40 protein-coding genes (1 of these 40 only partly in view) are annotated in these 47,912 nt (G+C 72.0%); 15 read left to right on the top strand and 25 right to left on the bottom strand.

What is annotated here, in order from left to right; all coding sequences use genetic code 11:
- Window positions 1–673, bottom strand: the 5' portion of a protein-coding gene (locus tag ACIBW9_RS32010) for an aminoacyl-tRNA hydrolase (protein WP_398960508.1). 44 nt of this gene lie to the left of the window's left edge; the window shows 673 of its 717 coding nt (coding positions 1–673); its start codon is at window positions 671–673; the stop codon falls past the left edge of the window.
- A 53-nt stretch (window positions 674–726) separates the two neighbouring features.
- Between ACIBW9_RS32010 and ACIBW9_RS32015 the strand changes: the two genes are divergently transcribed.
- Window positions 727–1,587 (top strand): ATP-binding cassette domain-containing protein, encoded by an 861-nt coding sequence (locus tag ACIBW9_RS32015; RefSeq protein WP_398960509.1) that lies wholly within the window; start codon window positions 727–729, stop codon window positions 1,585–1,587.
- Window positions 1,584–2,255, top strand: a complete 672-nt coding sequence (locus tag ACIBW9_RS32020) for an ABC transporter (RefSeq protein WP_398960510.1) — start codon at window positions 1,584–1,586, stop codon at window positions 2,253–2,255. Before ACIBW9_RS32015 ends, ACIBW9_RS32020 begins: the two co-directional genes overlap by 4 nt.
- A gap of 462 nt (window positions 2,256–2,717) precedes the next feature.
- Here ACIBW9_RS32020 and ACIBW9_RS32025 read toward each other — a convergent pair whose 3' ends face one another.
- The 9 genes from ACIBW9_RS32025 to zapE all read right to left on the bottom strand — a co-directional run bounded on the left by ACIBW9_RS32025 (window position 2,718) and on the right by zapE (window position 10,601).
- Window positions 2,718–2,897: a hypothetical protein gene (locus tag ACIBW9_RS32025; protein WP_398960511.1), complete on the bottom strand. Its 180-nt coding sequence runs from the start codon at window positions 2,895–2,897 to the stop codon at window positions 2,718–2,720.
- Between the two features lie 18 nt (window positions 2,898–2,915).
- A complete protein-coding gene (locus ACIBW9_RS32030; RefSeq protein ID WP_398960512.1) occupies window positions 2,916–3,776 on the bottom strand; it encodes a polysaccharide deacetylase family protein in 861 nt (286 codons plus the stop codon).
- Between the two features lie 70 nt (window positions 3,777–3,846).
- Window positions 3,847–4,398: a YbhB/YbcL family Raf kinase inhibitor-like protein gene (locus ACIBW9_RS32035; RefSeq protein WP_398960513.1), complete on the bottom strand. Its 552-nt coding sequence runs from the start codon at window positions 4,396–4,398 to the stop codon at window positions 3,847–3,849.
- 33 nt (window positions 4,399–4,431) lie between these two features.
- A complete protein-coding gene (locus ACIBW9_RS32040) occupies window positions 4,432–5,808 on the bottom strand; it encodes a PhoX family protein (protein WP_398960514.1) in 1,377 nt (458 codons plus the stop codon).
- 94 nt (window positions 5,809–5,902) lie between these two features.
- Window positions 5,903–6,724 carry a slipin family protein gene (locus ACIBW9_RS32045; protein ID WP_398960515.1) on the bottom strand — a complete coding sequence of 274 codons (822 nt, stop codon included), beginning with the start codon at window positions 6,722–6,724 and terminating at the stop codon, window positions 5,903–5,905.
- A gap of 98 nt (window positions 6,725–6,822) precedes the next feature.
- Window positions 6,823–8,280, bottom strand: a complete 1,458-nt coding sequence (locus ACIBW9_RS32050; protein WP_398960516.1) for a SulP family inorganic anion transporter — start codon at window positions 8,278–8,280, stop codon at window positions 6,823–6,825.
- An 8-nt stretch (window positions 8,281–8,288) separates the two neighbouring features.
- Entirely contained in the window at window positions 8,289–8,867 is a 579-nt protein-coding gene (locus ACIBW9_RS32055) for a carbonic anhydrase (RefSeq protein ID WP_398960517.1), read from the bottom strand.
- Window positions 8,868–8,948: 81 nt separating this feature from the next.
- Window positions 8,949–9,341 (bottom strand): hypothetical protein, encoded by a 393-nt coding sequence (locus ACIBW9_RS32060; RefSeq protein WP_398960518.1) that lies wholly within the window; start codon window positions 9,339–9,341, stop codon window positions 8,949–8,951.
- A gap of 153 nt (window positions 9,342–9,494) precedes the next feature.
- Window positions 9,495–10,601, bottom strand: a complete 1,107-nt coding sequence (zapE, locus tag ACIBW9_RS32065) for a cell division protein ZapE (protein ID WP_398960519.1) — start codon at window positions 10,599–10,601, stop codon at window positions 9,495–9,497.
- Between the two features lie 37 nt (window positions 10,602–10,638).
- On the opposite strand from zapE, the gene ACIBW9_RS32070 reads away from it, so the two are divergent.
- The 4 genes from ACIBW9_RS32070 (at window position 10,639) to msrB (ending at window position 14,046) form a co-directional block, all read left to right on the top strand.
- On the top strand, window positions 10,639–11,478 hold the full coding sequence (locus ACIBW9_RS32070) for a pyrimidine reductase family protein (protein WP_398960520.1): 840 nt from the start codon (window positions 10,639–10,641) through the stop codon (window positions 11,476–11,478).
- A gap of 149 nt (window positions 11,479–11,627) precedes the next feature.
- Window positions 11,628–12,083, top strand: a complete 456-nt coding sequence (locus ACIBW9_RS32075) for an indole-3-glycerol phosphate synthase (RefSeq protein ID WP_398960758.1) — start codon at window positions 11,628–11,630, stop codon at window positions 12,081–12,083.
- A gap of 150 nt (window positions 12,084–12,233) precedes the next feature.
- Entirely contained in the window at window positions 12,234–13,625 is a 1,392-nt protein-coding gene (gene murC / locus ACIBW9_RS32080; RefSeq protein WP_398960521.1) for a UDP-N-acetylmuramate--L-alanine ligase, read from the top strand.
- Window positions 13,626–13,638: 13 nt separating this feature from the next.
- Window positions 13,639–14,046, top strand: a complete 408-nt coding sequence (msrB, locus tag ACIBW9_RS32085) for a peptide-methionine (R)-S-oxide reductase MsrB (protein WP_351467664.1) — start codon at window positions 13,639–13,641, stop codon at window positions 14,044–14,046.
- Between the two features lie 5 nt (window positions 14,047–14,051).
- Here msrB and ACIBW9_RS32090 read toward each other — a convergent pair whose 3' ends face one another.
- The 3 genes from ACIBW9_RS32090 to ACIBW9_RS32100 form a co-directional block, all read right to left on the bottom strand.
- Window positions 14,052–14,591 carry a hypothetical protein gene (locus ACIBW9_RS32090; protein ID WP_398960522.1) on the bottom strand — a complete coding sequence of 180 codons (540 nt, stop codon included), beginning with the start codon at window positions 14,589–14,591 and terminating at the stop codon, window positions 14,052–14,054.
- Window positions 14,592–14,677: 86 nt separating this feature from the next.
- Window positions 14,678–15,853 (bottom strand): hypothetical protein, encoded by a 1,176-nt coding sequence (locus tag ACIBW9_RS32095; RefSeq protein WP_398960523.1) that lies wholly within the window; start codon window positions 15,851–15,853, stop codon window positions 14,678–14,680.
- Window positions 15,854–16,032: 179 nt separating this feature from the next.
- Window positions 16,033–17,049: a YbhN family protein gene (locus ACIBW9_RS32100; protein WP_398960524.1), complete on the bottom strand. Its 1,017-nt coding sequence runs from the start codon at window positions 17,047–17,049 to the stop codon at window positions 16,033–16,035.
- 144 nt (window positions 17,050–17,193) lie between these two features.
- Here ACIBW9_RS32100 and nagZ point away from each other — a divergent pair, with 144 nt between their 5' ends.
- Window positions 17,194–18,678, top strand: coding sequence for a beta-N-acetylhexosaminidase (nagZ, locus tag ACIBW9_RS32105; protein ID WP_398960525.1), 1,485 nt, complete (start codon window positions 17,194–17,196; stop codon window positions 18,676–18,678).
- A 90-nt stretch (window positions 18,679–18,768) separates the two neighbouring features.
- Here the strand turns inward: nagZ and ACIBW9_RS32110 are convergent, their stop codons facing one another.
- Window positions 18,769–20,058 (bottom strand): glycosyl hydrolase, encoded by a 1,290-nt coding sequence (locus ACIBW9_RS32110; protein ID WP_398960526.1) that lies wholly within the window; start codon window positions 20,056–20,058, stop codon window positions 18,769–18,771.
- Between the two features lie 8 nt (window positions 20,059–20,066).
- On the opposite strand from ACIBW9_RS32110, the gene ACIBW9_RS32115 reads away from it, so the two are divergent.
- A complete protein-coding gene (locus tag ACIBW9_RS32115) occupies window positions 20,067–21,188 on the top strand; it encodes an N-acetylglucosamine kinase (protein WP_398960527.1) in 1,122 nt (373 codons plus the stop codon).
- Window positions 21,189–21,238: 50 nt separating this feature from the next.
- Window positions 21,239–23,509: a glycoside hydrolase family 3 N-terminal domain-containing protein gene (locus ACIBW9_RS32120; protein ID WP_398960528.1), complete on the top strand. Its 2,271-nt coding sequence runs from the start codon at window positions 21,239–21,241 to the stop codon at window positions 23,507–23,509.
- On the opposite strand, the gene ACIBW9_RS32125 is transcribed toward ACIBW9_RS32120, so the two are convergent.
- The 6 genes from ACIBW9_RS32125 to ACIBW9_RS32150 all read right to left on the bottom strand — a co-directional run bounded on the left by ACIBW9_RS32125 (window position 23,499) and on the right by ACIBW9_RS32150 (window position 32,813).
- Window positions 23,499–24,377: a carbohydrate ABC transporter permease gene (locus tag ACIBW9_RS32125; protein ID WP_398960529.1), complete on the bottom strand. Its 879-nt coding sequence runs from the start codon at window positions 24,375–24,377 to the stop codon at window positions 23,499–23,501. The genes ACIBW9_RS32120 and ACIBW9_RS32125 overlap by 11 nt on opposite strands.
- Window positions 24,374–25,393, bottom strand: a complete 1,020-nt coding sequence (locus ACIBW9_RS32130) for a carbohydrate ABC transporter permease (protein WP_398960530.1) — start codon at window positions 25,391–25,393, stop codon at window positions 24,374–24,376. Before ACIBW9_RS32130 ends, ACIBW9_RS32125 begins: the two co-directional genes overlap by 4 nt.
- 2 nt (window positions 25,394–25,395) lie before the next feature.
- Window positions 25,396–26,769, bottom strand: coding sequence for an extracellular solute-binding protein (locus ACIBW9_RS32135; RefSeq protein WP_398960531.1), 1,374 nt, complete (start codon window positions 26,767–26,769; stop codon window positions 25,396–25,398).
- Window positions 26,770–26,910: 141 nt separating this feature from the next.
- On the bottom strand, window positions 26,911–27,597 hold the full coding sequence (locus tag ACIBW9_RS32140; RefSeq protein ID WP_398960532.1) for a peptidyl-prolyl cis-trans isomerase: 687 nt from the start codon (window positions 27,595–27,597) through the stop codon (window positions 26,911–26,913).
- Window positions 27,594–31,817 (bottom strand): NEW3 domain-containing protein, encoded by a 4,224-nt coding sequence (locus tag ACIBW9_RS32145; protein ID WP_398960533.1) that lies wholly within the window; start codon window positions 31,815–31,817, stop codon window positions 27,594–27,596. The genes ACIBW9_RS32140 and ACIBW9_RS32145 overlap by 4 nt, the downstream gene beginning before the upstream one ends.
- Before the next feature lie 111 nt (window positions 31,818–31,928).
- The gene (locus ACIBW9_RS32150) at window positions 31,929–32,813 is read right to left on the bottom strand and encodes a MurR/RpiR family transcriptional regulator (protein WP_123968103.1); all 885 of its coding nucleotides are present in this window, start codon (window positions 32,811–32,813) and stop codon (window positions 31,929–31,931) included.
- A gap of 172 nt (window positions 32,814–32,985) precedes the next feature.
- Here ACIBW9_RS32150 and ACIBW9_RS32155 point away from each other — a divergent pair, with 172 nt between their 5' ends.
- Window positions 32,986–33,750 (top strand): sugar isomerase domain-containing protein, encoded by a 765-nt coding sequence (locus ACIBW9_RS32155; RefSeq protein WP_398960534.1) that lies wholly within the window; start codon window positions 32,986–32,988, stop codon window positions 33,748–33,750.
- A gap of 70 nt (window positions 33,751–33,820) precedes the next feature.
- Here the strand turns inward: ACIBW9_RS32155 and ACIBW9_RS32160 are convergent, their stop codons facing one another.
- Complete coding sequence (locus ACIBW9_RS32160) at window positions 33,821–36,910, bottom strand: beta-N-acetylglucosaminidase domain-containing protein (protein ID WP_398960535.1); 3,090 nt, start codon at window positions 36,908–36,910, stop codon at window positions 33,821–33,823.
- A 217-nt stretch (window positions 36,911–37,127) separates the two neighbouring features.
- Here ACIBW9_RS32160 and ACIBW9_RS32165 point away from each other — a divergent pair, with 217 nt between their 5' ends.
- The gene (locus ACIBW9_RS32165; RefSeq protein ID WP_398960536.1) at window positions 37,128–40,022 is read left to right on the top strand and encodes a SpoIIE family protein phosphatase; all 2,895 of its coding nucleotides are present in this window, start codon (window positions 37,128–37,130) and stop codon (window positions 40,020–40,022) included.
- Here the strand turns inward: ACIBW9_RS32165 and ACIBW9_RS32170 are convergent.
- Window positions 39,998–41,311 (bottom strand): hypothetical protein, encoded by a 1,314-nt coding sequence (locus ACIBW9_RS32170; RefSeq protein ID WP_398960537.1) that lies wholly within the window; start codon window positions 41,309–41,311, stop codon window positions 39,998–40,000. The genes ACIBW9_RS32165 and ACIBW9_RS32170 overlap by 25 nt on opposite strands.
- A 114-nt stretch (window positions 41,312–41,425) precedes the next feature.
- On the opposite strand from ACIBW9_RS32170, the gene ACIBW9_RS32175 reads away from it, so the two are divergent.
- Together ACIBW9_RS32175 and ACIBW9_RS32180 are read left to right on the top strand one after the other, a co-directional pair.
- Window positions 41,426–42,667: a molybdopterin-dependent oxidoreductase gene (locus ACIBW9_RS32175; RefSeq protein WP_398960538.1), complete on the top strand. Its 1,242-nt coding sequence runs from the start codon at window positions 41,426–41,428 to the stop codon at window positions 42,665–42,667.
- Window positions 42,664–43,119 carry a hypothetical protein gene (locus ACIBW9_RS32180; protein ID WP_398960539.1) on the top strand — a complete coding sequence of 152 codons (456 nt, stop codon included), beginning with the start codon at window positions 42,664–42,666 and terminating at the stop codon, window positions 43,117–43,119. The genes ACIBW9_RS32175 and ACIBW9_RS32180 overlap by 4 nt, the downstream gene beginning before the upstream one ends.
- A 443-nt stretch (window positions 43,120–43,562) precedes the next feature.
- Here ACIBW9_RS32180 and ACIBW9_RS32185 read toward each other — a convergent pair whose 3' ends face one another.
- The 3 genes from ACIBW9_RS32185 to ACIBW9_RS32195 all read right to left on the bottom strand — a co-directional run bounded on the left by ACIBW9_RS32185 (window position 43,563) and on the right by ACIBW9_RS32195 (window position 45,798).
- Window positions 43,563–44,246 (bottom strand): methyltransferase domain-containing protein, encoded by a 684-nt coding sequence (locus tag ACIBW9_RS32185; protein ID WP_398960759.1) that lies wholly within the window; start codon window positions 44,244–44,246, stop codon window positions 43,563–43,565.
- 254 nt (window positions 44,247–44,500) lie between these two features.
- Window positions 44,501–45,109 carry a DUF2064 domain-containing protein gene (locus ACIBW9_RS32190; RefSeq protein WP_398960760.1) on the bottom strand — a complete coding sequence of 203 codons (609 nt, stop codon included), beginning with the start codon at window positions 45,107–45,109 and terminating at the stop codon, window positions 44,501–44,503.
- Window positions 45,110–45,114: 5 nt separating this feature from the next.
- Entirely contained in the window at window positions 45,115–45,798 is a 684-nt protein-coding gene (locus ACIBW9_RS32195; RefSeq protein WP_398960761.1) for a glycosyltransferase family 2 protein, read from the bottom strand.
- 188 nt (window positions 45,799–45,986) lie between these two features.
- On the opposite strand from ACIBW9_RS32195, the gene ACIBW9_RS32200 reads away from it, so the two are divergent.
- Complete coding sequence (locus tag ACIBW9_RS32200) at window positions 45,987–46,724, top strand: response regulator transcription factor (RefSeq protein ID WP_398960540.1); 738 nt, start codon at window positions 45,987–45,989, stop codon at window positions 46,722–46,724.
- A 2-nt stretch (window positions 46,725–46,726) separates the two neighbouring features.
- Window positions 46,727–47,839 (top strand): sensor histidine kinase, encoded by a 1,113-nt coding sequence (locus ACIBW9_RS32205; RefSeq protein ID WP_398960541.1) that lies wholly within the window; start codon window positions 46,727–46,729, stop codon window positions 47,837–47,839.
- Window positions 47,840–47,912 lie beyond the last annotated feature (73 nt).

Here is a 47,912-nt window from a genome sequence, read left to right on the forward strand (position 1 = left end):
GCGCGATCTCGGTGAAGCCCGCGTCCCGCACCAACGGCAGCCCACTCGTGGTCAGTTGGCCCCAGCGTCCCGGGTCGGCGCTCCGTACGGCGAGCGGGAAACCCGCGTCCCGCCAGGCAGTCCGCTCCTCGTCCGACAGCTCCCACCAGGCCAGTTGGGCACCGTGGCCCGCCTGCGCCATCGCCTTGCCTGCGGACATGTCGAGGTCGGGGTTCAGCCACAGCACGGGCACCGCGGGATCCGCCTTCGCCGGCGGCTCCGGGTCGTCGAGATCCGTGCCGGAGACCTGCAACCTGGCCAGGTCCTTGGGCCATCCGTCGAGCGGTACGGGCGGGAACACCCGTACCTCCGCCGACTTGCCGCTCACCGTGATCCCGGGCAGCGCCTCGGCCCGCCGCCACTCGGCACCGCGGGCGCGCCGCACCACCTTGCGGATCCGGGCGTCCTGCCAGTCCCGCATGACCTGGGCCCACTCCCCGTCGCCGAGGGAGCGCTCGTCGCTGAGCATCACCAGTACGGCCCGGGCGGCGGTCTCCAGTGCGTCGGTACGGGCGGGCGGTGCGGCCTTCTCGATGTGCACGACGAGAGGCAGCACGAACTGGGGTGCCTGATCGCGCTCGTTGGGCTCGGACCGGAAAGGGCTGTCGTCGGCGGACGTCACATCTTGGCTCACATCGGCCAACCTTAAGGGGGTGCCGGGCCGTGCCGGTTTGCGAGGATGCCGTCATGCAACGTGATCTTCGGCTCGACAACGTCGGCCGCCGCTACGGCATGCGCGGCCCCTGGGTCTTACGCGGCGTCCACCTCGCCGTCGTGCCGGGCACACTCACCCGCGTCGAAGGGCCGAACGGCACCGGCAAGTCCACCCTCCTGCGTCTGCTGGCCGGCCTGGACGCCCCCAGCGAGGGCCGCATCACCGGCCGCCCCCGCACGGCATACGTCCCCGAACGCTTCCCGTCGGCCCTCCCGTTCACCGCGCACGGCTACCTCACCCACCTCGGCACCATCCACGGCCTCTCCCGCCGTACGGCGATCCGCGCCGCGGGCGAATGGCTGGACCGCTTCGGGGCAGCCGCCCACGCCCGCACCCCCATGGCCCAGCTGTCGAAGGGCAGCAGCCAGAAGGTCGCCGTCGCGCAGGCCCTGCTCGCCGAGCCGGAGCTGCTCGTCCTCGACGAGGCCTGGACCGGGCTGGACGTCGCCGCCCGCACCGAACTGGAGCGGGCCGTCGCCGAGCGCACCGCCGCGGGCTGCGCCGTGGTCTTCGTCGATCACGACCCGCGCCGACTGGCGGGCGCGCCCGACACCACGTACACGGTGCGTGACGGCGGCCTCGAACGCCGTACCCGCGAGAACGCCGTGACGCACGACGGCCCGCGGGTGGTGGTCGAGGTGCAGGGCGGGCAGCCGCCCGTCGAGGCACTGGGCGCCCTCGTCTCCGTGGAGGAGACCGCACCGGGCACCTACCGCCTCACCGTCCCCGCCTCCCACTCGGACGTCGTACTGCGCACCCTGCTGACGGCGCGCCCGCCGTGGCACGTGGTCAGCGTGCAGGCCCTCGACAAGGACGGCCGGGGGGAGCGATGACCGCCCTCCTGCGCTACCAGGCCGCCCTTCTGCTGCACTCGCAGCGCTGGCTGCCGCCGGTCATCCTGTACGCGGCGTTCCTCGGCATCGGTGTGCAGAGCGGGCAGCCCGTCCTCGACTCGCTGGGTTACACGGCCGCGGCGCTGCTGCCCGTCGCCGCCTGGCTGGTACGGATCTGCGTCACCGTCGAGCCGCCCGCGGCCCGTGCCTGCGTGGCCGCGGCCTCCGGGCCTGGGCGGGCGCATCTGGCCCGGCTGCTGGTGGCCCTGATCGCCGCGGCGGCGCTCGGTACGGCCGCGGTCCTCGTCGTGACCCTGATCAGCGCGCCGGTCAGCACGGACAACCGGACCCGGATCGCACTGCTCCCGGCGGCCGCGGCCGGGCTCCTCGCCGCGCAGGCCTGCGCACTGCTCGGCACGGCGGTCGGCGCGCTCACCAACTATCCGGTACTGCGCGCACCCGGCCGCGCGGTCCCGGCGATGCTGCTCACGGCGCTGCTGTCGGCGGTGACGACGGGCTCCCCGGCACAGGCGGCGGTCAGCGACCTGGTCACCGGCTCCCAGTCGGGCAGGATCCCCACCCCCCTGCTCCCACTGACCACGGCAGCCGTCCTCACAACAGCAGCGATCACAACGGCCTGCACCCTCACATCCCGCCGCTCACCCTGAATGACCGCTCCGCTGGGGGCAGGGGTGCGGCGGCCTGAGCTGTCGGGTTCCGTTGCTGGGCTTGGATCGGCGCTCGGCTGGGGGCATTAGCGACCCTGCGGGCCGGCGGGGGCGGTCGCGCTCACGCGGCGGCGCCGCAAATCGACGCAGCCCCCGTGCCCCTGTGGGGGTGCGGCGGCTCGAGCTGTCGGGTTCCGTTGCTGGGCTTGGATCGGCGCTCGGCTGGGGGCAGCAGCGCCCCTGCGGGCCGGCGACTGCTCGCGCTCACGCGGCGGCGCCGCAAATCGACGCAGCCCCGAGCCCCTGTGGGGGTGCGGCGGCTCGAGCTGTCGGGTTGCGTCGCTGGGCCTGGGGCGGCGCTCTGCTGGGGGCAGCAGCGACGCTGCGGGCCGGCGGCTGCTCGCGCTCACGCGGCGGCGCCGCAAATCGACGCAGCCCCCGCCCCCTGGGGCGGTCCGTTGTTCAGCCGGAGCAGGCGGTGCGCTGGGCCTCCTGCCACTCGCACACCGGGCACAGGGTGATGCCCTTGTACGACTCCGGGTACTCCGTCGGCTCGCGGCAGAGTACGCACTCGGCATACGGCGGTCCGTCCGCCCGGGGCGGCTTCGTGGCGTCGCGGATGGTGCAGTAGTCCTCGCTCACCCCTCCAGCGTAAGCCGCTCACTGCCGGCCCCTCGCGGCCCCGATCAGTTCGGACACCTTCACGAAGCGGAAGCCCTTCCTGCGGAGCTCCGGCACGATGGTGCGCACCGCCTGTTCGGTCACCGGCGCCGCGCTGCGTGTGCAGTGCATGACGACGACCGAACCCGCCCGCACCCCCTCCAGCACCTGCCGGGCAACCGCCTCCGCGTCCGTGGCGAACGCGTCGCCGCTCACCACGTCCCACTGCACGGCGGTGACGCCGGTCGCGGCCAGCGCCTTCAGGGCCTGCCGGTCGTAACAGCCGCCCGGGAAGCGGAAGTACGGCATCGCGTGCGGTACCCCGGCCCTGCGGAACGCGGCGTACGCACGCTCCACGTCCGACCGCATCCGGTCCTCGGAGACGGTCGGCAGCCCGTAGCAGTTCCCGGTGAAGCTGTAGTGGCTGTAGGAGTGATTGGCGACCTCGAAGAGCGGGTCCCGCCCGACGGACCGCGCCTGCGCCGGGTATTCGTCCGCCCACCGCCCGGTCATGAACACGGTCGCCGGAACCTTCAGCGCCCGCAGCGTCGCGATCAGCTCGGGATTGTCGAACCGCTCGCCCGCCGCGGCCCGCGCTCCCTGATCGGCGGTCATGTCGGCATCGAAGGTGAGCGCAACGGTTCTGCCCTGTGTACGGGGGCCGTTCTTGAAGACGGGCGTGAGACCGGCGGGGCCGGGGGCCAGCGTAGGGGGCCGGGACGGGGCGGCGGGGGTCGCGGACGGGGCAGGGCGAGCGGAATGGGCCACATCGGGGGCGCCGCAGGCGGTGAGCACGGCGCCGAGTGCGCAGGCAGCGGCTGCATGGCGGGCGACAGATACAGGTCGTACGGGACTGATCATCGTACGAACATAAGTGGATGAAACGGGTTAATCGTGTATCGGCGCGTCACTCCGTGGGAGCGCCCGGCGATCAGTGCCCGTAGCTGCCCGTCAAGGTGCCGGAGGCCGCTGTGTGGCCGGTCAGGGCGCGTCTGACGTCGTCGGCCGTGGCGTCGGCCGACAGGGTGAGGGTCTTGTCGGTGGCGTAGACCGAGAAGACGTAGTGGTGGGGCCTGCCCTTGGGCGGGCAGGGGCCGCCGTACGCGTTTTTCTTGAAGCCGTTGCGGCCCTGTGTGGCGCCCTTGGGCACCTGGCCGGCGGCCCAGTGGGTGTCGTGCGGGTCGATGCCCCACATCAGCCAGTGCACGAAGGTGCCGTTCGGGGCGTCCGGGTCCTCGACCAGCACGACCAGTTCGGCGGCGCCGTCGGGGACGCCGGACAGGTCCAGCGGTGGTGAGACGTTCTCCCCGTCGCACGTGTAGCGGCGGGGGACGGTGCCGCCCTCCGGGAAGGCGCTGCTCGTCACGGTGATCCGCCGCGCGGCGCTGGGTGCGGGGACGGACGTGCCACTGTCGTTGTCCCCGCACCCCGAGGCGAGCCCCACTGCCGCCGCGGCGACGACGATCACGAGCCTGCGATGCATGGACGAAACGCTAGCCGCGCCCCTGCGCCCCCGCTACCTGCGCCAGGGCCCCGTCACCGCGAACGTCGTGCCGGGCGTGTAGCAGTTGACGTACATCGTGCGCCCGTCGGGGGAGAAGGTGACGCCGGCGAACTCGCCCCACTCGGGAGCGTCCGGGGTGCCGATGTTCTGTCTCCCGCGGGCCATCGCGTACACCTCGCCGGCCCTGGTCACGCCGAAGACATGCTGGGCGCCGTTGCCGTCCTCGCAGACCATCAGGCCGCCGCTGGGAGCGAGGCAGATGTTGTCCGGGGACTCGCCGGGGAGCTGGACATCGGTGTCCGGGCCGAAGACGATCACCAGGGTCAGACGGCGTGCCGAGGGGTCGTAGCGCCAGATCTGGCCGTAGTGGTCGGCCGCCGAACCGTCGGCGCTGCGGGCGAAGGACGACACGAAGTACACGCACCGGCCACCCCAGTAGCAGCCTTCCAGCTTCTGCGCGTGGGTGATGCCCTTCGGGCCGAAGTCCTGCAGCCGGACAGGGGTTTGGGCGGCGAGGGGGTCCGGTACGTCGACCCACTCGATGCCGTCGAAGGCGGCGCCGGGCTCCTGGATCGTGGACAGGTCGGGTACGCCGGGCACCCGCATCGCCTGCAGCCGGCCGCCCGCGCGCAGCGAACCGACGCCGCCGAGCGGCTTGTGGGGCAGGAAGCGGTAGAAGAGGCCGAAGGGCTTGAGGAAGGCGTCCTCGGTCTCGTAGACGATCCCGCGCTTCGGGTCGATCGCGATCGCCTCGTGCTGGAAGCGGCCCATCGCGGTCAGCGGGACGGCGCCCGTGCGGTGCGGGTCGGCCGGGTCGACCTCGAAGATGAAGCCGTGGTCCTTGGTGTAGCCGTTGGTACCGGCCTTGTCCTCGGTCTCCTCGCAGGTCAGCCAGGTGCCCCAAGGGCTCCGCCCGCCCGCGCAGTTGACGGCCGTACCGGCGATGGCGACACGCTCATCAACTACCGTCAGCACGTTGTTGCAGGAGTCCAGGGTCAGGGCCGTGCAACCGCCCTTGCCCGCCGGGTCGTAGGTGAGGCCCGCGACCGTGGGGACGGCGTGCTTCGCGGTGGGGCGGTTCTCGTGGTTGCGGACCAGGTGGACGCGCCCGCCTCTCGCGGGCAGAGCCGTCATGCCGTCGTGGTTCGAGGGCACCGGGCCCTCGCCGGAGCGGAGTTGGTCGCCCTCGCGGGAGAGGACCTGGTAGCGGAAGCCCTTCGGGAGGTCGAGCAGGCCGTTCGGGTCGGGGACGAGGGGGCCGTAACCGGTGTGGCCGAGGTCCTGGGCGGCGGCTGTTCCCGCGAACAGCTCGGACAGGGCCCCGGTGAAAGCGATGCCCACCCCTAGGGCACCGGAGCGGGCAAGGATCTGACGTCGTGTTGCAGACATGAAGGGTGCAACCTTCCTGTTGGCGGACAGGAACTGTGACGTCGCTGTGTCTATCACCCGCCGCGCGGCACGGGAACCACGCGGGTAACACGTGTCACGTCTCGATCTGGCGGTCCGGCGGCGCAGGCGCAGGCGGCGGCGCAGGCGGCGGCTGATGTTCCTGCGCCCGTTCCAGGAACCGCAGCAGCTCCACGGGGAAGGGCAGCACGAGCGTCGAGTTCTTCTCGGCGGCCACCGCGACCACGGTCTGCAGCAGCCGCAGCTGGAGCGCGGCAGGCTGATCAGACATCTGTTTGGCGGCCTCGGCCAGCTTCTTGGAGGCCTGGAACTCGGCGTCCGCATTGATGATCCGGGCCCGCCGCTCGCGGTCCGCCTCCGCCTGCCGGGCCATGGAACGCTTCATCGTGTCCGGCAGCGACACGTCCTTGATCTCGACCCGGTCGATCTGCACGCCCCAGCCGACCGCGGGGCTGTCGATCATCAGCTCGAGGCCTTCGTTGAGCTTCTCGCGGTTGGACAGCAGGTCGTCCAGCTCGCTCTTGCCGATGATGGACCGCAGCGAGGTCTGCGCCATCTGCGAGACGGCGAAGCGGTAGTCCTCGACGTTGATGATCGCGGCCGCCGCATCCACGACCTTGAAGTACACGACGGCGTCCACCCGCACGGTCACGTTGTCGCGCGTGATCCCCTCCTGCGCGGGCACGGGCATCGTCACGATCTGCATGTTGACCTTACGCAGCCGGTCCACCCCGGGGATGATCAGCGTGAACCCCGGCTCGCGCACCCCGCCCCTCAGCCGTCCGAGCCGGAGGACCACCCCGCGCTCGTACTGCTTGACGACCCGTGCCGCGGCCGAGAGATACACCAGGCCTGCGGCGCCGGCGGCCACGACCGCTCCCAGCAGCTCTTCGAGCATGTCGACCTCCTCTTCGAGAGGCCACTTTTGTACGTTTCTGTAACGATATGCCCGGTCCGAGACACTGGTCGAGTCTCGGACCGGGCATGGTGATACGGCTACGCCGCCGTCATCCGCACGGGTTCGGTGCCGACCGCGCTGTGCCGCTCGGCCCAGTTCTCCAGCGCCGTACGGCAGGCGTGGTCCAGGTGGTGCAGCCCGGACAGGTCCAGCTCGACCGGGCGGTCCTGGGGCAGCGCCTCCAGGCTGTCGAGGATCTTCGGCAGCCGCAGGAAGGTGGCGTTGCCCGAGAGGTGGACCTGGATGGGCCCCGCGCCCTTGTCGATGACCTCGGTCTTGAGATGCGAGGCCTCCCAGGCGGTCTTGACCACGGACAGGGCCAGACCGATGAGCACACCCTCGAACATGTTCACCGCGACGATCGACACGGCTGTCACCACGAGGATCAGGGCCTCGCCCCGGTGGCTGCGCCACAGCGTCGAGATCTGGCGGAACGGGATCAGCTTCCAGCCCGCGTGCACCAGGATGCCGGCCAGGGCGGGGATCGGGACCAGCGCGAGGGCGGAGGGCAGCGCGGCGGCGAACAGCAGCAGCCAGGCGCCGTGCAGCACCCGCGAGGCCTTGGTCTTGGCGCCCGCGTTGACGTTGGCGGAGCTGCGCACGATCACCGCGGTCATCGGCAGGGCGCCGAGCAGACCGCACACCGTGTTGCCCACGCCCTGCGCGACCATCTCCTTGTTGTACTCGGTGCGCGGACCGTCGTGCAGCCGGTCCACGGCCGCCGCGCTGAACAGGCTCTCCGCCGAGGCGATCAGCGCGAACGCGATGATCGTGCCCCAGATGGCCGGGGTGGCCAGCTCGCCGAAGGCGCCGGCCCCGGGCACCTGGATGACACCGAACAGGCCCTCCACCGTGACGGTGGCGACCGGCAGGCCGAAGGCCAGGGCGGCGGCCGTGGCCAGGACCACCGCGGCGAGGGCGCCAGGCACCGACTGCACCGCCTTCGGCAGCTTCTTCCACAACACGATGACGGCGATGGTGCCCGCACCGATCCCGAGCGAGGCCAGGGCCGCGCTGCTGCCGAGGGCGTCGGCGAAAGCCCCCGGCAGGCCCGCGATCTTGCCGATGCCGGTCGACGGGGCCTTCAGGCCGGCTGCCGCGTAGATCTGCCCGGCGATGATCACCAGGCCGATGCCGCAGAGCATGCCCTCGACGACGGAGACGGATATCGCCCGGAACCAGCGGCCAATCTTGAGGAAACCCATGGCGAGTTGGAGCAGACCGGCCATCAGCACGATCACGCCGAGCGTGCCGACGCCGAACTCGCTGACGGCCTCGAAGACGAGCACGGTCAGGCCGGCGGCCGGCCCCGAGACCTGGAGGCTGCTGCCGGGCAGGAACCCGGTGACGAGGCCGCCCACGATGCCGGTGACGAGGCCCAGCTCCGCCGGGACGCCGGAGGCGACCGCCACGCCGACGCACAGCGGCACGGCGACCAGGAAGACGACTATGGAGGCGAGGAAGTCCTGCCTCAGATAAGGGTACTTGGTCGTCATGGCGGCGCTCACAGAGCCTTGAAGACGTCGGAGGCGCTGTCGTGCGCCAGGACGGCGCCGGTGTGGACCTCGTAGTACCAGGCGTGCAAGGACAGTTGACGGTCCTTCAGCTTCTTCTCGATGTACGGGTAGGAGCGCAGCCGCAGCAACTGCGTCAGGACGTGGCTCTGCACGCCCTCGGCGACGGCCGGGTCCTCGACCGCGCCTGCCGGGCGCGGGGTGGCGTGCGCGAGCCAGTCGCGCACGGCGGGGACGGCGGTCAGGTCGTCGCCGCGCACCAGGGCACCGACGGCGCCGCAGTGCGAGTGGCCGCAGACCACGATGTCGTCGACCCCTAGCACCTCCACGGCGTACTCGATGGTGGCCGCCTCGCTGGTGGGGTGCTCGGAGGCGAACGGCGGGACGATGTTGCCCGCGGTGCGCAGCTCGAAGAGCTCGCCCGGGCGGGCGCCGGTGATCAGGGCCGGGACGACCCTGGAGTCGGAGCAGGTGATGAACAGCACCTGCGGGGACTGGCCTTCGGCGAGTTTGGCGAACTCCTCAGGGCGATGTCCGAACGTACGGGCGTTGTCGATGAGGGGCTGCATGGTGACTCCTCCTGGCGCGCCACGACGGCGCGTCGGTGTGGGCAGGACAGAGGTGGGGGAATGTACTGTTCTGCGTCTCTCTCAGCAGCGGAAGACCTGAAGTGCCGCCGGAGAGTGGGATGTCGAAGGTCTCGACAGTTGAAGGGCGCGGTTCGCGACCGGCATGTGAACGGAGGCCGGGTCCTGCGCCGACAGTGGGCGCTCGGGTTCCTCCGGAGTGAATCCGGTGTTCACATGACGCTCGCGGGGGCGCAGGGGGCCGGTCGGGGCCCCGGAGATTCCGCAGTCGCGGAACGTCGCGGCCTCGTCACGCAGCGCCTTGCCCGAGAGCTTGGTTCCGGGCAGATCCTTGGCTACGGCATGACGGACCGTGTGCGCGGCTGCGAAGGACGTGGTGGGAGCGAAGAAGGTGAACGCAAGCAGGGCGGCGGCGAGCACGGCCAGGACCGTACGGCTCGTCGTACCTCGGAACATGCGCCCCCCTTCCTGTCGCTCAGTTTCTTGCATCGACCAAGGAATGGTCAATCGCCGGTCAAGAAACACGTTAACCCTGCAAAGTTGTTTGCAGGGTTAACTTCACGTTTCCGGCTGAAGAGAGCCTGAAATGCGCTGGTGGGGTGGCGTGAACTAGTCGCTCTCGGCGAGTCCCTTGCCGTCCCGCGCCAGCGCGGTGAGCCGGGAGATGGCCCGGAAGTACTTCTTGCGGTAGCCGCCGTTCAGCATCTCCTCGCTGAACAGCCGGTCGAAGGGCAGCCCGGAGGCCAGGACCGGCACCTCACGGTCGTAGAGCCGGTCCGCGAGCACCACCAGCCGCAGGGCGGTCGACTGGTCGGGGACGGGGCGGACGTCCGTGAGGCAGACCGCCTTCAGGCCGTCGGTCAGCGCGCCGTACCGGCTGGGGTGGACCTTGGCGAGGTGGTCGAGGAGGTGCGGGAAGTCGTCGAGCGAGGCTCCCGGGGTGGCGTACGCCGCCTTCGTCACCTGCTCGTCGGAGAAGGGCGCCGGCGCCTCGGGCAGGCCGCGGTGGCGGTAGTCCTCGCCGTCGATGCGCAGGGCGCGGAAGTGGGCGGACAGGCCCTGGATCTCGCGCAGGAAGTCGGCGGCCGCGAAACGGCCCTCGCCGAGCTTGCCGGGGAGGGTGTTGGAGGTGGCGGCGAGGGCCACACCGGCGTCGACGAGCCTGCCGAGCAGGGTCGACACGAGGACGGTGTCGCCGGGGTCGTCGAGCTCGAACTCGTCGATGCACAGCAGGCGGTGGCCGCTGAGCGTCTGCACGGTCTGCTGGAAGCCCAGGGCGCCGACCAGGTTGGTGAGCTCGACGAACGTGCCGAACGCCTTGAGCGCGGGCTCCGCCGGGGTGGCGTGCCAGAGGGAGGCGAGCAGGTGGGTCTTGCCGACGCCGTAACCGCCGTCGAGGTAGACACCGCGGGGGCCCGCGGGGATCTTCGGTGCCTTCGGCTTCCCGAAGCCGAACAGGCCGCGCTTACCGCCGCCGACGGCGTGCGCCCCGCCGAGCCCGGCCGCGAAGCCCTCGAGGACGCGGACCGCCTCGGTCTGGCTGGGCTGGTTCGGGTCCGGTATGTAGGTGCTGAAGCGGACCGAGTCGAAGCGCGGCGGCGGCACCATCTCGGCGACCAGGCGGTCCGCGGGGACGTGCGGCGCACGGGCGCACAGGGAGAGCGGGGCCGCGTCGGCTATCGGGCTGAGGCCGGGGGCGGAAGGGGAGGACGACACGGTTCCCCATGCTAAGCGCCGTGCCACACTGCACGACATGCGACGCCTGTTCCCTGTGACCGACGAGACAGTGCCGAAAGCCCCTGGAACTCCCGGTGAGGAGGGTGTGACCGGTGGGGCCGGCGGGCCCGAAGTCCCGGCCGACCGCGAGTGGAGCCTCGCCGAACTCGCCGCCGCCTATGCCTACCCCGAGCCCACCGCGGACGGCCGGCCCGTCCCGTGGCTGCGCGCGAACATGGTCTCCACGCTCGACGGGGCCGCCCAGCACGACGGCCGCTCGCAGCCGATCTCCAGCGCGGCCGACATGCGGATCTTCGGCACCCTGCGCGGGCTGGCGGACGTCGTGGTCGTCGGTGCGGAAACGGTACGTCAGGAGGGGTACCGGCCGGCACGCGCGCGTGCGGAGTTCGCGGAGCTGCGACAGGCGGCCGGGCAGCCGCCGGCGCCGGCGATCGCGGTGGTCAGCGCCAGCCTGGACCTGGACTTCTCCCTTCCGCTGTTCACCTCCCCGGTGGTGCCGACCCTGGTCCTCACGGGCGCCGCGGCGGCCCCCGACCGGGTCGCCGCCGCCGAGAAGGCCGGCGCCCGGGTGGTGATCGCCGGTGACGGCGTCGGCGTGGAGCCCGCCCGCGCGGTACGGGCCCTGGGCGAGCTCGGCCACACCCGGCTGCTGACCGAGGGCGGCCCACGGCTGCTCGGCCAGCTGGTGGCGGCCGGAGTGCTCGACGAGCTCTGCCTCGCCGTCTCCCCGATGCTCACCGCCGGCGACGCGCAGCGCATCGCGGGCGGTCCGTCGGTCGCCGTTCCGCAGCGCTTCGTCCTCGCGTCGCTGCTGGAGGAGGAGGGGTTCCTCTTCACCCGCTACCGGCGCCCCTGAGGATCGTTCAGCGGCACCGCCGTCCCGAAACGACGGAACCTACCGTTCCGCTTTGCTCGGGGCGGGCACACTGAATCTCGCAGTCCCCGTGACAGCACGGGGCAGGATGGTTTCCGCAGAAGGGGCGCCCGGTGTTCACAAGCGTATTGATGATCGAGAAGGCCCTGACGTCCGCAGACGTGGAGTTCGTCACCAGCTTGCACGGAGACGAGGAGGTCTCCTTCCACGTCCTGCTCCAGCCCCGCGGCGACCAGGCGGACCGCCTGCTGCGGGCCATCGACGACGTCGCGCTCGGCGAGCTGGAGGAGGTCGCGCACGAGCGGGACGTCCCCGAGGGGGCCGCCGCGAAGGATTTCGGTGAGCGGGCGCTCGAGGTGTCGCTGCAGGCGCTGACGGCTGCGGGCAGCTCCGCTGAGGGGCGGCTGATCGTGGATCATCCGTTGGATGCGTTGAAGGCTCTCGTGGACGAGATCGACGCCGATGAGGTGATCGTGCTCACCGATCCCCACTACGTGGAGGAGTTCTTCCACCGGGACTGGGCTTCTCGGGCTCGGCACAAGGTGGGGGTGCCGGTGTTGAAGCTGTTCTCGCACAGTAAGGCCTAGGCGCCGTAGGGGTGCGGTGCGTTTGTGACGGCGGGAGCGTCGTGGCTGGTCGCGCAGTTCCCCGCGCCCCTGGGGAGGTGCGGTCGCCGTAGGCAATAGGCTGGGGCGACTGAACATCCGCCGTATCTGGACGCACAGGGAGACATACGCATGGCACCCGGCAACCTTCCTCCCGCCATGGAGCGACCGCATTTCATCGGCATCGGTGGGGCTGGGATGTCCGGGATTGCGAAGATTCTTGCTCAGCGTGGGGGCAAGGTGGCCGGTAGTGATGCGAAGGAGTCCGCCACCGCGGAGGCGCTGCGGGCGCTGGGTGTGACCGTGCATATCGGGCATGCGGCGGAGCATCTCGCCGACGACGCCAGTTGTGTCGTCGTGTCCTCGGCGATCCGCAAGGACAATCCGGAGCTGGCCCGCGCCGCCGAGCTGGACATTCCGGTGGTGCACCGGTCCGACGCCCTCGCCGCGCTGATGGACGGGCTCAGGCCGATCGCGGTCGCCGGCACGCACGGCAAGACCACCACGACGTCGATGCTGGCCGTCTCGCTGAGCGAGCTGGGGCTGAAGCCGTCGTACGCGATCGGCGGCGACCTGGACGCGCCCGGCTCCAACGCCCTGCACGGCGAGGGCGACATCTTCGTCGCCGAGGCCGACGAATCGGACCGCAGCTTCCACAAGTACGCACCCGAGGTCGCGATCGTCCTCAACGTCGAGCTGGACCACCACGCCAACTACGCGTCCATGGACGAGATCTACGAGTCCTTCGAGACGTTCGCCGGACGGATCGTGCCCGGCGGCACGCTGGTGATCTCCGCCGACCACGAGGGTGCACGCGAGCTGACCCGGCGGCTGACCGGCTCCGTGAGGACCGTGACGTACGGAGAGGCCGAGGACGCCGACGTGCGCGTCCTGTCCGTCGTACCGCAGGGGCTGAAGAGCGAGGTCACGGTCCTGCTGGACGGGCAGGAGCTCACCTTCGCCGTGTCCGTGCCCGGCCGTCACTACGCGCACAACGCCGTGGCCGCCCTCGCGGCGGGTGTCGCGCTGGGCGTCCCCGCCGCCGAACTGGCGCCGGCCCTGGCCGCGTACACCGGTGTGAAGCGCCGACTGCAGCTGAAGGGCGAGGCGGCCGGTGTCCAGGTCATCGACTCCTACGCCCACCACCCGACGGAGATGACCGCCGACCTGGAGGCGATGCGCGCCGCGGCGGGCGAGGCACGGATCCTGGTCGTCTTCCAGCCGCACCTGTTCTCGCGGACGCAGGAGCTCGGCGAGGAGATGGGGCAGTCGCTGGCCCTGGCGGACGCGTCGGTGGTCCTCGACATCTATCCGGCCCGCGAGGACCCGATCCCGGGCGTGACGAGCGAGCTGATCATCGAGGCGGCGCGGGCCGCGGGCGCGGACGTGACGCCCGTCCACGACAAGTCCGAGGTGCCGGAGGCCGTGGCGGGAATGGCGAAGGCGGGTGATCTCGTTCTCACCATGGGCGCGGGCGACGTCACCGACCTCGGACCGCGCATCCTGGACCGTCTCGCGAAGTAAGGGGCTGAGCTTCATGTCGTACGACGTCGAAAAGCCGGACGAGCAGTGGCGTGCGGAGCTGACCCCGGCCGAGTACGCGGTGCTGCGCCAGGCTGCGACCGAGCCCGCCTTCACGGGTGAGTACACCGACACCAAGACGACCGGCGTCTATTCGTGCCGTGCCTGCGGCGCCGAACTGTTCACCTCCACCACGAAGTTCGAGTCGCACTGCGGCTGGCCGTCCTTCTACGACCCGAAGGACACCGACGCGGTCGAGCTGATCGAGGACCGCTCGCACGGCATGGTGCGCACCGAGGTGCGGTGTGCGCGGTGCGGGTCGCACCTCGGGCATGTCTTCGAGGGCGAGGGGTATCCGACGCCCACGGACCAGCGGTACTGCATCAACTCCATTTCCCTGCGGCTGACCCCTGACGAGGGCTGACCGTCCTAGTCCGCCGTCCTGGCGTAGGTGTAGGGCGCGGCGACCGCGCCGCTGTGGTGATCCGCGGCGCGCAGGGCGGCGGTGAGGCGTTCGCGCGGTTTCAGGCCTAGGCCGGCGGTGGCGTGGAGGGCGCCGAGGGCGTACTCGTCGCCGCAGCCGACCGCGGCGTACCCGTCGGCGGACTCGCTGACCTGGTAGTCGCCGTGGATGGCGAAGAGCCGGCCGTGGATGCCCACGAGGAAGCTGCCGGCCTGTTCCTGCTCGGACTCCTTGCGCGCCCAGCCGCCGTCCTTCAGGCAGGCGCGGACCGCGTTGACGAAGGTCGTGGCCATGAAGCGGTAGAGGGCACCTTCCGGGTGCGGGGCCTCCAGTGCGTAGTGCAGCAACTGGCCCATGCGGAAGGAGGTGGTGTACCCGAGGACGTAGGGTCCGTTGGTGAACACCTTGGGGTCGCGGCAGATGGTGAGCCGGTAGTCGTCACTGCCCGCGGAGTCTCCGGCCAGATGTACTCGCTTGCGGTGAACCAGGCCGACGATGACGGTCAAGTCAGCACCCCCGTAGTGGTGTTGAGGCATGGGTGGCCGCCTCGGGGCATTTCTGCCCGCCGACCGCGCGGAGTCACCGCTTCCGTTCAGCGGTGGTCCGCCAACATCTGCGCCCGGCCCGGCGTCCCGCGTCCGGGGCGTCTGCTGCGTGGTGGGCGGTGGGGCCACCACAGGACGTAGGCCGCGGAACCGGCCGCGAAGGCCAGGCGGATCAGGCCCTGGGCGGAGTCCGAGGGGATGAACAGGGCGCTGCCGTACAGGGAGATGAGTGCGAGCCAGCTGACCCAGGGGACCAGCCGGCGCTGGCCGATGGAGTCCCAGATCAGGGTGCCGAGGAGGACCGAGGCGTTGTAGTACGTGTAGACGCTCGGGTCCAGGACGATGCGGGCGTCGGCGGCGAGCAGCACGACGGCCGGCCAGCGGTGCCGGCGGACGGCCAGGGCGCCCAGGGCGATGCCGAGGGCCATCTGGGCGGGGCGGTCCCACCAGGGGGTGGCGGCGTCGTGCACGCCGAACCAGCGCAGGGCCGAGGCGGGCTGGTTCGGGATCGTGAAGCGGGCGGCGGCCAGGGTGTCCAGGTGGGTGAGGTAGAAGGGCAGCCAGGCGACGGCCACCAGGCCGATCGTCCAGGCCGCGGAGCGCAGCCGGGCGGGGCGCGGCAGGGCCAGCAGCAGGGGCAGGAAGCCGACCGCCCAGGGTTTGGAGTCCACCGCGAGGGCCAGGAAGACGCCGACGGCCGTCGCGTTCCCGCGCACCAGCGCCCGTACGGCGAGGGTGGTGAAGAACAGCGCCAGGACGTCGTCGAGATGCGCGAAACGCACCGAGACCTCCACCCACATGGGGATGAAGGCCGCTCCGGCGATCAGTACGCGCTGCTGGAGGCGTTTGTGGTTGAGTCCCGTGCCCCGGTAGTGGTCGGCGGCGGCGCGGCCGACCAGCACCAGCATGTACAGGCCCAGGCCGGACATGAACGCGTCGGCGAGCTTCTCGCCGAGTTCGGCGGGGAACGGGGCGAACAGCCCGGCGACCAGGAAGCTGACCGGGCCGATCTGCAGCTCGGGGTGGTTGGCGTAGAGGGCGAGGCCGCCGCCGGGGAGCTGGTGGAAGAGCAGCTGCTGACCCCTGACCAGATAGTGCCAGGACACGGCTTCATGGCGTTCGGCCACGAAGAACCAGGCGACCGTCCACAGGGTCAGCAGTGCGATGTGCCGGCGAACCGGATGGCCGCCGATACTGCCGATCCGTGCCCCGTCCCCGGGCACGGCTGTGGCCGTCCTCCGCTTCCGCACTTTCCATCCTCCCCCTCGGCCCGCGCCCGGCGTCGGGACGGCCGAGGTCGCGGGTACTGCCCCGTCGTCCCGTTAGAGGGGGACTCGGCGCTGTGGGTTGCCTGTCCGGGGCCAGATCCGGGCAGCCGAACGGACGAAGCCCGGCGGCGAGTTCAGAGCACCTTCCGCTGCACCAGTGCCGACAGCACCAGCGCCCCCGGAAGCAGTGGCAGCCACACCGTCAGGACGCGGTAGCCGATGACGGCGGTCGCGGACAGGTTCATGGGTGCTCCGAGCGCGACCATGGCGAAGACGACCGCCGCGTCCACGGGGCCGATGCCGCCCGGTGCGGGCACGGCCCCGACCGCTGTGTTCGCGGCCAGGAACGCGAAGGCGACCTGCAACCATGACAACGACAGCCCGAGCGCCGCCCCGACCGCGAAGAGCACGCTCGCCTGGATCAGCGGGGCGGCGGCCGACCCTCCCCACAGGGCGAGGACCCGCGCGGGCCGGGTGTGCAGCAGTCGTACGTCGGTGAGCGCGCAGCGCAGGGCGTCGAGGAGGGGGCGGCGCAGCGGCCGTACGGTCGTCACGAGCAGGGCGGTGGCGATGAGGGCGAGGGCCACCGCTCCGGCGACCAGGAGCGACGTCCGCCGGTCCGGCACGAGTCCGCCGGTCAGCAGTACGTCGGGGAAGGCGGCCAGGAAGACGAGGAGCACCAGCGTCCTCGCCATCGGCTTGACCGCCGAGTACAGGGCGAGCGAGGCGGTGGCCCGGGCCAGCGGTATGCCGCGGCCCTGGAGGAAACGCAGGGTGACGGCGTGGGCTCCGATACCGGCCGGCAGTACGTGGTTGGCGGCTCCGGCGGCGAACTGCGAAGCGATCAGCAGCCCGGCCGGGAGCCGCTCCGGCAGCGCGCCCTGCCGGATGCAGGGGGCGGACAGCCAGCCCAGGCAGGTGAAGAACAGCGCGACCAGCAGCCACCAGGGGTCGGCGGAACCCAGCCGGGCGGTGCCGTCGTACGCGGTCCGCCAGTCGACCGCCGCCCACACACCGATCAGGAGCAGGGGGAGCAGCACCAGGGCGCTGCGGAGCAGGCGGGGCGTGCGGAAGCGGACGGGGGACGGAGCGAGGGAGGGGAGGGCCGCGGGGGGCCGGCCGGGGGCGTCGTCGAGCGGGAGCAGGGACACGGCCGAACCGTTCCCGCCGGGTGTGACGCCGTGGTGTCCGGGAGCCGACGGGGCGCGGGCCGGTGGGCGACGGCACCCTGTCGATGAATCATTCAACCAATGAAGTGTTGACTTCAGGATGAATAAGCCAGAACAATCCATGAGGTGACCTCCGAGCAGCTGTCCGTGGGCCCGGCCCTGTCCTCCGTCTCCTCCGACCTGGACGAGGCGGTCCATCGCTGTCTCGTCGCCGGCTTCGAGGGCACGACGACCTTCCCCGACACCCTCAAGCGGCTCATCGACCGCGGCCTCGGCGGCGTCATCCTGTTCACCCGGAACGTGCGCGACGCGGAGCAGGTCCGCGAGCTCACCGACGCACTGCGGGCGATCCGCCCCGACCTGCTGGTGGCCATCGACAACGAGGGCGGCGGCATCGGCCACCTGGTCGCCGCGGGCGCCCCCGAGGTCCCCGGCTGCTACGCCCTCGGCGTCGCCGACGACCCGAACCTGACCGCCCGCTGCGCCGACGCCCTCGCCGGCCACCTCGCCACCCTCGGCATCACCGCCTCGTACGCCCCCGTCGCCGACCTCCAGCGCCGGGCCGACAACCCGATCGTGCGCACCCGCTCCTTCGGCGCCGACCCGGAGCTCGCCGCCCGCCATCTGCGCGCCTGGATCACCGCCACTGAGGCCCGTGGCATCGCCTCCTGCGCCAAGCACTTCCCCGGCCACGGCGGCACCGAGACCGACAGCCACCACGACCTCGCGGTCGACCCGCGGCCGGCCGACGAGCTGCGTGCCGACCTGGAACCGTTCCGCGCGGCCGTCGCCGCGGGCGTGCCGATGCTGATGAGCGCGCACGTCGTCTATCCGGCGCTGGACGCCAACCGCCCCGCCACCCTCAGCCGCCGCATCCTCGGCGATCTGCTCCGCCACGACCTCGGCTTCGACGGGGTGCTGGTCAGCGACGCCCTGGAGATGAAGGCCATCGCCGACCGCTACGGCGAGGCGGCCGGCGCCCGCATAGCCCTCGCCGCGGGCGCCGACCAGGTGATCGTCGCCGTACCGGACCTGGAGGTCACGCTCGCCTGCCGGGACGCGGTGCTCGAGGCGGTGGACTCCGGCCGGCTCTCCGAGGAGCGGGTGTGGGAGGCGGCCGGACGGGTGCGGCGGCTCGCCCAGCGGTATGCGACTCCCGCCGGAGTGGTGGCCGCCTGGGACGCCGGGGCCGGGCTTGAGGCGGCGCGCCGCGCGGTACGCAGCCGGGCCGTGCCGCCCGCCGTGCGGGGCGCCCATGTCGTCGACCTCTTCCCGCCCCCGCATCCCGCCCTCAACTGGGGAGGCGAGGACCTCCTGACCGAGCTGCGCTCCCTCGACCCCGCGGCGAGTGGTACGGCGGTCAGCGGGGAGCCCTGTGACCAGGGCGCCCTGGTCGACGGCATCCTCCGGCTGGCCGCGGGCTCGCCGCTGGTCGTGGCCACGTGCGACGCCGGGCTGCATCCCTGGCAGGCACGTTTCCGGGACGCCCTGCTGGCCCGGCGGCCGGACGCGGTGCGGGTGGACACCGGGCTGCCGGAGGGGGGTGACCTGTGCTCGTACGGGCGGGGGCGGGTCAATCTGCGGGCGGTGGCGGAGGTCTTGGGTCGGTGATTCGGCTGCGGGCCGGTGGGGGCTTGTCGCGCCCCGCGGCGGAGCCGCATATCGACACAGCCCCGCGCCCCTAAAAGAAAGGGGGGTGTTTCAGCCCCCCTGTTGCACGGTCTGCGTGATTTCCCGCCTCGCCAAGTACCCCTTGTCGGCTGCCCGTTCCGCCAGCACCACCGCCGGGCGTTCGCCCTGCCTGCGCAGCCGCATCCACGCATCGAAGTACGCGCCGCCCGGGCCCGACACGGAACGTGTCGCGGGCGTGCAGTCCAGCACCAGGGCGGTGGTGCGTGGTTGGGGGGAGGGGGGCTCGGCGCGCAGTTCGGCGATCGTGTCCGCGAGGGCGGTGGCGATCGGCTTGGGGCGGCCCGTGGAGTCGAACAGGCCGAGGGTGTACTCCAGCTCCGGATAGTCGGCCAGTGAGCGGTCCACATCGTGGGAGCACCACCACGTCACGCCCCAAAGCCCCTGGCAGTCCGCAGCGTTGAGGACCGTGGCGCGAGCGAAGTCCGGGGCGTCGGCCGCCGGGATGTGCGGTTCGGGGGCGCCCGTCTCCTGGACCCAGACGGGGCGGGACGGATCGTCGGCGTACGCCTTCGCGAGTTCCGTGCCGTACTCGGCGAGGTGCCGCACCTCGAAGGAGGCGGGGCCGTAGCGGCGGGCGCAGTCGGCGGAGAACACCCACGGGTGGACGGTCGTCACATCGCCCTTGCGGGCCGAGGCCTCGGGCGTGAACGGGTGGTCGTCGCCGTACCAGGCGGCGTCGTACGCGGAGTGCGTGGCCAGCTGACCGGGGCGCAGGCCCTCGCGGGCGGCCGCCAGCAGGGTGTCGAGGTAGTGGTCGACCTCGGCCGCCGTCACCGGGTTGTGCTCGACCAGGTTGTTGAGCTCGTTGCCGAGCTGGAGGCCGATGAGGTTCGGCCGGTCGGCGAGGGCGCGGGCGAGTGTGCGCAGCAGCTCCGCCTGGGCTTCGACGGCCTCCGGGTCGGTGAAGACATTGCGGTGGTGCCAGCTGCGGGTCCACGCCGGGTAGAAGTCGAAGCTGGACAGATGGCCCTGCACGCCGTCCACCATGACGTCGAGACCGGCCTCGGCCGCCAGGTCGACGAGCAGCGCCAGCTGGTCCACGGCGGCCGTGCGGATGAGGGTGCGGTTGGGCTGGAGCAGCGGCCAGAGATGGAAGACCCGGATGTGGTCGAGGCCCAGCCCCGCGATCTGGGCCAGGTCCTCGCGGGCGTGCCGCGGGTCGAAGTCGTGCCAGGCGTGGAACCAGCCGCGGCGGGGCGTGTAGTTGACGCCGAAGCGGGGCGTGGGAATGGGATCCTCCTCGGGTCGCCGACCCCGCGGGGTCGGGGGCTTGTCCTCGCTGAATGTATCAACCACCATGGTCGATGATGAATAACGATTTCAACCAGAAGTCGCGGGAGCTGGTGGTCGGCCTCGACGCGGGCGGCACCCGTACCCGCGCGGTCCTCGCCGCCGCGGCGGACGGCCGCGTGCTCGGGGAGGGTGCCGCCGGGCCCGGCAACGCCCTCACCGTCCCGCTGCCCCGGCTCACCGACCACCTCGCCGAGGCGCTCGCCCGAGCGGTCCCGGAGTCCGCGCGGGGCCGTGTCGCGGCGGTGGCCGGCGGTTTCGCGGGCGCCACCGGGGCGGCGGAGGACGACCCCGGCCGCCTCAACGCGCTCACCGCCCTGACGGCCGCCCTCCGCCGGCTCGGCATCGGCACCGCCTCGATCGGCATCAGCAGCGACATCGAGGCGGCCTTCGCCTCCGCCCCCGGCACCCCGGCCGACGGCCTCGCCCTGGTCGCCGGCACGGGCGCGGTCGCCATGCGCATCACCGGCCGCCGCTGTACGGCCACTGTCGACGGCGACGGCTGGCTCCTCGGCGACGACGGCAGCGGCTTCTGGATCGGCCGCGAGGCGGTCAGGGCCGCCCTGCGGATGGCGGACGGACGGGGCGGGCAGACCACCCTGGCGGGCGCGGTGGGGCGGACGCTGGGGCTGCCGCGGGAGGTGCTGCCGGGGGGACGGGGACCGGGGGCGCCGCCTGTCGGGCCGGGGGCGTCCCACGGTGGCCCCGGGCCTGGCGTGACCCATGGCAGCCCTGGCGCGGACGCCGTTCTCGGCACACCGACCCCAGTGCCCGGTGCCGGCTCCGCCACGTGGGCGCTCGCCGATCGCGAGGCCTACCGCATGCATCTGCTCCCCGTCGTCATGGCCGAACCGCCGACCCGGCTGGCGCGGCTCGCTCCGCTGGTGGCCGAGGCGGCCCGGGAGAAGGACCCGGTGGCGGCAGCGATCCTCGACGAGGCCGCCGGACAACTGACCGACACCGTAAGGGCGTTGGTGCCGCAGCCGGGTGAGCGTGTGGTCGCGACCGGCGGCCTCCTCGGCCCCGGCGGCCCCCTCACCGCCCTTCTCACCACTCGCCTCCAGGCCCTCGGCCTCAGCCTCGACTGGGTGGCCGACGGCTGCGCAGGCTCCGTAGCCCTCGCCCGCCTGCTCCTGTGACCGACACAACCCGCGGAATCCGACCCGCCAGCAAGGAAAGGACCGGCCGCATGCCGAAGCCGGAGCGCGCGGCCGAACGCGCCGAACCCACACAGGAAAGCCGCCCCCTCTACCGGGACCCCGACGCCCCCGTCGACGCCCGCGTCCATGACCTGCTCGCCCGGATGACCCTCCGGGAGAAGGCCGGTCAGCTCAACCAGCGGATGTACGGCTGGGACGCCTACCGCCGCAGCCCCAGCGGCGGCTACGAACTCACCGACGCGCTCTTCGCCGAGACCGACCGTTTCGAGGGGCTCGGTGCTCTCTACGGCCTGATGCGCGCCGACGCCTGGTCGGGTGTCGACCACGGCAGCGGGCCCGGTGGTCAGGACAGTGCGGCTCTCGCGGAGCTGGTGCAGCGGCACGTTCTCGAGCGCAGCCGGCTCGGCATACCCGCGTTGTTCGTGGAGGAGGTGCCGCACGGCCACATGGCCCTGGACGGCACGGTCCTCCCCGTCAACCTGGCGGTCGGCGCCACCTGGGACCCCGAACTGTACGAGCGCGCCGCCGCGCACGCCGCGGCCGAACTCCGCGCCCGCGGCGGCCACTTGGCGCTGGTCTCGGCGCTCGACATCGTCCGCGACCCGCGCTGGGGCCGTACCGAGGAGTGCTTCGGCGAGGACCCCTGCCTCGCCGCCCGGATGACGGAGGCACTGGTGCGCGGCATGCAGGGGGAGCCCGCCGAGTTCTTCGCCGCCGACAAGGCACCCGTCGTGCTCAAGCACTTCGCCGGGCAGGGCGCCACCGTCGGCGGCCGCAACTCCGCCGAGTCGGAGCTGGGGTGGAGGGAGCTGGACGAGATCCACCTCCTCGCCGCCCGCGCGGGCGTCCGCGCCGGAGCCGCCGCCGTCATGGCCGCGTACAACGAGGTCGACGGGATGCCCTGCTCCGGCAACCGTGCCCTGCTCACCGGGGTGCTGCGGGAGAACTGGGGGTTCGGCGGGCTGGTCATGGCCGACGGGCTGGCCGTGGACCGGCTGGCCCGCATCACCGGCGACAAGGTCTCCGCCGGGGCACTCGCCCTCGACGCCGGGGTCGACCTGAGCCTGTGGGACGAGGGCTTCACGCATCTCGAGGAAGCCGTGGAGAAGGGGCTCGTGGAGGAGTCCGTCCTCGATGCCGCCGTCGCCCGGGTCCTGCGCCTGAAGTTCCGGCTCGGGCTCTTCGAGCGTCCCTACGGCGGCGGTGAGTTGCCGTCGGCCGAGCAGGGCCGCGCCCTGAGCACCGCCCTCGCGCGCGCCTCGGTCACCCTCCTCCACAACAGCGGCCGCGCCCTCCCGATACCGGCGACCGTCTCCCGTATCGCCGTCCTGGGACCCCACTCCGCCACCGCCGCCCACCAGTCCGGCGACTACACCGCCCCGCAGCGCACCGGCTCCAGCGTCCTCGACGGGCTGCGCAAGCTCGCCCCGCCCGGCACCGACCTCCGGTACGCCCGCGGCTGTGCCCTCACCGGCGGCGATCTCTCCGGCATCCCCGAAGCGGTCGCCGCGGCCGCCGCCTCCGACGTCGCCGTGCTGGTGCTGGGCGGCAGCAGCGCCCGCAGCCCCGAGACGGACTTCGCCGCCAACGGGGCCGCGCTCACGGCCGTTTCGGAGATGACCTGCGGCGAAGGCGTCGACCTCGCTGGGCTGCGGCTGGGCAGGGCTCAGTACGTGCTGCTCGACGCCGTCGTGGCGACCGGCACGCCGACCGTCGTCGTCCTGGTCCAGGGCCGCCCGCATCTCGTGCCCGAGACCCCGGCCGCCCTGCTCACCGCCTGGTACCCGGGCCCCTGGGGCGGCGACGCGATCGCAGAGGTGCTGCTCGGACACACGGCACCCGTCGGCCGGCTCCCCGTCTCGATGCCCCGCTCGGCGGCCCAGCTCCCCGTCCACTACAACCACAAGGACATCGAGTACGGCGGCTACGTGGACGAGAGCGCCGAGCCGCTGTACTCCTTCGGGCACGGGCTGTCGTACACCAGCTTCGCGTACGGCCCGCCGCGCACGGACGGGCACACCGTCACCCTCGACGTCACGAACACCGGTGCGCGGTCGGGCCGTACGGTCGTGCAGGTCTATCTGCGGCGGCTGATCACGTCCACGTGGCCGCGCACCCTCGAACTGTTCGCGTTCGAGGGTGTCGACCTGGAGCCCGGCGAGTGCCGTTCGGTCACCTTGCCGCTCGACAGGGACCGGCTCGCCGGGACCAGGACCGTGGAGATCCGGGTCGCCGAGTCCGCGCGGGCCGCGCTCACCGCCGTACCCGCCGTACTGGACCTGGCGGAGGTCAGAGCTTGACGGCTCCCGCCGAGACGCCCCGGTAGAACCAGCGCTGGGTGATCACGAACAGCACCAGCACCGGGATGACGGAGATCACCGAACCGGCCATCACCACCCGCTGGTCATAGCCGAACGACGAGCTCTGCAGCCGGGACAGGCCCAGGGTCAGCGTCATGTGGTTCTCCGAGCGGAGCACGATCAGCGGCCAGAGGAAGTCGTCCCAGGCGCTGATGAAGGTGTTGATGGTGACCACCATGATCGCGCCCCACGCAGACGGCAGATAGAGGTACCGGAACCGCTGCCACTCGTTCGCTCCGTCGAGCATCGCCGAGTCCTCGATCTCGCGCGGTACGGCCAGGAACGCGCCGCGCATCAGCAGGACGTTGATGGCGCCGACGAACCCGGGCAGCCACACCCCCACCAGGTTGTCGACCAGCCCCAGGTCGCGGATGCTCAGGAACAGCGACACCATGATCGACTCGAAGGGGAACATCATGGAGGCGACCAGCACCACCCAGACCGCCTTGCGGCCCTTCCAGCCGGGCTTGGAGAGCATGTAGCCGGCCGTGGTGGAGAACACCAGCTGGCTGGTGATGGACAGGACGACCACGATCAGGCTGTTGCGGATGTACGTGGCCACCGGCACCTGGGCGAAGACCTCGCGGTAGGCCCGCAGGGTCGGGTGGTGCGGCAGCAGCGAGGCGTTCGCGCCGAAGACGTCCTCGCCGACGCCCTTCAGCGAGGCCAGGAACTGCCAGACCAGCGGGCCGACCGTGATGCCCAGCACGAGGAGCAGCAGCAGATAGCGGACGACCAGTTCGCGGGGGCGGCCGTACTCCCGCCAGCGCGGCATCAGCCGCCGGGGCTTCTCGACGGCGGTCGTCATGCCTCGTCCTCCTTCGTCAGGCGCTGCGCCAGCAGGGTCAGGCCGAGGGTGAGTACGAACAGGGCGACGCTGACCGCGGAGCCGTAGCCGGCGTTGCCGGTGATCGGGTCGAGGCCGACGTCGCGGATGTAGAACGGCAGGGTGCGGTCGGCGCCGCCGGGGCCGCCGGTGGAGCTGCCCAGCATGAAGATCTCCGTGAACACCCTGAGGCAGCCGATGCCGGTGAGCGTGCCCACCAGCATCATCGCCTGGCGCACGCCCGGCACGGTGATGTGCCAGAAGCGGCGGACCGCGCCGGCGCCGTCCATCTGCGCCGCCTCGTGCAGCTCCTTGGGGACGTTCCCGAGCGCCGCCAGGTAGAAGATCATGTACCAGCCGAGGCCCTTCCACAGCGTCAGGCCCATCGCGGAGAGGAGGATGAGCCAGGAGTCGGAGAGGAACGGGACGGCGGACCTGATCAGGTGGGCTTTCTCGAGCCAGGTGTTGACCAGCCCGTCGTCCGCCAGCAGCCACTGCCAGCTCAGGCCCACGACCACGCTGGAGGCGAGGACCGGCGTGTAGAAGGCGGAGCGGAAGAAGCCGATGCCGGGCAGGTTCCTCTCCACCAGCACGGCCAGCATCAGTGGCAGCAGCACCATCAGCGGGACGACGACGACCGCGTACAGGATGCTGTTGCGGGTCGCCAGCCAGAAGTCCGAGTCGCCCAGCATCCGGGTGTAGTTGTCCAGCCCGACGAAGCTCGCGGCGCCGCCCAGCGGCTTGGCGTTCGTGAACGACAGGAGGACGGTGTTGAGGAACGGGAACACCCCGAACACCACCGCGCACACGATCGCGGGCGCCGTCCACAGCCAGGGCAGCCACCAACGGCGGTACAGGGCCGCGCCGTTGGCGCCCGGCACGGGGCCGGGCAGCACGGCCCGGCCGATGCGGCGGATACGGGACGGGGCCGTGCCCGGCACGGCGGCAGTACGCCCCGTACCAGGCACGGTCACCGGCTCAGCGGTCTCGGTCGCCACGCTCAGCCCGCCTGCTTCAGCAGCTCGTTCGCCTTCGCCTGGGCGTCCTTCACGGCCTGCGCGGGGCTCTTCTTGCCCTGCATGGCCAGCTGCACCTGTCCCACGATCGCGTTCTGCACGGCCGGGGAGAGGTTGGTCTGGTTGGTGTCGGCCGTCTTGAGCTGGTCGGCGACCAGCTTGCGGGCCTGGGAGAACGGGTCGCTGCCGGTGACGTTCTGGAAGAACGGGTCGTTCAGCGAGTCCGTGGTCGTCGGGAAGATCACCACCTTCGGGTCCTTGCACCACGCCGTCTGGTTCTCGGCGTTGGTGAGGTACTCGGCGAAGGCGAGCGCCACCGGCGCGTGCTTGCTGGTCGCCGCGACCGAGATGTACTGCGGGGCGCCGGCGGAGGCGCGGCCGAGCGCGTCGTAGGGCTGCTGGCCCACAGCCGTCCTGGCGTAGATCGACGGGCTGTTCTGCTTCACGAACCGCACGAAACTCGGGTTCGTCGAGCCGTAGGCGACCTTGCCCTGGCTGTAGAGCGTGGACGGGTCGTTGCTGGAGGACAGCGAGTCCTTCGGCATCGCGCCCTCCTTGTACAGCTTCGCCATCCAGGCCACCCACTGGGTGGTCCTCGGGTCATCGGCGAAGACGGCGGACTTGCCGTCCGCGGAGAGCGTCTTGATGTTCATCTGGTCGAAGTCCGACGGTATCCGCCAGATCGGGTTGGCCATCGTCGCGTAGAACCTGCCCTTGCCCGCCTTGGCGACCTTCTCGTAGTCGGCGAACAGTCCGAAGAGCGTCGTCGGCGGCTTCGCCGGGTCGATGCCCGCCTTGTTCAGCAGGTCCTTGTTGTACGTCAGCAGGACGCCGCCGGTGTACCAGGGGAGCGTGGTGTGGATCGCCGAGCCGGAGGCGTCCTTGAAGGTGGCGGACTTCCAGAACGACGGCACGAACGGCTTAGCGACCTGCGGGTCCTTCACACTCAGGTTCAGCAGGTAGCCGGCCTTGGTGAGGGCGGTCGCGGTCGGGGCGTTGACGTTGATGACGTCCGGCAACGTACAGGCCTGGGCGTCGGCGACGGTCCGCTGGGTGAAGGTGTTGTCGCCCGGGTCGTCGATCCACTTGACCTTGGCGCCGGGGTGGGCCTTCTCGAAGGAGGCGATCACTCCGTTGAAGAAGCTCCCGAAGTCTTTCTTCAGATTCGTCGTCTGGAAGGTGATCTGGCCCTTGACGGCGCCCGTCAGCTTTCCGGAGCCGACGTTGCCCTTGTCCACCTTGCAGCCCCCGGCGGTGCTGTCCCCGCCGCTCGAGCCGCCGGAAAGGCCGCAGCCGGCCGCCGTCAGTGTCAGGGCGATGATTCCCGCCACGGATGCGGTGAGTCTTCCAGCGCGCATGTCCACCCTCCTGGGACCAGCCGAGAGGCTGGTTCAATCAACCAACTTCGACTCCGATTGATGAAAAGGTGGACCAGAATTCATCGGAGGTCAATGGTTTCCCGTGTTGCGTTTCGGTTCCGCCCGTGGTTCCGCGGCGACTCAGTGGCGGTGTTCGTGGTCCGGGTGCGCGGGGTCGCCGGGGTGCTCGTGCCCCGCTGCGTACACCACGTCGGCCCGCGCCTGGTCGAACCAGGCGAAGAAGGCGCGACGGCCCGCGGCGCGGCGCAGTTCCTGCGCGATGCCCTGGCGGGCCTGTTCGTACGGCAGGAAGTCCGCGGGCGCCGCCCTCCGTCCGAACGGGTCGACTCCCCGCCGTAGGGCGTCCGGGGTGAGGAAGCGGTCCCGGTTGCGGGCGTAGTAGTCCTGTACGGCTTCCTCGGGGATGTGCTGTTCGGCCTCCAGCTCGGTGAGGAGGGTTCGGGCGGCGGGGGAGTGGGCGAGGGCGGCTGCGACGATGCTGCCCATGTCTGCGACGTCGTTCTCGGCCACGGCCAGCAGTTGTGTCGGGGACACCTCTGCCACCGAGGGCAGGCCCCGTTCCGCTACGGCCCTGCGGGCCAGTTCGTCTGCGACGACGACCTGCGTTGCCCAGCGTCGGCGTTGGCGCTCCGCGCGGGCCGGGGCGGATAGTGCCTTGTTATGTCGGTGGCCGTCTGCTGCGTTGTCGTGGCTTGTCGCGCAGTTCCCCGCGCCCCTATCGGGGCGCTTCGGTACCGCCTCCAGCAAAGCCTCTACGCGTGCCTTCGGGACCGGATCACCGTGTACCAGGGCTGCGTGGTCTGTCATGGCGTTATCTCCAGCTCCACGGCCTTCGTGTAGGCCACCCGGCCGTGCCAGGCCACCTTTGCCATGAGCCAGTACGAGCCCGGGGGGATCGTGGTGCCGTTCACGGCGATGGTGCAGTCCAGTTGATTGCCGGGTGCGATCGTGAAGCCCTGGCAGCCCGGGGTGACCCCGGGCCAGGTGCCCCAGGAGGAGATCGCCCACAGGGTGCCGTTGACGGGGCCGTGGGTGGTGTTGCGCAGGGTCACCGGGACGTGGGCGCGTTCGCCGCTCCTGAGCGTGATCCGGTCGACTCCCAAGTCTGTCAGGAGAGTTGGGCCTGGCGAGCCGCCCGGTACGTCGACCGCCACGACGTCCTCGTACGTCTGCCCCTCGTACGACAGCCGTGCCGCCAGCCAGTGCCGGCCGGGCACCGCGTCGGGTGGGGGCGTCACCGTGACCTCGGTGAGGGTGAAGCCGCCGGGCGCCAACGCGTAGGGCAGGGCGGGGGGCTCGACGGACCAGCCGGGCGGGGCCTCGACGGTCACCGTGCCCGAGACGGGCGCGTCGGTGAGTTCCGAGGAGATGCGGACGGTCGCGTCGAAGGGGCCGCCGGTGGCGGTGAGCGTCGTCGGTGAGATGTACACCGCGACCGGCATGTTGCCGCGGGGTGCGGGGCCGGAGTTGTGGAGCCAGTAGCGGGTGTGGACCGGCTGGGCGGGCTCTTGGGCGGCGACTCCGGGGTCGTACCCGCTCCGGGAGCCCTCGGTGGGCGTGGCCAAGACCGTCGCGACCTCGAACCCGGTCAGGCCGAGGGCGAGCACACCCTGTTCGTCCGGTGCCAGTCGCTCGCCGGGTGTCTCCAGTACGTCGGTGCGGGCGCCCCGCGTCCAGGGCCGCGGCCCGTGCACTCGCGCCCGTACCGGACGGCCGTTGACCTCGTGCATGCGCACGACCACCCCGCGCTCCGGGTCCGCCGGTGCCACGCTCCCGCGGGCGAGCGGCGAACCGGCCGGCTTGAGGGCGTCGAGCAGCACCTCCCCCGCCGGTTCCAGGCGCAGCAGGCTCAATTCCCTTGGGAGGGAGGGGCCTTCCGACGGCCGCCGCACTCGCGCGCTCAGCGGGTGGTTGAACTCATGTCCCAAACGGGGCAGTTGCTGCTCGCGCCAGTCGCCCTCGCCGCCCACCACCGCGTACTCGAAGGTGTGGGACCAGCGTTGGAGCTGGAAGCCCGAGCCGTCGGGGGCCGTGCGGCGGGGTGGGTCGACCCAGATGCCGGAGGGCCAGCCCGTGCAGGAGCGCATCAGCGACATGTAGAGGTCGCCCGAGGAGGTGACGACACAGCCCGGAGTGCCGCGGTTGAGGACGGCGAAGCCACGCCCGTCCCAGGCGTCGCCCGGCGGCAGGGCCTCGCCGCCGCCGGCCGCCGTGGCCGTGACGGTCGCGTCGTCCAGGTCGGCGATCAGCGCGTCGACCGCCTTCGCGTCGCCCTCGGCGTCGGTGCCCGCCACCACCAGCAGCGGCAGCCGTTCGAGGTCGCGCAGGTCGGCCCCGGGCACCCACTCCTCGCGCAGCGAGGCGCGCGGGGCGACCCAGACCGCGGCCACGCCCCCCTCGGCGAGCTGGCGCTGCAGCTCGCGCCCTGCGGCCGGATCCCAGCCCAGCGCCTCGGCGACGAGGGAATTGCGGTCCGGGCCGCCGACGGCGATCCGGATGTCGGGCAGGTTGGAGTCGACCTCCAGGTCGCCGTAGCGCGGCCCGTCGGCGATCGTCGAGGTCGCCGTGACCCCGGCGCGCACCAGGGCGGCCGCGAGCGGCGTCCCCAGCTCACCCGCCGCGTCCCACGAGGCGTACACCAGCTCGGCCACCCCGATCGACCGCCGGCCGAGCAACGCGCCCGTGTCGTCGCGCAGTTCGACCCGCGCCGTCGACCCGAGCCCGAACCAGGTGTTGGCCGGGTTGTCCAGCGTCCACGGGAACTCCCCGCTGTCCACGTCGACGAACCCGAAGCCGCGCCCGATCACCGCGTCCGCCACCTCGTGCACCGGCAGCCCGCCCTGCACGTCGGACGGCCAGCGCACCCGGATCAGCCGGTCGGCGCCGTCGTAGCCGTCGATGGTGGTCGTCACGTCGACGCGCGGAACGCCGGTCCACAGCGTCAGGCGCTGGGTGTAGCGGAACAGCCCGAGGTCGGCGCGTACGGTGATCCGTGCGCCGGCCGGGGAGTGCTCGACCCGGGCGTCCGCCACCACGTCACGGCTGCGGGCGCAGGTCGTACCCGTCGGCGTGAGGTGCCAGGGGCCCTCACCGAACCGCGGGTGCCTCGGATACTCCTCCTGCACGACGAGCTCGTTGCCGATGTCCCCGGCGCGCAGCAGCTCCCGGCCGCCCTCGGTGAGCGCGCGGAGGCTGCTGACGCCGCCGCCGCGCGCCGGGTCGACCGTGACCTCGTAGAACTCGTTGCGGATGGTGGTGCCCTCGCCGGGCGCCCACTCGGGGACGGCGCCCTCGGTGAGGGGGATGGCCTTGAGTCCCATGCCGGGCAACTCGGGTACGACGACATGGAGTTGACCGCTCTCGCGGACCGCGGGGAGGCCGGCGGGGACGAGCCCGGGATCGTCGACCTTGAGGACGTCACGCCGCTGCCAGGTCGCGGAGTTGAAGACGACCAGGTCGGTTCCCTCGCCCGGGGTGACCCGGTCGGCCAGCGCCTGTGTGGCGTCGGCGTGCACGGTCTCGGCCAGGTCGGCCAGTTCGCGCCAGCCGGTCATCAGGTCGATGTAGACCTGGTCGGACTCGGAGCCCGTGATGGCGTCGTGGTGGGCGCCGTAGATCAGCTGCCGCCACGCCTTGTCGAGTGCCGCGTCCGGGTACGGATGCCCGGCGACCAGCGAGGCGAGCGTCGCCCAGGCCTCCGCGTCGGCGAGCAGCGTCTCGCCGTACCGCTGGGCCTGCTTGGTGTCGATGTAGGAGACGTCCTTGCCGGTGTAGACCGGGTTCATGTCCCGTGTCTGCGGGGATGCCTTGCGGCCCTCCGCGTCGAGTTCGGCGCGCACGGCGGCGAAGAAGTCGCGCGGTGTGCCGCTGATGAAGCGCGGCCAGACGTAACGGGCGTTCCAGTCCCGGTGGATGTCCATCATCCAGCGGCACGGCGGCGCGTAGTCACCGCCGACCGGAAGCAGCACGTTGCGGGTGAGGGCGACCGACCTCAAGCCCCGGAACAGCTTGAGGGCGGCCGCCTCCGCCGCCGGCAGGGTGGGCGCGTTGTCGATCGCCCAGCCGGCGCCGTAGTGGTTGACCATGTAGGCCGTCAGCAGCCCGCGCCCCGAGGGGGCGATCCAGCTGAACTCGGCCGGGAACTGCATCCGCCCGGGATCGCGCGGCTCCTCGCCGAAGACGGAGAGAGTGGGCCCCCACTGGTGGAACGGCCCGCGCGCCCACGAACTGGAGCTGATCCCCGCGTCCGCCATCAGCCCCGGGAACTGCGGATCGTGCCCGAACGCGTCGAGCTGCCAGGCCGTCTCCGGCGACGAGCCCATGATCCCCCGCTGGAACCCGTCGCCGTACAGAGCGTTGCGTACGGTGGCCTCGGCGCCGGTGAGGTTGGTGTTGGGCTCGTTGTAGGTGCCGCCCATGATCTCGACGCGGCCGGTGCGGATCAGCTCGCGAAGGAAGGCGCGCTCCTCCGGGAAGGAGTCCCAGTACGGCTTGAGGTAGTCGACCTCGGCGAGCACGAAGGTGTACGCCGGGTCGCGGCGGGCCAGGTCGCAGTGGGCGCGGACCAGGCTCATCCCGGACTGGCCGCGCGAGTCGAAGGTCCGGGCGGGCAGCCCGGTGGAGGCGGGGTCGTCGGCGACGTCCCAGGTCTCGGTGTAGGCGGCCTGGGTGTTCCACCACACGGGGTCGTAGTGGAAGTGGCTGACCATGAACATGGTCCAGCCGGGCTCGGCGGCCGTGAAGGGGACCGTGAGTGCCCCGGTCTGCGTGGGGTCTGCGGCATCCTCGGCGGTGACCGTGACATGGGTGCCGGCGCCGGGGGCGAGGTCGGTCGTCACGGGTATCTCGACGCGGACCGTGCCGTCGTCGCCCGTGGTGACGACCGCCGTCCCGGAGACCCCCGGGCCGACGACGGCGATACGGGCCGTGCGGCCCGGGGCGTGGCTCAGCTCGACGGCCATCACCTGGTGCGGATGCTCGGTCGTCCCGACGAAGAGCTCGGTCGACTCGGCAGAGGTGACGCGCATGGGTCTCCTACGAGGATGCTCAAGGGGAGACCCATCCTGGCATCGCCGGGATGATTCAAACAACCACCTTTACCCATTCTCGGTGGTTCATCCATGCAGTCGCGTCCGGTTTCACCTCGTCCGGCGCGACTTCACCGCATGCTGCGGGGCGATGTGGTCGGTGAGGGCGAGCGAGGCGCTGGCCCGCTGGTAGGAGAGCTGGCCGACCCGTACGTAGAGGCAGTCGACGATCATCAGGACCGAGTGCCGGCCGCCGATGCTGCCCGTGCGGAAGCTGGTCTCCGAGGTGGCCGAGATGAGCCGGATGTCGGCGGCCCGGGCGAGCGGGGAGCGCGGGTCGGTGGTGATGGCGACGGTGGTGGCGCCGCGCTCCTTGGCCATCTCGAACGGTTCGAGGGTCTCGCGGGTGGCGCCCGAGTGGGAGATGCCGATGGCCACGTCGGCCGGCGTGAGCAGGGCCGCGGAGGTGGCCGCGCCGTGCACCTCGGTCCAGCCGCGGACCGCGCAGCCGATGCGGAACAGCCGGGTCTCGGTCTCCTGGGCCACCGTGCCGCTGCCGCCGACGCCGTACACATCGATCCGCCGGGCCTTGGCCAGCGCCTGGGCCGCGCGCTCGACCGCGTCGAGGTCGATCCGGTCGATGGTCTGCTGGATCGCACGCAGGTCGGCGCTGCCGACGACCTGGACGACCCGCTCCAGGCTGTCGTCCGGCGAGATGTCCGGGCCGATCTCTGCGGAGCCCCAGTCGGAGACCTCGCCGCGGCCGCGCTCCTGGGCCAGTTCGATCAGCAGGTGCTGGTAGGAGTCGAGCCCGATGGCGCGGCAGAAGCGGGTCACCGTCGCCTGTGAGGTACCGGTGCGGCGGCCCAGCTCGGCGGCCGAACAGTGGGTCACGGCGGCCGGATCCTCCAGGATCAGCTCGCCGACCTTGCGGAGGGATCCGGCCAGCCGGGGAAGCTCGGTGCGGATCAGTGTGGTGACGTCCGTCGAGGGCATGAAAGAGAAGGTACCAGCCACCCATAGGCGGATGGATTGAATACCAGGACCACGAAGGCGAGCCATGTTCACGCATCGGCCCGTCGCATTGCTCGCTGCATGGCCCATGTGATTTATTGATTCATCTATGGAGTCGGGTGGGGTGGTTCAATCCACCAGTGGGGAGTGTCGTGTGTCCGTCGAGTCTGTGAGCGCCGAGGCCTTCGCACGGGAGAGCCTGGCCGTCCTGGCCGACCTCACCGAGTCCGCACGCGAGGAGGTGGCGGGCGCCGCCGGACTGATCGCCGACTGCGTCCGCTCGAACGGCGTGATCCAGGCCTTCGGCACCGGGCACTCCCAGGCGATGGTTCTCGAAGTCGCAGGCCGGGCAGGCGGGTTGGTGCCGACGAATCGGCTGAGCATCGCCGATCTCGTTCTCTACGGCGGTGACGACCCGAGCGTGCTCGACGATCCGCTCCTGGAGCGCGAGCCCGGTGTGGCCGAGCGGCTCTACCACCTTGCGGCGCCCAGCCCCCAGGACCTCTTCGTGATCATCTCCAACTCCGGGGTCAACAACGTGATCGTCGAGATGGCGCTGGCCGCCAAGGAGCGAGGGCACCGGGTGGTGGCCATCACCTCCCTCACGCACACCAGGGCCGTCCCCGCCGGCCATCCGAGCGGGAAGAAGCTCGCCGATCTGGCTGATGTCGTGCTCGACAACCGGGCGCCGCGGGGGGATGCGTTGCTGGAGCTTCCGGGGGGTGGGGCGGTTGGTGCGCTGTCCACCCTCACCGGGGTGATGTTGGTCCAGATGGCCGTTGCCGAGGCTTCGAAGCTGTTGCTTGCCGCCGGTGAGCGGCCGCCCGTGTATGTGTCGGCCAATGTGCCCGGTGGGTTCGAGGGGAACCTGGAGTTGGAGAAGCGGTACGCCGGGAGGATCCGGCGTACCGCCAGTTGAGGATGCCGTTTTTGAGGTTTGCGGTCGACCGGCGGTCGGTGGGGGTTGATCGCGCAGTCCCCCGGCGCCCCTAGGGGGTCAGACCTACCGCGAGGGGATATGCGCCGGTGGCGAAGGGTGTTCCTGCTGTCCCCGTGGCTGTGTCGACCGGCACCAGTGCATTTGCGTCAGCTGTGGTGACGTACGCGGTGGCGCCGTTCCAGTTCAGGGCCACGTCGAAGGCCGACTTCCCGACCGTCACCTGCTTGCCCGGAGCTCCGGTCACCGTGTCCACCGGTGTGACGGAGTCGCCGTTGCTCGGGCTCACCCACAGTGTCCGGCCGTCCGGGGAGAGGGCGAGGCCGTAGGCCTGGCCTGTGACCAGCAGTGTCGGCTCGGTGTCGTTCGTCGCGGTGTTGATCGGGGTGACCGTCGAACCGCCGGAGTCGGAGACGTAGACCGTGCTGCCGTCGGGTGCGGCGACCACGTTGAAGGGGCTCGGGCCGACCGGGACGGCGGTATCGGCCCTGCCCGTGGTCAGGTCGACGGGCGAGACCGTGTTGTCGTGGATGTTGGCGACGTACAGGGTCCTGCCGTCGGGTGTGATCGCCATGTTCTCCGGTCCGGCACCGACCGGGACGGGTGTGCCCGCCTTCAGGGTTGTCGTGTCCACGGGCTGGACGGTGCCGTCCGTGTAGTTGGCGACCCAGAGCGTACGGCCGTCAGGTGTGAGGGCGAGGCCGGCCGGGACCCGGCCCACGGCGACCGTCGCGGTGACCTTGCCGGCGCCCACGTCGATCACGCTGACGGTGTTCGAACCCTGGTTGGCGGCGTACGCGGAGCGCCCGTCGGCGCTCACGACCACCTCACCGGGGTTGGCGCCCACCGGGATGTCGGTGCTCTCGCCGGAGGAGAGGTCGATCGAACTCACCGAGGCACCGCTGAAGTTGGCGGTCAGCGCCCTGGATGTTCCCGTTCCGTCGGTGACCCGGACCGGGAGTGCCCGGCTGAGGATTCCGGTGCCGGACACGACGAGGGAGCGGACTCCCTGTGCCGTCCCGGCGGTGACCGTGACCGTCGCCGAGGCGTTGCCACCGGCCGGGACGGTGACACTGCCCTCGGTCGGCGAGGCGGTGACGCCTTCGGGGACGGCCAGCTTCCAGGAGACCGTGCGGGAGGCGGTGGAGCGCTTGTCGGAGAGGTTGAGCGTGACCGTCTCGGTCGCGCCCGGCGCGAGGCTCAGCGAACCCGGCGCGAAGGAGGCGTCGACACCGGGGTCGGGCGCCGTGTCCAGCATCGTCGTATAGAGGAACTGGTCCATCACGCCCGGCGAGACCTGCTGGGGGACCGCGTCGAGTTCCTTGCGCTCGGCCCGCAGCCGGTTCCAGTACGTGGTGACGGCTTCGGTGTCACCCTTCTTGTCGGCCAGCAGCAGGGCCACGGCGGTCCGGCCCGCGCTGCCGTAGCGGCCGAGCTTGTCCAGCCAGGCCGAAGTCTCGTCCAGGAAGGCCGGGTTGGAGAGATGGGTGCGCAACTCGGCGGGGGTGGCCGCCATGTCAGTGAAGTACGAGGTCAGCGCGGCGGCCGCCCGGTCGAGGCCGTCGTCGTCGGCGTAGGCCTTGCGGAAGGCCGCGATGAGCTTGGTGAGCGTGGGCGATTCGGTCGGGTCCAGCTGGGAGGAGTAGTTGTTCTCGGCGAAGACGCGCAGCCATTTCGCGGCGGAAGGCCCGGCCAGGTCGCGCACGGAGGCGAGGAAGGCCGCGCTGGGGTCGTAGGCGGCCGGGTTCCAGAGGTAGGCGGCGGAGGTGAACAGGGCCAGGCGGCTGGCCTCGCCCTGGATCATCGGGTTGGCGGTCACGCCGACGGCCTGACTCGCCACACCGGGTTCGCGGCCGGTGTAGGGGCCGAGGAGGAGACGGCTGGTGACGTAGTCGTTCACCGGGTAGTTGTCCCAGACCAGGATCGGGTGACCGTAGACCGAGCGGGCCTGCTTCAGTTGCTCGGCGGTGATGGTCGGCGCGATCACGCCGACGCCGGTCCACTCCACGACGACGGACGGGTCCAGCTTCTCGCGCAGGGCCTTCTTGTACGGGGAGTCGGCGAGGTCGGAGTACTCCGTGGGGACCATCTCCAGAGGCCGCAGGCCGGTGTGGCGGGCGGAGAAGTCCTTCCACACCTGGTTGAGGAGATGCGCCTGGGCCGCGCCCGCCGCGCCCCCTCCCGTGCCGAACTCCTTCTCGTCGGCGTCGCAGTTCCACTTCGTGTAGCTGATGTCGTCCAGCGGTATCGCGAACGACCGCACACCGATGTCGTAGAGCGAGTCGAACTTGCGGGTGAGGGCGGCGATGTCCGACGCGGAGGAGTAGCAGACCGACAGGCCGGGGGAGAGGGCGTAGGTGAAGCGGACGTGGTCGGCCTCGGCGCGGTCGACCAGCTCCTTGAGCCCGGCCAGCTCGGCGGCCGGGTACTCGTCGCGCCAGCGGGCGCGCAGGTAGACGTCGTCCTTGGGGGAGTAGACGTAGACGTTCTGTTTCGTACGGCCGTAGAAGTCGAGCTGGTGGAGGCGCTCGGCGTGGGTCCAGGGGGTGCCGTAGAAGCCTTCGACGACTCCGCGCAGGGCGGCGGTGGGCCAGTCGCGGACGGTGACCGGGGCCAACTCGCCCTTGCTGGTGACCAGTTGGCGCAGGGTCTGGGCCGCGTAGAACGTGCCCGTGGTGTCGACGCCGGACAGGGCGAGAAGGGCACGGCCGTCAGCGCGGCCGGATGCGAGGGTGTAGCCGCCGGAGGGAAGGCCGGCGGGGGACTTGGCGTGCAGGCGCTTCAGGATGCCTGCCGTGGCCGGGTTCTCCGTGGGGCCGCCGAGATAGACGGTGAGACCGGCCTTCGGAGGTCTGTCGTCGGCCGGCACGGTGGTGATGTGTGTGGCGCCGGCCCCGCGCAGGACGGAGTCGACGAGACGGTGGGCTGAGGGGTCGGTGCCGGGTCCGACGACCTCGACGACTCTGGCGGGGACGGTGAGGTGGCCCGGCGCCGTCCTCTGGATCTGCTGGGGCGTCGGCCATACCTGGGGCGGCCGGGCGGTCGGGGCGGCCGTCGCGGTGGTCGCCGTGGGTGCGGTCAGGGCGGCGGTCAGCAGGAGCGCGGCGGTCGTGAAGCGCCCTGGACGTCTGGCTGGGAACATGGATTCTCCTGAGCCAAGGGTGAATGCATCCACCGCGTGATGCTAGAGATGCTGAATGCATCATTCAACGGTGCGCATACAGACGATCTCCGCCGTCGGCCGAAAGTGCCTGATGTTGTGGTGTGGGTCACAGCGGAGCTAGGGTGAAAGCGCTTGGAGGACCACGCCCGGGCGTATCGATCGGCGGTGCGCGACCGGGCCTGCTCCAGGTGAGGAAGTGATCTCGGTGTCCGTCGCCTGGGACGACATCGGCGGACTCGTCGATGCCCACGAACGTTTCCTGGCGGGTGCGCGGGTCGAGGCGGACGTCCGGAGTCCGGTACTCGAATCCTGGAAGCGCTGCCGCTCCGCGGGGCTCGAACCCGGCCATCTGCTCGTCCCCTACGAGCAGGGCCTGACGCTGGACGAACGGTTCCTGCGCGCGGCCGATCCGGTGCTGACGAAACTGAGCGCCTCCCTGGCGGAGATGGGCATGTCGATCGCGCTGTGCGACCCGCGGGGCCGCATGGTGCGGCGCCTCGACGGCGACCTGCGGCTGCGCGACCGGCTGGACGAGGTGAACTTCGCGCCGGGCTTCGACGCCTCCGAGCCGGTGGTCGGCACCAACGGCGTCGGCACCGCCCTCGCCGAGCGCGGCCCGATCTATGTCGTCGGCCGTGAGCACTTCGCCGACTGTCTGCAGCCCTTCGCCTGCGCCGGCTCGCCCGTCCGCAATCCGCTGAGCGGCCGGATCGAGGCCGTCCTGGACCTCACCTGCCTGCGCGACGACGGCGACATCACCATGCTGCGGCTGGTCCGGGCGGCCGCCCGGGACATCGAGGGCCGCCTCCTCGAACAGGCCACGGAACGGGAACGCGCACTCCTCGCCGCCTACCGGCGGGCCGCCCTCGACGTGCGCGGAGCGGCCCGCCCGCCCGGCCGTCCGGCGCCGGGCGACGGCGACCGCGACGGGCACGACGGCGACGGCCTCGGCCGGATCGACCTGGCTGTACTGCGCGAGCGGGCCGAGGAACTCATCGCCTCGGCGGGCCGCACCCTCGACGAGGTCCCGCTCTCGGGCGGCCGTATCGCCACGCTGCTACGGCGCCAGGTGATGGGCGAGGCCGGGGAGACGGGCGTCGCGGTGGAGGCCCGCATCCTGGGCGGGCCACGGCTGAGCGGCCTCGGGCTGCCGACGTCGCCACCGGTCGCCGGGCCGGTGCCGGTGGCGACCCCCGGGCCGAACGGGAGGCCGGTCGCCGGGCGCGAGGCGACAGCCCTGACGGCGTCCCGGCCCGCCGTCGTCGTACGTGCCGTCGTGCCTCCGGCCCCGCCGCCCCAGCCCGCCGAGACCGTCGGTGACATCCTCGACGGCGCCGAGAGCCGGCTGCTGCTCGTCGGGGAGCCCGGTGTCGGCCGGCTGGCCGTACTCGCGCGCAGGCGGCTGGAGTTGCTCCATGACGCGGGGCTGCGGATCGGCACCACCCTCGACGTCACCCGCACCGCGGAGGAACTCGCCGAGGTGACCGTGCCCCGGTTCGCCGACTTCGTCGCCGTCGACCTGCCCGACGCGGTGCTGCGCGGCGAGGAGCCGGTGGCGCTCGGCAGCCGGACGGCGCTGCGCCGGGTCGCCATCCGCTCCGTACGCAAGCAGCCCGCGCATCTGTACGACGTCGGCGACGCCGTCGAGTACGTCCCGTCCACGCCGCAGGCCCGCTGTCTGGAGCTCACGCAGTCCGTCATGGAACCCGTCCTGGCGGAGGCGGGCGGCTGGATCGCACAGGACCCCGAGCGGATGGAGCGGGTGCTCGCGGCGGGCGTCCACTCCCTTATCACCGTGCCGCTGCGGGCCCGCGGCACCACGCTCGGCGTGGTCAGCTTCTACCGCTCCGAGCGGCCCGCGCCCTTCGAGGACGACGACCTCTCCCTCGCCCAGGAGCTGGTCCTGCGCGCCGCGACCTGCATCGACAACGCCCGCCGCTACACCCGTGAGCACAACACCGCCCTCGCCCTGCAGCGCAGCCTGCTGCCCAAGGGCCGCCCCGAGCAGAGCGCCGTCGAGGTCGCCTACCGCTATCTGCCCGCGCAGGCAGGCGTCGGCGGCGACTGGTTCGACGTCATCCCGCTCTCCGGCGCCCGGGTCGCCCTGGTCGTCGGGGACGTGGTGGGCCACGGTCTGCACGCCGCCGCCACCATGGGGCGGCTGCGCACCGCCGTGCACAACTTCTGCTCCCTTGACCTGCCGCCCGACGACCTCCTCGCCCACCTCGACGACCTGGTGGGACGCCTCGACCGGGGCGAGGGCTGGGCGGTGGAGAGCACCCAGGCCGACTCCGGCATCGTCGGAGCGACCTGTCTCTACGCCGTCTACGATCCGGTGTCCCGGCGCTGCACCCTCACCCGCGCCGGGCACCCCCTTCCCGCGGTCGTCGCCCCGGACGGCACGGTCGAGTTCGTCGACCTGCCACCCGGGCAGCCCCTGGGCCTCGGTGGAATGCCCTTCGAGACCGTCGAGCTGGAGCTCGCCGAGGGCAGCCAACTCGTGCTCTACACCGACGGGTTGGTCGAGGACCGGCTGCGGGACATGGACTCCGGTCTGGACCGGCTCCGCAGCGTCCTGGCCGTTTCAGGGCGGTCCCCGGAGGACACCTGTGAGGCGGTCCTCGACGCGCTGCCGGCGGAGCGGCCGAGTGACGACGTGGCGCTGCTGGTGGCCCGGACGCACGTCCTGGGCCGGGAACAGGTCGCCGAGTGGGTGCTGCCCAGCGACCCGGCGGTCGTCTCACGTGCCCGCACCGCGGTCACCGGGCAGCTCGCCGCCTGGGGCCTGGACGAGCTCGCCTTCACGACCGAACTGGTCGCCAGCGAACTCGTCACCAACGCCATCCGTCATGCCACCGGGCCCGTGCAGCTGCGTCTTCTGCGCGATCGCGCGCTGCTGTGCGAGGTCTCGGACGGGAGCAGTACCTCGCCGCGGCTGCGGCGCGCCCTCACGGAGGACGAGGGGGGCCGCGGGTTGTTCCTGGTGGCTCAGCTCACCGAGCGGTGGGGGACCCGGTACACGCCGTACGGCAAGGTGATCTGGACGGAGCAGCCGCTTCCCCGAGCTCACCACCAGGTCAGCAGCAGGTGATTGACGAGCAGCGCCAGTGCCGCCTGTGCGGCGAGCCAGGCGCGCGGCCGGGTTAGGAAGGCGCAGGCCGGGAGCAGCCACACCGCGAACGGCAGCCAGATGCGCTCCGTCTCCGCCTTGCTCATGCCGGAGACGTCGGCGACCAGGATGGCGATGAGGGCGGCGGTCGTGAGAACGGCCAGGCGCAGGGCGGGACTTGAGGAACGTCCGACGAGGGCCGCTCCGGTGCGCCGCAGCGCCGCCGCCGTCGCCGGGCCCACGACGAACACCGTGCAGGCGAGGTTCGCCCACACCCAGTAGGAGTACGGCCGTACACCGCCCACGCCTTGGTAGTAGCGGGTGACCAACAGGTGGTACGCCTCCCACCAGTTGAAGCCCAGCGCGGTGAACACGGTAGGGACGACGGCCAGTCCCGCCAGCAGGAAGGGGAGCGGGCGGGCGCGGCGGGAGCCCAGCAGGAGGACGACGGCGGCGATGAGGGCGAACAGCGTGAGGCCGTAGGAGAGATAGGCCGTCAGGCCGAGCAGCAGGCCCGAGACGAAGCCCGTCGCCCGCGGGCGGTGTCCCGTCACCGCCAGGGCCAGGAACGCCACGGCCCAGGCGGCGACCCCCGTGAAGTAGCCGTCCGCCGAGGCACCCACCCACACCGCGCCCGGCAACAGGACCAGGAAGGGCGCGGCGCGGCGGGCAAGCTGCTCGTCGGCGAGTGCCCGTACGGCGACCAGGACCGCGGCCGCCGCGCTCGTACCGACGGTGATGACGAAGGCGCCGGCCCAGCCTCCCCCGCCGAGGCCGATCCGGTCGAGGAGGACGAACGTGACGGTCGCTCCCGGCGGGTGCCCGGCGACATGGGCCGGCCATTCGTGGGGGCCGCTCAGGATGTGCTGGGTGAAGTCCCGCAGGGTGTGCGGGATGTCCTGGAAGCGGCCGATGACCTGGAGGTACTCGTTGCGGGTGGTGAGCCGCTGGGCCACGCCCCGGTACCAGCCGTCGACCAGGGCGAGGGACCACGTCCAGGCCATGCCCGCTCCCCACGCGGCGAACAGCAGGGGGCGCCAGGGCAGGCGGGCCGCGAGGGTGGGGCCGTAGCTCACGACGGCCACCGCGACGGCGATCGCCGCCGGGGTGCCGGGGCCGAGGTGAGGTTCCCCTTTCGCCAGCAGCGGGGGCCAGGGGACGTGGAGGGAGCGGTTGCGGTGCTCGATTGCGGTGCCGACGACAGCGGCCGTCACGACGAGCAGTGCGGCGGCCGCGGCGGCGTAGAGGTCTCGGCGGAGGTCGCGGTTCACGGCGGACACGCTAGGCCGCGGGACCTCCACCGGACGGCTGACATGCACGGACGTCAGAGTTTCGTCATGGTTCGCGAAGCCGTTTCCGGGCCGGTCCGGACCTACGGTCGGGGCATGAGACGGACTCCCTTCTCGCCCTCCTTCTGGCGCAGCCCCGTGCGCGGCCCCTGGTTCACCTCGGTCCTCGGCATCGTCCTGCTCGGCGGCATCACCGTGCTGTTCGTGACGGGACTGCTGTCGTACGCGGCCTACAACCCCGGCCTGTCGCCGGTGAACGACCAGACCCCGGACAAGGGGATCCTCGGCTTCTACCTCTTCTCCTGGCCGACCGATCCGCACTGGCTGTACCGGCTGACGCAGGGCGTCCACGTCACCCTCGGGATCACGCTGATCCCCGTCCTGCTGGCCAAGCTGTGGTCGGTCGTGCCGAAGCTGTTCACGCTGCCGCCGGCGCGCTCCCTCGCGCACGCCCTGGAACGGATCTCGTTGCTGCTGCTGGTCGGCGGCGGCCTGTTCGAGTTCGTCACCGGCGTGCTGAACGTCCAGCTCGACTACGTCTTCCCGGGCTCCTTCTATCCGCTGCACTTCTACGGGGCGTGGGTCTTCTTCGCCGCGTTCCTCGCGCACGCGGTGCTGAAGACCCCGGCGGCCCTGCGCAATCTGCGGGGCCTGCGTCAGCCGCCTCAACTCACCGAGGAGGAGCGGGAACTGGTGTCTCCCGACCCCGATCCGCCGACCGTCTCCCGGCGGGGTGCCCTCGGGCTGGTCGGAGGCGGCTCGCTGCTGCTTTTCGGCACGACGGTCGGGCAGGACTTCGACGGGCTGCGGTGGTCCGCCGTTCTCGCCCCGCACGGGGGCGCCGACCCGGGCAGCGGTCCGGGCGGCTTCCAGATCAACAAGACCGCCGCGTACGCCGGTATCAGCACGGTGGAGCGGAGCGCGGAGGCGTGGCGGCTGACCGTCAGCGGTCGCACCGGCACTGTCCGGCTCAGCCGCGCCGACCTGCTCCGACTCCCGCTGCACAGCTCGGCGTTGCCCATCGCGTGCGTCGAGGGCTGGTCGACGTCGGACCAGTGGTGGCGGGGCGTGCGGCTGCGGGACCTGGCGGACCTTGTGGGCTACGACGGCGATCCGCCGGACGTCTTCGTGGAGTCGCTGCAACGGCACGGCGCGTTCCGGCGGGCGGCCCTGCGCGCCAACCAGGTCGCCGACCCGCGTTCCCTGCTCGCCCTGTTCGTCAACGGCGAGGAGCTGACCCCCGACCACGGCCATCCGGCCCGGGTCATCGTGCCCGCGGCGCCCGGTGTGCTGAACACCAAGTGGGTGGCGCGGATGACGTTCGGAGAGCTGCGATGAGGCGCCCCCGGTTCGCGCTGCCGCTCGGCAGCCCACTGCAGATCCTGCTGCTGGCCTGCTCTTTCGCGCTCGCGGCATACGCGGGGGTGCAGTTGCTCGCGGGGGACTGGTTCGGGGTCGCGGTGTGGTTCGTGGGTGCGGCGCTGCTGCACGACCTCGTACTGCTGCCGCTGTACGCGGCGGCGGACCGCGCTCTGGTGAAGGCGGCGGGGCCGCGGCGGCTGTGGGTGGGGTACGTCCGGGTGCCGGCAGCCCTGTCGCTGCTGCTTCTGCTGGTCTGGTTCCCACTGATCGGCGGCCGGGTGACGACGCGTTACGCATCCGCCACCGCCCTGTCCACGGACCGCTTCCTGCCCAGCTGGCTGCTGCTGACGGCTGTGCTCTTCGGGGGTTCGGCGGTGTTGTTCGTGCTGCGGGTGCGCAGGGCGGTGAGACGGCGGTCTGTGCGCTGATCGGTGGGATGGCTGCGCTGCGGACGTGGTGTGCGTGTTGGTGCGGGGTGGCCTGGTGGCGGGCCGGAGTGCGGTGTGAGCGGTCTGTCCGCCAATGGCTACTTTCTCGGCGGCCGCCTGCTGCCTGCTGCCTGCCCGCTGCCGGTGACGGCACTGCAGTGCCTGCTGCAGGTGCGCAGGGCGGCGAGACGGCGGTCTGTGCGCTGATCGGTGGCATGGCTGCGCTGCGGACGTGGTGTGCGTGTTGGTGCGGGGTGGCCTGGTGGCGGGCCGGAGTGCGGTGTGAGCGGTCTGTCCGCCGATGGCCCCTTTGCCGCCTGTCGCCTGCGCCTGCCCGCTGCCGGTGAACTGCTGTTCCTGCTGCGGCTGCGCAGGGCGGAGAGACAGCAGTCCGTCCGCTGATCGCGGCACGGGTGTTGCGTGAGCGGTCTGTCCGGCGACGGCTACTTCGTCTGCCGGTTGCCGGTGGCGGTGCTGCGGCTGCGCAGGGCGACGAAAGAGCGGCCGCCGGCCGTCCACTGGTCCGCGGTGCGCCAGCCCCCGCGGTGCGCGTGCCGCAGCAGGGCCGGCGTGCCGAGCCGGGCCCACGGGAAGGGGCTGCCGGCGGCGCCTCGGGCGTCGGTGACATGGACCCGGACTCGTTCGTCGACGTCCGGGTCCGGGACCGTCTCGGCGATCAACAGGCCGCCGGGTGCGAGGAGTTGGGCCATGCGGTCCAGCAGGGCGCGTGGGTCGCCGCCGATGCCGATGTTGCCGTCGAGCAGGAGTGCGGTGCCCCAGCGGCCCTCGGCGGGCAGCGGCTCGAAGACGGAGCGGCGCAGCGCCTGCCCGCCGAGCGTGACCGTGCGTGCCACTGCCGCCTCGCTGACGTCGATCCCGAGCACCGGCAGTCCCCGTTCGCCCAGCGCGACGACCAGCCGCCCGGGCCCGCACCCCACGTCGAGCACCGCACCCTCACACCGCCGCAGCACTTCCAGGTCGACGCCGTCGGCCTCCGCGCACCACCGCTCAACCTCCAGCAGAAGCAACCAGCCGTCGGCGCGGCGCAGAAACAGGGGGCCGCGACCGGTGCGCAGGGCGTAGTCGTAGGGATCGGCGGACCAGGTGCCGTCGTCCACCGGGGTGATCGCTGAGCGAGCCGTGGGGCCGCTCGGGGCGGTGAGGCCGGTGGGCGGGTTTGTCGGGTGGGGGGTCGGTGGGGAGGTGCTGGCCTCAGGGGTCGCAGCTCGGCGGGGCTTGGGGGTGTTCGCCTCGTGGGAGCCCTGGGTGTTGGAGCCGGTGGCCGGGTTCGTTGCCGGCGGGGGCGCCGTGGGTGGGTTGGCGGGAGCCGTGTTGGTGGGTGGCCGGTGTCCGAGGTGTGTTGTCAGTTGGGGGATGCCGGTCATCGGTTCGCCGCCGCCAGCTGGGCCAGCCGGGTCGCGAAGCGGCCGGTGGGTGTGGTTCTGGCGACCAGTTCGGCGTCGTACGCCGTGTCGACGTCCCGTAGGCGCGGCAGGTCCCGTACCCGCAGGCCTGCCAGCCGGGCGCGCTGGACGGCGCCCGTGCGGGGTGTCGACATCGGGATGCCGAGAAGGAGCGCCGGGTCCGGGTCGGCCAGGCCCAGGGCCCAGAAGCCGCCGTCCTCGGCGGGGCCGAAGTACGCGTCGCAGTCGGCGAAGTCCACGGTGAGCAGCTCCGGCGTCACCTGGGGGGTGTCCATGCCGATGAGCAGGGCCGGACCGGTGCAGTGCGCGAAGGCAGCGGCCAGGCGTTCGTCGAGGCCGCCAGGACACTGCCGTACGAGCTCGAAGCCGGGCGGCAGCCAGGGGCCCGGCTCGCCCTCCAGGACCAGGACCCGGCGGTGGGCCGGGGTCCGGGCCACGGTCTCCAGGGTGTCCGCCAGCGCCGCCTCGGCGAGCGCCGCCGCCTCCCGAGGGGTGAAGGGCGGCGTCAGCCGGGTCTTCACCCGCCCGGGCCTCGGTTCCTTCGCGATGACCAGGAGCGTGGGCAGGTGGGTCATGGGCGGACTCCTTCGCGTGCCTGCGGTGCCACCGGCGCCTCGGCCAGGACCTGGCCCATGTCCCGCACCGCCTGCCAGGTGCCGCGCCAGGTGCCGGTCACCTTGGAGGCACCCGCACGCGGCAGATACGGGACGTCGTACTCGGCGATCCGCCAGCCCGCGTCCGCGGCCCGGACGACCATCTGCAGGGGGTAGCCACTGCGGCGGTCCGTGAGGGCCAGGGACAGCAGCGGCCCGCGGCGGGCGGCCCGTAGCGGACCCAGGTCGTGCAGGCGCAGACCGGTGCGACGGCGGAGCAGACGGGCGAGGGCGAGGTTGCCCGCGCGGGCGTGCAACGGCCAGGCGCCGCGCGTCCGCGGCCGGCGCCGGCCCAGCACCAGGTCGGCCTCCCCGGCCCGGATCCGCTCCACGAACGGCACCAGCTCGGCCGGGTCCAGTGAGGCGTCGCAGTCGCAGAAGCAGACGATGTCCGCCGTGGCCGCCGTCAGACCGGCGCGGCAGGCGGCGCCGAAGCCGCGCCGCGCCTCGCGCACGACACTCGCGCCGAGCGCCCGGGCGATCTCCGCCGAGCCGTCGGTGGAGCCGTTGTCCACGACGAGCGCACGCCAGCCGGGCGGGATGCGCCGCAGCACCCACGGCAGCGCCTCGGCCTCGTCGAGGCAGGGGAGTACGACGTCCACGGACGTCGCGCCGGGTCCGCGTACGTCTCGTACGTCTCGTACGTGGGATACGTCTTTGTCGGAAGGGGGCGTCACGGCACTCACCCTACGAATGGGAACCGGGCAATTCGGACTTCGGCTCCTTACGAAACAGGGACGTCAGGAGCCCGGCGGCGGCGTATGCGCGTGCGCGGTGCGAGGCTGGCTCCATGGAGCAGCAGCAGTACGGACAGGGCGGCGCCCGGGTGCTCGTCGTGGACGACGATCCCACCGTCGCCGAGGTCGTCACGGGGTATCTCGACCGCGCCGGGTATGTCGTGGACCGGGCCGGAGACGGCCCCGACGCGCTCGCCCGCGCCGCCGCCCACTGGCCCGACCTCGTCGTCCTCGACCTGATGCTGCCCGGCATGGACGGCCTCGAGGTGTGCCGGCGGATGCGGGGGCACGGGCCGGTGCCGGTCATCATGCTCACCGCGCGCGGCGACGAGGACGACCGCATCCTCGGCCTGGAGGTCGGCGCCGACGACTACGTCACCAAGCCGTTCAGCCCCCGCGAACTGGTCCTGCGCGTCGAGTCCGTGCTGCGCCGCACCCGGCCCTCCCAGCCGTCCGGCCTGCTGCGGGCGGCCGGGCTCTCCGTCGACCCGGCGTCCCGTCGGGCTCTCAAGAACGGCGCCGAACTCGCCCTCACCATCCGGGAGTTCGACCTCCTGGCCTTCTTCCTGCGGCATCCCGGGCGGGTCTACAGCCGAGAGGACCTGATGCGCGAGGTGTGGGGCTGGGACTTCGGCGACCTGTCGACCGTCACCGTCCATGTACGACGGCTGCGCGGCAAGGTCGAGGACGACCCGGGCAGGCCGCGGCTGATCCAGACCGTGTGGGGCGTCGGCTACCGCTTCGACGGCTCCGAGGACGGCTCCGACGGCGTCTTTCGAGCGGAGGTGTGACCGTGCACGACAACCTCCTCATCGCTCTGTTCGCCTTCCTCGGCGCCGCCGCGGCCGGACTGCTCGGCGCCTGTGTGCTGCTGCTGATCCGGCGCCGCTCGCTCGCCCTGCACCTCGGTGTGGTCGCCGCCGTCGCCGTCACCGCGATGCTCGCGGGCACCCTCGCGGTCGCGCAGGCCATGTTCCTGTCCGGGCACGACCTGAAGGTCGTCACGACCGTCGTCGCGATGGCCGCGGTGGTCTCTCTGGCCACCGCCCTGCTGCTGGGCCGCTGGGTCGCCGCCCGCAGCCGTGCCCTCACCCTCGCCGCCCGCTCCTTCGGCGACGGCGGCGACTTCACCTCGCCCGTCGGTCCCGCCACCGCCGAACTCGCCGCCCTGAGCCGGGAGTTGGAGGCCACCAGCGCCAAACTCGCAGAGTCCCGGGAACGCGAACGCGCCCTGGAGTCCTCCCGCCGCGAACTGGTCGCCTGGATCTCCCACGACCTGCGCACCCCCCTCGCCGGCCTGCGCGCCATGTCGGAGGCGCTGGAGGACGGCGTCGCCGCCGACCCGGACCGCTACCTCAAACAGATCCGCACCGAGGTCGAGCGCCTCAACGACATGGTCGGCGACCTCTTCGAACTCTCCCGCATCCACGCGGGCACACTGGCGCTCAGCCCGAGCCGGATGTCCCTCTACGACCTCGTCGGCGACGCACTCGCGGGCGCCGACCCCCTGGCCCGCGAGCACGGCGTACGGCTGGTCGGCGACCGGGTCGAGCCCCTGCCGGTGGAGGTGGACGGCAGGGAGATGAGCCGGGTGCTGGGCAATCTGCTGGTCAACGCCATCCGGCGGACTCCGGCCGACGGCACGGTGGCGATCGCCGCGGAGCGCTCGCCGGATGGTGTGGTCGTGTCCGTGACGGACGCCTGCGGCGGCATCCCGGAGGAGGACCTGCCCCGCGTCTTCGACACCGGATGGCGGGGCACGCACGCCCGGACTCCCCCTGCCGGGGCGGGCCTCGGCCTCGCCATCGTGCGGGGCATCGTGGAGGCGCACCAGGGCCGCGCGACCGTCCGCAACATCCCGGGCGGCTGCCGCTTCGAGGTGACCCTGCCGGTGGCGGAGGCCTGAGGGGTCACCTCTCGGGGCGGCACTCGATGTCGGTCGGGGACAGGCGCCGGCAGGTGGGCCCGCTGCCGGGGCC

The sequence above is a fragment of the Streptomyces sp. NPDC049541 genome, assembly GCF_044465725.1.
Lineage (GTDB): Bacteria > Actinomycetota > Actinomycetes > Streptomycetales > Streptomycetaceae > Streptomyces.

What these genes read in the sequence shown, in the direction of transcription:
- ACIBW9_RS32120 (WP_398960528.1), top strand. Translation starts at nt 21,239, where the DNA reads ATGCCGAAGCCGGAGCGCGCGGCCGAACGCGCCGAACCCACACAGGAA.
- ACIBW9_RS32125 (WP_398960529.1), bottom strand. Translation starts at nt 24,377, where the DNA reads ATGACGACCGCCGTCGAGAAGCCCCGGCGGCTGATGCCGCGCTGGCGG.
- ACIBW9_RS32050 (WP_398960516.1), bottom strand. Translation starts at nt 8,280, where the DNA reads ATGACGACCAAGTACCCTTATCTGAGGCAGGACTTCCTCGCCTCCATA.
- msrB (WP_351467664.1), top strand. Translation starts at nt 13,639, where the DNA reads ATGTCGTACGACGTCGAAAAGCCGGACGAGCAGTGGCGTGCGGAGCTG.
- ACIBW9_RS32135 (WP_398960531.1), bottom strand. Translation starts at nt 26,769, where the DNA reads ATGCGCGCTGGAAGACTCACCGCATCCGTGGCGGGAATCATCGCCCTG.
- ACIBW9_RS32140 (WP_398960532.1), bottom strand. Translation starts at nt 27,597, where the DNA reads ATGACAGACCACGCAGCCCTGGTACACGGTGATCCGGTCCCGAAGGCA.
- murC (WP_398960521.1), top strand. Translation starts at nt 12,234, where the DNA reads ATGGCACCCGGCAACCTTCCTCCCGCCATGGAGCGACCGCATTTCATC.
- ACIBW9_RS32070 (WP_398960520.1), top strand. Translation starts at nt 10,639, where the DNA reads ATGCGACGCCTGTTCCCTGTGACCGACGAGACAGTGCCGAAAGCCCCT.
- ACIBW9_RS32015 (WP_398960509.1), top strand. Translation starts at nt 727, where the DNA reads ATGCAACGTGATCTTCGGCTCGACAACGTCGGCCGCCGCTACGGCATG.
- ACIBW9_RS32110 (WP_398960526.1), bottom strand. Translation starts at nt 20,058, where the DNA reads ATGGTGGTTGATACATTCAGCGAGGACAAGCCCCCGACCCCGCGGGGT.
- ACIBW9_RS32060 (WP_398960518.1), bottom strand. Translation starts at nt 9,341, where the DNA reads ATGTTCCGAGGTACGACGAGCCGTACGGTCCTGGCCGTGCTCGCCGCC.
- ACIBW9_RS32150 (WP_123968103.1), bottom strand. Translation starts at nt 32,813, where the DNA reads ATGCCCTCGACGGACGTCACCACACTGATCCGCACCGAGCTTCCCCGG.
- ACIBW9_RS32045 (WP_398960515.1), bottom strand. Translation starts at nt 6,724, where the DNA reads ATGCTCGAAGAGCTGCTGGGAGCGGTCGTGGCCGCCGGCGCCGCAGGC.
- ACIBW9_RS32035 (WP_398960513.1), bottom strand. Translation starts at nt 4,398, where the DNA reads ATGCATCGCAGGCTCGTGATCGTCGTCGCCGCGGCGGCAGTGGGGCTC.
- ACIBW9_RS32180 (WP_398960539.1), top strand. Translation starts at nt 42,664, where the DNA reads ATGAGGCGCCCCCGGTTCGCGCTGCCGCTCGGCAGCCCACTGCAGATC.
- ACIBW9_RS32200 (WP_398960540.1), top strand. Translation starts at nt 45,987, where the DNA reads ATGGAGCAGCAGCAGTACGGACAGGGCGGCGCCCGGGTGCTCGTCGTG.
- ACIBW9_RS32055 (WP_398960517.1), bottom strand. Translation starts at nt 8,867, where the DNA reads ATGCAGCCCCTCATCGACAACGCCCGTACGTTCGGACATCGCCCTGAG.
- ACIBW9_RS32115 (WP_398960527.1), top strand. Translation starts at nt 20,067, where the DNA reads ATGAATAACGATTTCAACCAGAAGTCGCGGGAGCTGGTGGTCGGCCTC.
- ACIBW9_RS32175 (WP_398960538.1), top strand. Translation starts at nt 41,426, where the DNA reads ATGAGACGGACTCCCTTCTCGCCCTCCTTCTGGCGCAGCCCCGTGCGC.
- ACIBW9_RS32040 (WP_398960514.1), bottom strand. Translation starts at nt 5,808, where the DNA reads ATGTCTGCAACACGACGTCAGATCCTTGCCCGCTCCGGTGCCCTAGGG.
- ACIBW9_RS32020 (WP_398960510.1), top strand. Translation starts at nt 1,584, where the DNA reads ATGACCGCCCTCCTGCGCTACCAGGCCGCCCTTCTGCTGCACTCGCAG.
- ACIBW9_RS32030 (WP_398960512.1), bottom strand. Translation starts at nt 3,776, where the DNA reads ATGATCAGTCCCGTACGACCTGTATCTGTCGCCCGCCATGCAGCCGCT.
- ACIBW9_RS32145 (WP_398960533.1), bottom strand. Translation starts at nt 31,817, where the DNA reads ATGCGCGTCACCTCTGCCGAGTCGACCGAGCTCTTCGTCGGGACGACC.
- ACIBW9_RS32160 (WP_398960535.1), bottom strand. Translation starts at nt 36,910, where the DNA reads ATGTTCCCAGCCAGACGTCCAGGGCGCTTCACGACCGCCGCGCTCCTG.
- ACIBW9_RS32075 (WP_398960758.1), top strand. Translation starts at nt 11,628, where the DNA reads ATGATCGAGAAGGCCCTGACGTCCGCAGACGTGGAGTTCGTCACCAGC.